Raw genomic sequence first — 55,782 nt, 5'->3', positions numbered from 1 at the left:
GCCGTGCGCGTCCGCCGCCTCCGCCGCCACCGCGCCGATGGCCGCCTCGACCGCCGCGCGCTGCTCCGGGTCGTCCGCGACCGAGCGGTGCACGGCGACGGTGGGTCCGTAGCGCTCGACGAAGAAGCGCCGGAACTCCTCGGGCGTGGCGAAGGCGTCCACGACGAGGTCGTGCCGCTCGGCCCGGACGTCGGTCACGCCTTCGCCCAGCAGGTCGAGCACGTGCTCCTCCCGTCCCCAGAGCGGCGGCGGCTGGGCACCGGGCGGGGGCGGCGGGGCCCAGGGTCGGATGGCGGCGAGCAGCCGGCCGACGAACCCCTCCGGCGTCCACGCGAGCAGGCCGAGGCGCCCACCCGGCCGGCAGACGCGCACCAGCTCCGCGGCCGCCGCCTCGTGGACCGGCGCGAACATCACGCCGACGCAGGACAGGACGACGTCGAAGGTCGCGGACGGGTAGGGCAGGTCCTCGGCGTCGGCGACGTCCCACAGCAGCGGGAGCCCCTCGGCCTCTGCCCGGGCGCGGCCGACGGCGAGCAGCTCGGGCGTGAGGTCGGAGGCGGTGACGTCCCCGCCGGCCCGGGCGGCCGGGAGCGAGGCGTTGCCGCAGCCGGCGGCGACGTCGAGGACGCGCTCGCCGGGGGCGATCCGGACGGCGTCGACCAGGGTCTCCCCGAGGTGCGGGATGACGGTGTCGGCGACGCTCGGGTAGTCGCCGAGGGCCCAGAGGGCGCGGTGGCGGGCCTTGACCTCCGGGGGTGCCGGGGTCGGGTGGTGGACGGTCATCGTGGTCTCCTTCGGTGGTCCGACGTGGTGTCGCACCAGCGTCCGGGTCCACGAGGGCCGCCCTCCAGTGCGCGATGTGGAGCGCCGCGGGTCCACGATCTGTACTGGTGCCCCGGTCCGCGCGGCGGTTCACTGGAACCGGTTGGGTTCGCGGCCACCACCGGCCGCCTCCACGCCACGGGAGGGGCGCGATGGCGTCGACGTACGGCCAGTTCTGCCCGGTCGCCAAGGCGATGGAGGTGCTCGACGAGCGCTGGACGCTGCTCATCGTCCGCGAGCTGCTTTGCGGCAGTGCGCACTTCAACGACCTGCGCCGTGGGGTCCCCAGGATGTCGCCGACCCTGCTTTCGAAGCGCCTGCGGCGCCTCGAGCGGGCCGGGGTGCTCGAGCGCCGGACCGAGGGCGGCCGCACCTCCTACCACCTGACCCGCAGCGGCGAGGAGCTGCGGCCGGTCGTCGAGGCCCTGGGGGCGTGGGGCGTCCGGTGGGTCGGCGACCTCGGGGAGGAGGACCTCGACCCGCACCTGCTCATGTGGGACCTCAAGCGCACGCTGCCGCTGGAGCGCTGGCCTCGTGAACGAACCGTCCTCGCCTTCACCTACACCGACGTCGAGCCCCGGGCCCGACGCTGGTGGGTCGTCGTCGACGGCGCGAGCGTCGACGTGTGCGACGCCGACCCCGGCTACGCGGTCGATGCCACCCTGACGACGACGCTGCGCACGATGACCGAGATCTGGCGCGGCGACCGGCCCTGGGAGACGGCGCTGCGGGCGCGGCTCGTCGCCATCGAGGCGCCGCGCGACGTGGCCCGCGCGGTGCCGGACTGGGTCGGCATCTCGACCCTCGGCCGGGTCGCCCGACCCGCCTGAGCGCGACGGGCCGGGAGGTCAGGAGGAGGGGGCCGCGGCGCGCAGCCGCTCGAGGAGCTCGGGCGCGACCTCCTCGAGGAACGGCACCTGGTGCTCGCCGCCGATCTGGACGAGGGCGATGTCGGTGAAGCCCGCCTCCCAGAACGGCGCGACCGACTCGACGATGTGGTCGAGGTCCGGACCGCAGGGGATCGACTCCGCGACGTCCTCCTCGCGGACGAACTGGGTCGCACCGCTGAAGCCCATCGGCGTCGGCAGGTCGGCGTTGACCTTCCAGCCCCCGGCGAACCAGCGGAACTGCTCGTGCGCACGGGTCACGGCGGCCGACTCGGAGGGGTCCCAGCAGATCGGGATCTGCCCGATGGCCCGGGCGCCCGAGCCGATGGTCGACCCGGCGAGCTCGTTCCACTGCTCGACGAGCTCGGCCTCCGGCTGCACCGCGATGAGGTGGTCGGCGAGCGGGCCGAACTGCTCGATGCCCGCGCGCCCACTGACCGCGACCCCGATCGGCACCCCTTGCTCGGGCAGGTCCCAGAGGCGGGCGGAGTCGACGTCGAAGTGCTCACCCCGGTAGGTGGTCAGCTCGCCGGTCAGCAGCTCGCGGATGATCTCCATCGCCTCGGCGAGCATGTCCTGGCGCTGGGCGACCGGGGGCCAGCCCTGCCCGATGACGTGCTCGTTGAGGTTCTCGCCCGCGCCGAGTCCGAGGGTGAACCGGCCGTCGGCGAGGATCTGCAGCGTCGCCGCCTTCTGCGCCACGACGGCCGGGTGGTAGCGCATCGTCGGGCAGGTGATGTACGTCGCGAGCTCGACGCGCTCGGTCGCGTGGGCCACGGCCCCGAGGACGGTCCAGGCGTACGGGGCGTGGCCCTGCTCGGTGAGCCACGGCGAGTAGTGGTCGCTCGAGACGAGGAGGTCGAAGCCGGCGGCCTCGGCGCGCACGGCGGCGTCGACGAGCTCCTTGGGGCCGCTCTGCTCGGTCATCAGGGTGAAGCCGAAACGGGTCACGGTGGATGCGCTCCTTCGGGGCGAGGTGGGGCGGTCCCCTCCCTCCTACCCCGACGGACCTCGCGGGGCACCTCCGCGGACCGATCGCCTCCCCGGGCGTCGAAGCCTCAGCGCGCGTCGTAGGCGGCGCGGGCCTGCTCGACCTCGTCGATGTGCGACCGGGCCCAGACGTCGAGCGCGGCAACGGCGGACACGAGCGTGCGCCCGAGCGCCGTCAGCGAGTACTCGACCCGGGGCGGCACCTCGGGATGGACGACGCGCGTCACGAGGCCGTCGCGCTCGAGCGCCCGGAGGGTCTGGGTCAGCACCTTGGGGCTGATGCCCTCGATGCTGCGCTGGAGCTCGGTGAAGCGGTGGGTCCGGCGCTCGAGCAGGAGGAGGACGAGGACGGTCCACCGGTCACCGACCCGGTCGAGGACGGTGCGGGTCGGGCAGTCGGCGGCGTACGGGGACGGTGCGCGCACCGGGGTCGACTGGCTCACCTGCACAGTATCCACCGGGTAACCACAGCACTTCAAGGTCACCACTTTCCACTGGGAAGTGTCCGCCGACCTGCCTCGTTGGGGCGGGAGAGACCGACCGGTCCGTCACACCACCACCTCCTCGGGAGCAGCCATGACCACCACCTCGTCCCCGTCCGTCGTCGTCCTCGGAGCCACCGGCCACCTCGGCCGGCTCGTCGTCGAGCAGCTGCTGGAGCGCGGCGTCGCGCCGGAGGCCGTCACGGCGACCGGGCGCGCCGTCGAGCGGCTCGACGACCTCGCGGCGCGTGGGGTCCGGGTCGTCGCCGTCGACCGGGGGGACGCCGACGCGGTGCGCGCGGTCCTCGAGGGCGCCGCCCGGGTGCTACTCGTCTCCGGCACCGAGCCCGACCGGGTTGCCCAGCACCGTACGGTCATCGACGCCGCCGCGGCGGCCGGGGTCGGCCTCCTCGTCTACACCTCGGGGCCGCGGGCCGACACCTCCTCGATGCTCCTCATGGCCGACCACCGCGCGACCGAGGAGCTCCTCGACGCGTCACCGGTCCCCTCGACGGTCCTGCGCAACGCCTGGTACGTCGAGAACTACACGGCCCAGGCCGAGACCTACCGGGCGCACGGGATGGTCGGTGCCGCCGGCGACGGCCGGGTCTCGGTCGCCCTACGTCGTGAGTACGCCGAGGCCGCGGCCGTCGTGCTGACCACCGACGGCCACGCCGGCCACGTCTACGAGCTGGGGGGCGAGGCCGTGACCCTGCCGGAGATCGCCGACGCGGTGTCCGCGGCCACCGGGGACCCGGTGACCTACAGCGACGTCCCCGTGGAGCAGCTGCGCGAGATCCTCTCGGGCGCAGGCGTCCCCGCCCCGATGGACGAGGTCTTCGCCGACGTGGACCGCGGCATCCGGGCGGGTGAGCTGCGGGTGCCGACGACCGACCTCGAGTCGCTCCTCGGGCGTCCGGCCACGGCGCTGCGGCCGGCCGTCGCGGAGGCGCTCGCCGCCTGAGGGGCCTACGGTCGGGGGGTGAGCTACCCCCCGACCCTCTACACCGGAGAGCACGGCGAGGTCTCGGCGTGGATGACGCCGGGCGACCGCGAGCCGGACCTCGTCTACCCGAACGGCAACCGCGTCCACCACCTCGCGCGCGGGGAGGCGACCGGCGGCTTGTTCGGCCTCTACCGGTGGTCCTTCGCGGGCCCGCCGAGCGGACCCGGCCCGCACTTCCACCGGACGATCAGCGAGTCGTTCTACGTCCTGTCCGGCGTCGTGCGCATCTTCGACGGCCGCGAGTGGGTGCGGGCCGCGTCCGGCGACTTCGTCCACGTGCCGCCGGGTGGGCTGCACGGCTTCCGGAACGAGGACGGCGCGGCCGAGATGCTCCTGCACTTCGCGCCGGGCGCCCCGCGCGAGCCCTACTTCGAGGGGCTCGCGGCGGGGACCGACGGCTGGAGCCGCGAGCGGTACGAGGCCTTCATGGCCGAGCACGACAACCACTGGGACGACGACTGACTCAGCGCCGACGCAGCCTCCGGGCGACGAGGACGGTCGCGAGGAGGAGGAGGGCACCGGCGCCGCCGGCGAGGAGGATGGTGCTCGCGTCCCGGCCCGCGGAGGCGCCGACCGCGACGTAGGCCACGGTCCCGGGCAGGACGCCGACCGCCGTCCCGGCGAGGTACTCGCGCCGCCCGACCGGGCTGACCCCGGCGCCGTAGTTGACCAGCGTGAAGGGCACGAACGGCGTGAGCCGGGCGATGACGACCGCGATCAGCCCCTGGTCGTGGAGGACCCTCCGCACCCGGTCGACCCGCGGGCCGGTGATGCCCTCGACGGCCTCCGCGCCGAGCCGCCGCGCGACGAGGAAGGTCACCCAGGCGCTGAGCACCGACGCGGCCCACGAGAGGGCGACGCCCGCGCCCAGCCCGAAGAGGGCGCCCGCGATGCCGGCGAGAAGGTTCTTCGGCACGGGCACGAGGGTGAGCACGACGTGCAGCACGACGTAGACGAGCGGCCCCCACGGGCCACTGGCGGCGACCGCCGACCGGACCGCGTCGAGGTCCCCGCCGAGGACGAGCACCGCGAGGCCGGCGCCGAGGAGCACCGCGACTCCGAGGCCGAGCAGGCGCAGCCGGGCCGCGGTCGGGGAGGACACCCGGACACCCTAGGTCCGAGGGGAGCCGGGGCCCGAGGCGGTGTCGCGGCCGGGGGGCGGGGCGCTGGTCGAGGATCGCGTCAGGCGCGCGGAGCGCAGGCGGAGGCCGACATCACCCGCTGGGCGAGGGCGCCGAGCCCGATGACCGCACCGGGGACCAGCGCCGCCGTCGAGAGCGCGAGGCCGGCCATCAGCCAGGCCAGGACGAGGAGGACGAGCGGCCCGGCCGCGCACGGCGCCGAGGGGCGCAGGGTCGCGGGGGGCCACCGGCGGGGGAGGTAGGTGGCGAGCGTCGCCGAGGCGCCGCCCGCGGCCACCGCGAGCAGCGCCCACCCGGTCACCGAGGGGGCGTGGCCGGTCGGCAGCGCGTCGAGCAGGGTGAGGAGCACCGGCCCGACGAGCAGGATGGCGACGGCCCGGCGGCCGCGGGTCCACGCCGGGAGCCGCTCGGGCGGACGCAGCGCGGCGAGCGCCTCGACCTCCGGAGGGTGCCGGAGCTCGAGGCGCACGCGCGGACCGGCGTCGGTCACCGGCCGAAGGCGTGACCGGGCGCGGGCTCGGCGGGCTCGTCGGCGCAGGTGCAGCGGGCGGGCGCCGGGACGGACGCCATGACCATGTCGGCATGCATGCCGCAGCCGGCCCAGGTCGTCTTGCCGCAGACGTGGCAGGTGGCGGGGGAGCACATGGGGGACCTCCGAGGGGTTGGGGGAGTCGGGTCGTCGCCGATCGTAGCTTGATACCCCCAGGGGTATCAAGTCGAGGGATGGCCGACCGCCGGGTCCCCCGGCGAGGTCGTCGGTGAGCCGCCCGGTGGGCCGCCCGGTGAGGTGGTCGGGGTGGGCGGGGTGCGGCCGGTCGAGCGCGACCGCAGCGCGACCGCACCCGCGGCGAGGACGACGACGAAGATCACCGAGAAGCCCAGCCGCGGTTCGAGCGGCACGAGGATGCCGATCGTGCCGCCGAGCACCCAGAAGGCCTGGAGGATGGTCTCGGACCAGGAGAAGACCCGGGCCCGCACCATCTCGGCGACGTCGCGCTGGATCAGCGCGTCGAGGCAGAGCTTGGCCAGCTGCCCGAAGACGCCACCCGCGAGGCCCACGAGGGCGAGCGCCCACACCGAGTAGAAGAGCGCCGTCACGAGCGCCGCGACCAGCGCGACGAGCGCGATGACGGAGGCCATCGCCTCGGGGGCGGGGGTCTCCTTGCGGTTGCCGATGAGCGAGCCGAGCGCGTTGCCGAGCCCGGCGGCGCCGGCGACGAGCGCGAGGACGACCGGCCCCTTCCATCCGGGCAGCGGGTGCTCGCGCATGAGGAAGGTGAGGAAGAGGGTGAGGAAGCCGGTGAGCATCCGCGCCCCGGTGGTCAGCCAGAGGACGTAGCGGACCCCGACCGGCAGCGCGCGCAGCCGTCGGGCGCCGCGTTCCGGGCTGCCGATGGGCTCGCGGGCCACCGGGGTGCCGTCGACGTCGAGCTCGCCGACCGTGCTGTCGACCCGCGCGGGGAGGCGGATGGCCATGACGGTGGCCGCGACGAAGATGACGAAGGCGACCCGCAGCGACCAGTCGGGGCCGATCCGTGACGCCGCGCCGGCGAGCCCGCCGCCGAGGAGCATCCCCACGATGCCGGCGATGTTGAGCCGCGAGTTCGCGCTCACGAGGCCGATGCCCGCCGGCAGCAGGCGCGGGACCGCCGCGGCCCGGGCCACGGCGTAGGAGCGCGACGCGACGAGGCAGCCGAGGGCCGCCGGGAAGAGCCACGGGCTGTCCTCGACGACCGCCGAGGCGAGGACCCAGGCGAGGAAGCCGCGGGTGGCCAGCGTCGTGCCGAGGGCCCAGCGGCGGCCGTGGCGGAAGCGGTCGAGGAGCGGGCCGATGAGCGGCGCGAGGAGGAGGAACGGGGCCATCGTCAGCAGGAGGAAGAGGGCGACCCGGCCGCGGGCCTCGTCGGTCGGCATCGCGAACACCGTGCCGGCGAGGGAGACCGTCACCGCGGCGTCCCCGGCGACCTGGACGGCGTGCAGCTCGGTGAGCCGGGCGAGGCCGGTGTCCGCGGCGCCGTCCGCGCCGGCGAACCGGCGGAAGCGGCGCCCCGCCGCCCGCCCGCCGCGCCCGACCGCGCGGGCCGAGGCCGCGCCCCCCTTCCCGACGGCCCGCAGCCCGGCGTTGCCGCCCCGGCCGACGGCCCGCGCGCCGTCGGAGAGGCGCCGCGTCCGCGGGGGGCGCGGCTGCTGCTCCGGAGGCGTCGAGGGCGGGACGGTCACGCTCCGATCCTGCCTCGTGCGGGCGTGCACGTGGGGGACGGGGGCCGACCCGGTCTCCCGCGTCGCGGACCGGAACAAGGGTGGCGTGACGCGGCGTTGTGCGTCCCATGACCACCCCCGACACCGGCATGGCCGACCGCTACCAGCGCGCCCGCGGCCTCTTCGAGCACGGGGAGTACCGGGCGGCGGCGACCGAGCTCTCGGCCCTCGTCGACGCCAGCGCCCTCGAGCCGCCGCTGCACGGCACGACCGAGCTGCGGCTGCTGCTCGCCCGCTCGTACTACCACTCCGCCCAGCTCGGACGCGCCGAGCGGGTGACCCGCGCCATCCTCGTCGACGACCCCGACGAGGCGTACGCCAACCTCCTCCTCGGCCGCACGCTCGAACGCCAGGGGCGGCCCGCGGAGGCCCGACCACACCTCGCGATGGCCGAGCTGCTCGGCGGGTACGGCGACGAGGGCCGGCTGCCCCCGAGCGTCGTCGACGAGGGGGTCGGCGGTGTCGTCCCGGTCGAGGACGAGCGTGCCGAGGGCGGTGCCTCCGCGGGCCCGGCCGCACCGTGACCGACTACGGGCACGACCTCGAGTTCGGGATCTTCCCGACCCCCGACGCCGCGTCCGCGGAGCGGGTCCTCGAGCTCGCCCAGCTGGCCGACGTCCTCGGGCTCGACCTCGTGACCGTCCAGGACCACCCCTACCAGGCCCGTCACCTCGACGCCTGGACGCTGCTGTCGGTCATCGGCGCCCGCACCACCGCCGTGCGCGTCGCCCCGAACGTCGCGAACCTCCCGCTGCGACCGCCGGCCGTGCTCGCGCAGGCCGTCGCGTCCCTCGACCTGCTGACCGGCGGCCGCGTCGAGCTCGGCCTCGGGACCGGCGCCTTCTGGGACGCCGTCGAGGCGGCGGGTGGCGTGCGGCTCGCTCCCGGCCAGGCGGTCGACGCGCTCGTCGAGGCCGTCGCCGTGCTGCGGGCGATGTGGGCCGGCGAGGGGTCGGTGCGGGTCGAGGGCCGGCACCACCGCGTCGTCGGGCTGCACGCCGGCCCGCGTCCCGCGCACCCCGTCGGCATCTGGCTCGGTGCCTACAAGCCGCGGATGCTGCGGGTCACCGGACGGCTCGCCGACGGCTGGCTGCCGAGCATGGGCTACGCCGACCCGGAGGCGCTCGGCGGGATGAACGCCGTCATCGACGAGGCCGCGGTGGCGGCCGGCCGGGCGCCGGAGGAGGTCCGCCGGCTCTACAACGTCTTCCCCGGCGGTCGGTCCGGGAGCGGGCTGCGCGGCACCCCGTCCGACTGGCCCGAGCAGCTCGCCGAGCTCACCCTCGAGCACGGGATGGCGACCTTCGTCCTCGGCGCCGACGACCCGGGGCTCGTCCAGGCCTGGGCCCGCGAGGTGGCGCCGGCGACGCGCGAGCTCGTCGAGGCCGGGCGGGCGCACACGGCCTCCGCTGCGCCGGACGGGCCGGCCACGACGGGGCCGGCGCCCGAGCCTCGGCCCGGCATCGAATCCGCTTCCGCCTCAGCCACGTTCGTGCCGACGCCGGATGACGGAACCCGGCTCACCGGCGAGCTGGGGTGGGACGAGGCGTCACGCCCGACCTACCCGGTGTCCGCGGACGCCGCGGCCTACTCGGACGCCCAGCTCGCCGCGCCCCGCCACCTCGTCGAGGTCCACGACCACCTCCGGGCCGAGCTGGCCCAGGTGCGCGACGTCGTCGACCAGGTCGCGCGGGGCCGGATGACCGTCGGCACCGCGCGCTCCGCCGTCAACGCGATGACGATGCGCCAGAACCAGTGGACCCTCGGTGCCTACTGCGAGTCCTACTGCCGGGTCGTCACCGGGCACCACACCCTCGAGGACCAGGCGGTCTTCCCGCACCTGCGCTGGAGCGACCCGGACGCGGCCCCGGTCATCGCCCGGCTCGAGGAGGAGCACGAGGTCATCCACGACGTCCTCGACGACGTCGACCGGGCCCTCGTGGCGCTCGTCGCCGAGGAGGACGGGGCGATGGAGCGGCTGCGGCACGTCGTCGACCTGCTGACCGACACGCTGCTCTCGCACCTGGCCTACGAGGAACGCGAGCTGATGCACCCCCTCGCCCGCCACGGCTTCCACTGACCCCGCCGCCGCCCTCCCCCCGGCTTCCCGACTTATTGCACATTTCCCACCTCAGGCGACCCGAAACCGGCCCCTCGAGGTGGGAAATGCGCAATGAGTCGGGTGCTACGGGGAGGGGGACTCGAGGGCGAGGAGACGCTCCTTGGCCGCGGAACCGCCCGCGTAGCCACCGACCCCACCGGAGGCCGGGAGCACCCGGTGGCACGGCAGCGTGATGCACAGCGGGTTGCCGCCGAGCGCCGTGCCGACCGCCCGTGCGGCCCCCGGATGCCCCACGCGGGCCGCGAGCGCCGCGTAGGTCGTCCGCTGGCCGTACCCGACCGTCTCGGCGAGGCCGGTCAGCACCTCGCGCTGGAAGGCCGACGCGAGGGCGAGGTCGGGCTCGACCTGCACCCGCCGTGTCCGGCCGGCGAGGAACTCCTCGAGCGCCCGGCGGACGGCGTCGGTCGGCGCGGGATGGCGCAGGACGCGGGGGCTGACCGTCGCCGCGAGGCGCCGGAGCCAGCGCTCCTCGGCGGCGTCGTCGGGCGCGTAGGCGGTCGCCAGCACCCGCCCGTCGTCGCGCACGGCGAGGAGCATCCGGCCGACGGCGGTGTCGTCGACGACGTACGAGACGTCGGTCGGCGCGAGCCGCGGCGGACCGGCGAGGGTGGGGGCGAAGGAGCTGAACGGGTCGGTCATCGTGGGTCCTCGGGGTCGATGAGGTCGAGGCGCAGGCTGGCCAGCGCGTCGCTCACGAGACGCCGGCTCATCCCGGGGGACGTGCCGAGCGCCGCGGCGACGGCACGGTGGTCGAGGTCGCCGACGAAGCGGAGCACGACGGCGTCGCGCTGCCGCTCGGGCAGGGCGGCGACGCGACCCCACAGCTCGTCGTCCCGCGCCTCGGGAGGGTTGACCGCGGGCGCCGCCGAGAGGTCGGCCGGGTCCTCGTGCGGAGTGGTCCGCCGGGCGGCGCGGTGGTGGTCCATCGCGCAGCGGTGGGTGATGGTCAGGAGCCACGAGCGCAGGTTGCGCGCATGGGTGAGCCGCGGGTAGGCCGCGAGCGCCTGGGTCCACGCCTGCTGGGCCACGTCGTCGGCGTGCACCGGGCCGACGAGGCCGTGCGCGAGCCGGGCGACGTCGCGCCAGTGCTCGTCGACGAGGTGCTGGAAGGGAGGAAGGCTCACGATGGTCCAACGGTAGGGCGGCCGGATGCGTGAGTCGCGCCGCCCGCGGGGGCGACGACGTCGGCGGCGACGGCCGCGTCGGGGGCGACGCCGGCCGGCCGTGGGCCGGGTCCCGCCGGGAGACCTCCCGCGTGTCGGCGCCCCGCACACCGCGCGCACAGCCGGACCCGTCATCATGGTGAACCGTGACCGTCGAGCAGCAGACGACCACCCGGCCCCTCGTCGTGGCCCACCGTGGTGCCAGTGCCGAGGAGGCCGAGCACACGCTCCGGGCCTACCGCCGCGCGTACGAGCACGGCGCCGACGGCGTCGAGTGCGACGTGCGGCTCACCGCGGACCACCACCTCGTGTGCGTCCACGACCGCCGGGTCGAGCGCACCTCCAACGGCGCCGGTGTCGTCTCGACCCTCGAGCTGGCCCGGCTCGAGCAGCTGGACTGGGCCTCGTGGAAGAACGGTCCCGGCGACGCCGAGGGACCGGACGCCGACCCCGAGCGGGGGCACCTGCTCACCCTGCGGCGGCTGCTCGACTCGCTCGTCGAGCAGGGCGGCGAGCCGCTGACCCTCATCGAGACCAAGCACCCGACCCGGCACGGCGACGACGTCGAGAAGACCCTCGTCCAGGTGCTGCGGGCCTTCGACCTCGACCGCGGCGACCAGCCCGGCCGTCCGCACGTGCGCGTCATGTCGTTCTCCGGCCGCGCCCTCCAGCGGGTCCACAAGCTCTCGCCCAAGGTGCCCCTGGTGCACCTCGTCTCGGCCAAGGGCCGCTCGCTGCCGCTCGACGGCACGCTGCCCCCGGGCGTCCGCACGGTCGGCCTCGACATCGCGTTCCTGCGGAAGAAGGCGTCGGTCGTCCAGAAGTACCGGCGGCACGGGCACGGCGTGTTCGTGTGGACGGTCGACCGCGAGGAGGACATGGACCTCTGCCGCGAGCTCGGGGTCGACGTCGTCATCACCAACCGTCCCCGGGTGGCCATCGACCGGATCCGGGGCACGGAGTAGGTTTGACGCCGTGACCTCGGACGACGCCCCTGCCACCACCACCCCCGAGGAGCTCGAGCTCGACGTCGCGGAGTCCTCCGGGCCGGGGGTCGACAGCATCATCTGCACCGTGCGCGTCCCGGCGGACCCCTCGTCGGTCGGCCGCGTGCGGCACTCGCTCGTCACCGACCTGTCGGCCCGCGACCTGCCGGAGGACCTCGTCGGCGAGGCCGAGATCGTCGCCTCCGAGCTGCTGACCAACGCGGTGCGGCACGCCCGCCCGCTGTCCGACGGCACGATCCGGGTGCGCTGGAAGATCCGCGGCGACGTCGTCGAGGTCGAGGTCACCGACGGCGGCGGCGCCACGGTCCCCAAGCCGGCGCCGCGCACCGTCTGGCTCTCCAGCGGCCGCGGCCTGCGCATCGTCCGGTCGATGGCCCACGAGTGGGGCGTCACCGAGGACCGCACGGGCAACGTCGTGTGGGCCACGCTCGGCGGCCCGAGCCGGCGCCGCGCGACCTGACGTCCGACGCTCCGCCACCTGACGCCCGACGCTCCGCCACCTGACGGCCCGCGCCCCGACGTCCTCTAGGGTGACGCGCATGGGCAAGGCATCGCGACGACACCGCGGCACCGACCGCACCCCGAGGGCCGCACGGCCCCAGCCGGCGCCGTTCGAGGCCCGTCCGTTCGCCGGGCTGCCGCACGAGACCGACTGGGTCGCGATGCGCGAGATCCTGCCGGCCGCGACCGCGGTCGTCACGGTGCGTCCCGAGCACGTCCCCGACGGCGCGCCCTCGGAGGTCACCGTGGCCACCGTCCTCCCGCTCGCCTGGCCGGCGCTGCACCGCACCGACGGGACCGTCCTCATCGGGACGCAGTCCGGCAACTCCAGCGGTGACGCGTCGCGTGACCTCGCGGCCCAGCTGCTCGCCGGGCTCGCCGCCGAGCAGGGGCACCCGGTGACGACCACCCCGCAGGTCACCGCCGACAGCCCCCGCCTCCAGGACGTCCTCGCCGCCGACTCCGGCTTCGACGTCGTCGTGCACGAGGGCTTCGACTTCTGGGTCGAGGACCAGGAGCTCGAGGGCGAGGCCAGGGAGTCGCTCGAGCGGGCGAACGAGTCGATCGTCCCGACCGTCCCGATGGCAGCGCTGCCGTCCGCGTACTGGGTGCGCATCGGCGACCGCGCCCACGTCCGGCTCGTCCTGCCCGACGACGAGGACGTCGCGACCGACGCGCTCGCCCGGCTGCACGCCGCCGGCGAGGACGGCCTCGGCGACGGCACCCGTCTGCTCGGCGCGTTCCGCGCCGGCGGCCTCCTCGTCCCGGTCTGGGACCTCGACCCCGAGCTCGGCGCGGCGGACCACGAGGACGCGCTCGCGGCGTTCGGCGAGCGCTACCGCGCGGCCCTCGGTGCCGACGCCCCGCTCACGGCCGAGGAGCGGCGCGCCCGCTCCGGTCTGCTCAGCCGCCAGGTGACCCTCCGCTGATGGTGCGTCCCGCCCGCACCGAGTGGGGAAACGGCTGCTCCGACAACCGTTCCCGGACCCGGGGTGGGTTGGGGTGCCCGGCGTGAGCGCGATGGCGAGCCGGGTCGCCGCCGTCGTCCCGTGCAAGGACGAGGCCGACCGCATCGGCGCCACGGTCGCGGCCGTCCTCGCCCTGCCGCAGGTCCGCCGGGTCGTCGTCGTCGACGACGGCAGCACCGACGCCACCGCGCACGTCGCGCGCGAGGCCGGCGCCGCGGTCGTCATCCACGCCCGCAACCGGGGCAAGGCGGCGGCGCTCGAGACCGGGGTGCGGCACGTCCGCGAGCTGGAGGCGGTGTCCGCCGCCACCGACCCGGACGACGCCTGGCCGGCCGCGCTGCTCTTCGTCGACGGCGACCTCGAGGAGACGGCGGCGGCCCTCGGCGTGCTCACCGACGCGGTCCTCGAGGGCCGGGCGGACATGACGATCGCGACCCTGCCCGCGCAGATCACCGCCGGCGGCGGCCGCGGTCTCGTCGTCCGGCTGGCGCGGCGGGGCATCGAGCGGCTCACCGGTTTCCGTGCGGTGCAACCCCTCTCCGGGATGCGTTGCCTGTCACCGGCCGCCTACGACGCCGCGAGCCCGCTGGCCCGCGGGTGGGGGGTCGAGACCGCGCTGACCGTCGACGTGCTCCGGGCCGGGCTGCGGGTCCTCGAGGTGCCGTGCGAGCTCCAGCACCGGGTCAGCGGCAGCGACTGGAGGGGGCAGCTGCACCGCGCCGCCCAGTACCGCGACGTGTGGCTCGCCCTCGTCCGGCGCGGGTGGCGTCCGTGGCACCGGGGCTGACGCCGGTCACCCGCGAGGGGCCGGCGGCCTCCGCCCCGCCGGTGGCGTCGGCGCACGCCGAGACCGTCCGGCGCCTCGTGCTCGGCGCGTCCGTCGCGCTGCTCCTCGTCGTCGGGCTCGCCCGGCCGAACGCCGCCCAGCCCGACCTCGACCCCCGGGGATGGGCCCCGGGGACCCTCCTCCCGCTGACCCTCTCCCCGACCGTCGTGACGGGCCTGCTGTGGATGGCGTACCTCCTCGGCGCCGTGGCGGTGGCGATCGGGATGCGACGCCAGGTCCCTCCGCTGCGCCGGTGGTGGGTGCCCGGCGGGCTCGGCGTGGCCGCGCTGCTCGTCGCGCCGTTCGGGTCGGCCGACCACATCAGCTACGTCGCCTACGGGCGCATCCTCGTCTCCGGCGGCAACCCGTGGGTGGAGTCGCCGGCGGCCTGGCACGGCGGCGCCGATCCGGTGACGAGCCGGGTCGAGGCCCCGTGGACCGAGGAGCCGAGCGTCTACGGCCCGTTCGCCACGCTGCTGCACGGCCTCTCCGCCTGGCTCGGCGGCCCGCAGCTGCGCCAGGAGGTGTGGGTCTGGCAGGCCGTCGTCGTCCTCGCCTGGCTGGCCACCCGCTGGGCACTGCGCACGGCGCTGCCCCGGCGGCTGCACGGCCGGGTCGACGTGGTGTGGACGCTCAACCCCCTCGTGCTCGGCGCCGGCGTCCTCGGCGCGCACGTCGACGTCGTCGCCACCGCCCTCGTCGCGGTCGCGGTGGCGGCGACGGCGCGCCTCGCCGGTCCGCGCGGTGCGGCCGTGGCGGGTGCGGCCGTGGCGCTCGCGGCCTCGACGAAGATCACCTACGGGGTGGGACTCGTGGCCCTCGCGGTCGCCTACTGGCTCAACCGGTCCCGCGGCGAGGACGGTCGGCCGGCCCGGGTCGCGGCACACCTCGGCGCACGCCTCGGGGCGCTCCTCGCCGGGTTCCTCGTCGTCGCGGGCGGCCTCCAGGCGTGGGGCGGCGGGCACGTGTACGACCAGCTCGCACGTTCCCGGCAGGCGGTGTCCCTCGCGACGCCGTGGCGCCCGCTCCTCGAGGCGCTGCGACCCGTCATCGGCAACCCCGAGGCGCGCACGGTCGTCTCGGCCGGCGCGGCCCTGCTCGCCGTCGTCCTCGCCGTCGCCCTCGTCCGGATGACCCGGCGCGACGCCGCCCCCGACGACGACCCCCGCCTCGACGTCGCCGCCTCGGCCCTGCGGGTCACCGCCGTCCTCGCGCTGGCGTACTCGCTCGCCGCGCCCTACTCGCTGCCGTGGTACGACGTGCTCGTCTGGGCGGCCCTGCCCGCCCTCGTCGCCGGCCCGGTCGACCTGCTGGCCCTGGCCCGTCTCACCCTGATGTGCCTGGCCTACGTGCCCGGTCGGGTCCTCGGCATGACGCCCGGCGTCGAGTCGCTCACCCTCGGTCTGCGCCGGGAGGTCGCGCCGTGGCTGGCCCTCGCCCTGTGGGTCGTGGCGCTCGCGGTCAGCGTCGTCGCCGGCCGCGGCGGGTCGGGGCGGTGGTCCGCGCCTCCTCGAGCAGGTAGCCGACCGACGCCGACACGATGAGCGGGATGGCGAGGGTGGCCCCGACCGCCGGGATGGCCACGCCGGAGTCGTTGACCGCGAACCCGATCGCCAGCATGAGGAAGAGTGCGACGAGCCCGGGGCGCAGGGTCGGCGCGTTGTCGTAGGAACGCTGCAGCGCGCGCGAGCCCCACGACGTCGGGCGCGCCAGGACGTACGCGACGAAGAGCAGCGCGGCCGGGACGAGGAGGGTCAGCGGGGCGTTGCTCCGGAGGATCTCGAGGTTCTGCTCCGCCTTGCGCGTCACGATGTCGCCCGCGGTGCCGTCGATGATCGCCTGGATGAACCGCCCGAGGTGTGTCCGGTCGGCCGGTGCCCGGAGCCAGTCCGCGCCGGCCACGGCGAAGAACACGACGACGACGGCGCCGGCGACGAGCAGCCAGCGGCGCCACGTCATCCGGACCCCGAGGATGGCGAGGACGAGGTAGACGACCGCCGGGAGCAGGGCCGGCGGTCCCCCGAGGTCGGCGCCCCAGAAGGGCGCGGCGTCGACGACGAGCGCGGCGAACCCGATGACCCCCACGGCGATCGCCGCCGCGAGGTTCGCCCGGCGCAGGACGAGCGCCGAGGAGACCGCGACGGCGAGCAGGAGGGTCGCCGTGCCGAAGAGCGCGAACGTCGGGTTGCCCATCCCGTAGAACCGGCCGGCGACGACCGGTTGCAGGCCCATGAGCGAGGACAGCTGGAGCCGCGAACCGGTGATGACGTCGACGGCGAGGACGGCGGCGGTCACCCCGGAGACGAAGGCCATCGGGCCGAGCGGCCAGCGTGCCCAGGGTCCGCGGAGGGCGGCGCCGGCGATGACGGCCACGAAGGCCAGGACGGTCGCGACGACGGCGAGCATCTCGATCGGGAAGCGCCACCAGGGCACGAGGTTGGCGAGGAAGGTGGAGACCGGCACGGCGGCGGCCGCCACCGCGAGGACCCGCACCCGGGTGAGCACCGTGGCCCGGGTGGCCTCGGAACCGATGCGGCCCTTCCAGACGAGGAGCACGAGGAGGTAGACGACGAGCTGGCCGTAGGCGAACACCTGGAAGAACGGCTCGACGAGGCCGTGCACGTCGTGGCTGGCCTCGTCGAGGTCGCGCAGCGACGTGAGCCGGTCGCGGGCGCGGCGCTCGGAGTTGTCGGGCGCGGGGTCGTCGGTGAGCGGTGCGCCCGCGACGGCGTCGGGGACCGGCACCCCGACGCTGGCGAGGACGGTCGCGGTGAGGTCGGGGGACTGTGCCAGCCCGACCTGCCGCGTCGAGCCGGAGACGAGGGTGCCGGGACCGAAGTGCGGCCCGCGCGCCAGGACGAGCCGCAGCCGCTCGGAGCGGCCGGCGTCGGCGAGGCTGGCGACGACGAAGTCGGCGCCGTTCGGTCCGGCCGCGACGACCTCGCCGATCCGCGCGTCGATGGCGCGGACCTGCTCGGCGCGGGACCCGCCGGCGCTCTCGCCGGGGACGACGTCGGCGGGGTCGCGCACGACCCCCACGTCGACGAGCGTCACCGGGCAGGTGTTGAGGTCGACGAGCATCTCGTCCGGGGTCAGCTCGCTGTGGTGCTCGACGGTGCCGTCCGGGAGGGCCGCCCCGGCGACGGCGTAGGGGCCGACCGCCGCGACGCACATCCCGGCGTGGTCGACCTCCTGCGCGAGCAGCCCCAGGTGGGTGTCGAACTTCTGCGCCGCGGCGGCGTCGAGGTAGTCCTGCCACTGGGTCACCCGGTCGCCGGTGAGCGTCGGCGCACCGGGGCAGGGCCGGTCGGCCGGGTTGGCGGCGGGGCCCTCCCGCCGGACGGCGGCGCGCGACCCGGCGGAGAGCCCCAGCCAGCCGTCGCCGGGGCAGGTGTTGGAGGACACCGAGCGCACCGAGAGCGCGGCCGAGGCGCCGTCGCGCAGCATGAGCCACAGGTTCGGGGTGTTCTTCTCGTCGACGTCCGACCAGCTGATGCCACCGGTGCCGATGAGGACGACCGCGCCGGTCTGCTCGCGGGCGGGTGCCGCCCCCGAGCTCGGGACCGCGAGGAGGAGCCCGCCGACGGTGGCGACGATGGCCAGCGCGACGGCGAGGGCTCTGCGGGTCACGCCGGACAGGGTACGCACCCGTGGTGAGAATGGTGTCGTGACCACCCCGAGGGCCTCGCGCCCGCCAGCGCCCCGTCGCCGGTGGGTGTCGTGGACCCTCGCGGCCCTCGTCATCGCCCTCGCCGCGAGCCCGGTCGCCCTGCGCTACCTCGTCTTCTGGCCGCTCGACCAGTGGCAGGTCGACGTCGACGTCTACCGCGACGCAGGCGTCTCGATCCTCACCGGGCGCCCGATCTACTCGGCGATGACCGAGGCCCCGCAGCTGCTGCCGTTCACCTACCCGCCCTTCGCGGCGTTCCTCGCGCTGCCGCTGGCCTTCATCCCGTTCGGGGTCGTCGGCTGGCTGTGGACGGCGCTGCAGGTCGTCGCGACGACGGCCATCGTCTGGTACGCCGGCCGGCGCGTCCTCGTGACCGCCGGGGACCGCCTGCCGCTGGCTCTCGCGCTGCTCACCGCGCCGATGCTGTGGCTGCACCCGGTCGACGACGGCATCCGCTTCGGCCAGGTCAACGCGTTCCTCGTGCTGGCCTGCGTCATGGACCTCGTCGAGCCCCGGCCACGGCTGGCCCGCTGGCTGCCGCGCGGTGCGCTCATCGGGCTGGCGATGGCGGTCAAGCTGACGCCCGGGGTGTTCGTCGTGCACTTCCTCGTCACGCGGCGCTGGCCCGAAGCGGCGACGACCGTGGCGTCAGCGGCCGTCGCGACGCTGCTCGCCGCCGTCATCCTCCCCGGGACGTCCTGGGAGTTCTGGACCTCCGCGCTGCGCGACCCCACCCGCCTCGGCCCGAACGCGGGCACGGCCAACCAGTCGATCCGCGGGTTCCTCCTGCGGCTCGGGCCGGAGGGGCTGCCCGGCACGGTGCTCTGGCTCGTCGTCGTCGCGGTCGTCGCCTGGTTCGGCTTCCGGTTGGCCGCCCGGATGTACCGCGCCGGCGACCCGGTGGCCGAGCTCGCCGTCGTCGGCATCGTCGCCTGCCTCGTCTCCCCGGTGTCGTGGGTGCACCACTACCACTGGGTCGTCGTCGTCGTCCTCGCGCTGCTCGGGGCCCGCCCGTGGCAGGAACGGCACCGGCTGTGGGCGGCGCTCGCGGTCACGGTGTTCTTCACCCTCCGACTGCCGTGGTGGGGCATCGACTGGCTCGCGCACCGCGACTGGCCGGAGTGGCCCGGGCGCGTCCTCCAGAACGCCGACGTCGCCGGCGGGGTGCTGTGCCTCGTGCTCCTCTGGTGGGTGGCGCGGGAGCGGCCCGGGAGCCGGGCGGACGAGGCCGGCGTCGGTACCCCGGCCGAGGAGGCCACGGCAGGTGCGTGACGAGGTCCTGCCCCCGGCGACACCGCCCGGCACGTCGATCACCGTGTTCTCGCGGACCGGGATGGTGCTCGAGGTCGTCGGCGAGAAGGTCGGCATCCCCCTCGCGCGTCCACCCGTCCTCGTGCCGTTCGCGGCGGGTGCCGGCGTCGTCGTCCTCGTCGTGTGGCTGGGGCGCGGGTGGTTCGGTGCCGGGGACGGCGGCTTCTGGCAGGACGGACTGCGCTTCTGGCTCACGTGGGCGGTCTACTTCGCCGCCTACTACCCGACCCGGAGGGTCCTCACCGTCCTCGTGCGCGAGCACTCCACCCGGTGGCGGGTCGGTGTCGTCCTGCCCGACCCCAGGAACGGTCGCGGGCGGTGGGTCCTACGCTCCGAGACGCTGCCGCGCGGGGTCGACCCACGCTCCCGGATGGAGCAGCTGCTCGCGGACGTGCGGACCGGGCGGATGGACGCGCGCCGGACGCGCTTCGGCGTCCGGGCCGTGTGCGACGACGACCCGGCCCTCGGGACGACCCGCCCCGGCTGACGTCGAGCGCCTAGCCTTGGGCGCGTGCTCGGACTGGATGCGCGGGAGGCGGTGCTCCTCGGGGTGCCGGCGGTGCTGGGGCTCCTCGCGCTCGTCGGCCTCGTCGTGCTGCTCGCCCGGACCGCGGCGTTGCGCCGACGGGTCGCGGCGCTCGAGGGCCACCGCCCGGCGGGGGACTCCGACGTCGCGGCCCTGCGCGCCGAGGTCGCCCAGGCGCTGCGGCACGTGGCGGTCGTCCGGTACGACGCGTTCGGCGACATGGGCGGCCGGCTGAGCTTCAGCGCGGCCGTCGTCGACGACCGCGGCGACGGGCTCGTCATCAGCTCGATCCACGCGCGCGGGGAGTCGCGCACCTACGCCAAGGGCGTCGTCGGCGGCACCTCCGACGCCACCCTCTCGCCCGAGGAGCAGCAGGCCCTCGCGGCGGCCCGGACCGGCAAGGAGCAGCCATGACGACCCGCCTCGGCTACCTCGGACCGGAGGGGACCTTCACCTCGATGGCGCTCGACGCCTGGCCGGCGGCCGACGGCGCGGAGCGGGTGGCCTTCGGGTCGGTCGACGCGGCCCTCGCGGCGTTGCGGGCCGGCGACGTCGACGGTGCGATGGTCCCGATCGAGAACTCGGTCGAGGGCGGGGTGTCGGCGACGCTCGACGCCCTGGCCAGCGGCGACCCGCTGCTCGTCACCGGTGAGGTGATGGTGCCGGTCACCTTCGTCCTCGCGGCCCGGGGTGGGGTGGCGCTGGCCGACGTGCGTGCGGTCGGGACGCACTCGCACGCGTGGGCGCAGGTCCGCGGGTGGATGGGGGAGCACCTGCCACGGGCCGTGTACGTGCCGACGCTGTCGACGGCGGCGGCGGCCGAGACGCTGGGGGCGCTGCACGAGGGGCGGGCCGCGGCCGCGGGGTCGGCGGGGTCGGCCGGGTCGCCGGCGTTCGACGCGGCGGTGTGCGCCCCGGCGGCGGCCACGCTGCACGGGCTGTCGGTGCTCGCGGAGGGCATCGGCGACATGCAGGCGGCGGTGACGCGCTTCGTGCTCGTCGCGCGGCCGGGCGACCTGCCCGCGCCGACCGGCGCCGACAAGACGACGGTCGTGCTCTTCCAGCGCGACGACCACGCAGGCGGGCTGCTCGAGCTGCTCGAGCAGTTCGCGGCCCGGGGCATCAACATGACACGGCTGGAGTCGCGCCCGACCAAGGCGTCGATGGGGTCGTACTGCTTCTCGATCGACGTCGAGGGCCACGTGCACGACGAGCGGCTCGGCGAGGCGCTCATGGGGCTGAAGCGGATCTGCGCCGAGGTGCGCTTCCTCGGGTCCTACCCGCGAGCGGACCGGCGGCCGGCGACGGTCGGGCCACGGGCGAGTGACGCCGACTTCGCGGCCGCGCGATCGTGGTTGCACGGCATCCGGGACGCCGGGGTCTGAGCAAGCGAGTCCCGGCCGCCAGGGGTTTGAGCAAGCGGGTCCCGGCCGCCGGGGTCCGAGCGAGTGGCTCCCGGCTGCCAGGGGTTTGTGCAAGCGGGTCCCGGCCGCCGGGGTCCGAGCGAGCGGTTCCCGGCCGCCAGGGGTTTGTGCAAGCGGGTCCCGGCCGCCGGGGTCCGAGCGAGCGGTTCTCGGCCCCCGGGAGAGAAGGGGTGTTGCCCCGAACTCCTTGCCCCACGTGAGGTATCCCTTGCCCGACGCAAACGATCCCTTGCCCGGCGCAAGGTATCCCTTGCCACCCGCAAGGGATCGTTTGCGGGAGGCAAGGAGTTGGGGAGACGACACAACCGGGAGCCGCTCTCAGCACGCACCGGCGGCGAGCCGCCCGACCGCGTGCCCTGCGGCTCACCCGTGCGCCGCGCCGCGCGTCCATCGGCGCGCTCCCGGGGCTCACCCGTGCGCCGCGCCGCGCGTCCACCGGCGCGCTCCCCGGGCTCACCCCTGCGCCGCGCCGTCCGACCGCTCGAGCCCCAGCCAGTACCGCTCACCCTCGCCCCAGTGGAGGTAGAGGTACGGCCCGGACCGCTCCAGCCGCGGGCGCGCGTCGAGCATCGAGACGACCCACGCCTCCTGACCGGCCCGCCCCTCCTCGAGGCATGCCATCTCGGTGAGCGCCAGGCCCCGCCCACCGAGCACGAGTCGCGAGTCCTCCACCGACACCGTGCCCCCGCCGGTGTTGCACCCGGTCTGGACCGAGACGCGCTCGCCGTCGAAGGTCAGGACGACCGGCGCCGCGAGCGCCGCCGGGGCCCGGGTCGCGTTGACCGCGGCCCACCGCCCGGCGAGCTCGTCCACCGACGTCACCGGCGCCGACCCGTTCGCCGAGTCCGCGCCACCGCCCCACAGCCGGAGCGCCGCCGCCCCCGCGACGACGAGCACGACGACGAACAGCACGGCGAGCACCCGGCCGGAGAGGCGTCCCATGCCGCTCGGACGCCCGCTACCCGACGAGGGTTCCGGACCCTCCGGTGCCCGCCGCGCCCGACCGCTCGGGGATCCCGCCCTCGTCGGTGTGCGCGGTGACCCACGCGTCGACCTCACCCCAGCGGGCGTCCAGCCACGTCGCGAACGCCACCGGGTCGTCGGGCACGTCGGCCGACCGGTAGGTCCAGGTCCGCACGAGGAAGGGCCGGTCGCGGAACGGCATCGCCTCCCAGATCAGCCGAGCGTCGGAGAGCTGTCCGTAGCCGGCGTGCGCCACCACCATGACGTCGGCGTCCGGGCGCGCCGAGCGAGCCGCCCACGCCCCCCGCGTCTTCGGCGGCAGCACGTTGACCAGCTCCTCGGCCCGGGCCGCCCGTCGGTGCTCGCCCGTCCGGCGCAGCCGCTCGATGAGCCGCGCCCGCCGCGTCGGGGTCCAGTTCTGGCCCTCGGGGAAGAGGAGGAGCACGTCCCCGCTGCCCAGGCTGGACGCCATCCCGCGCACCCCGGCCAGCCGGTCCTCGCCGGCCGACGGGACGAAGAACGAGTCGAGCCGGGTGAGGATGGTGTCGATCCCCGGGTCCCAGCGCAGCGCCTCGGCGAGGACGATGCGCGGCAGCCGGCCGGCCGTGCGGGCCAGCAGCCACGCGACGGCCAGCGAGTCGAACGGGCCGGCGTGCCGGGCGAAGGCGATGAGCGGCCGGCCCTCGGTGCCGAAGTGCATCCGGTCGGTGAGCCGCACCTCGAGCCCGAACCAGCGGCGCGTGTAGAACATCAGCGAGTCGAGCGCGTCGGCGAGCAGCCCCTCGTGGTCCTCGCGCCACGCCGGGGCGTGCTGGTCGCGCGGCTCGGCACCGAGCACCCAGCACCGGACGAGCATCCGGATGTCGACCCACATGAGCAGCACGGCGAGGCAGACCGAGCGGAAGAGCCGGGCCCGCCGGTCGACCAACGCGGCGAACGCCCCCAGCACGACGACCGGGACCATGAGCCCGGTGACGACCACGCCGACGAGCGGCCACAGCGGAGCGAGGACACGACGCACCGCCGGGGGAGGCGGGGGGATGCCACGTGCGCCCATGCCGGTGAGCCTAGAGCCCGGCGAGGTACTGGGCCGAGGCCTCGTAGGCCTGGTCCTCCCGCTCGCGCATCCGGGACGCCCGCGCGGCGCGGATGGGGACGTTCGGCGTCGTCGAAGCGCCGCTCGGCAGCACGTGCGTCTCGACCCCGCCGGGCACCGACGCCATCTCGTGGACGAAGCGGTGCCGGCGGGCGATCTCGAACGCGACCATCCCCACCTCCCAGGGCAACCGCGGTGGGGCGAGGGGCTGTTCGACCCGGCCGACCTGGAGGACGAACACCCGGGTCGCCCCGAGCTCGAGCGCCCGGCCGACCGGGATGGAGTGGACGAGCCCCCCGTCGAAGTGCCAGTGCCCACCGATCTCGACCGGCGGGAAGAGCCCCGGCACCGAGCACGACGCGATGACCGGCGCGGCGAGCTCGCCCGAGGAGAACCACGCCGACGACGCGTCGTCGATCCGCGCCGCGACGCACTGGAACGGCACGACCAGCTCCTCGAACGTCGTCACCGGCAGGTAGGTGTCGAGGACGTGCCGGAGCGGCGCGTTCGAGAGCAGGTGCGTCCGCGAACGGGCGACGCGGGCCGCCTGGCGGACGGGGCTCTCGGTGAACACGCCGTCGCGGACCACCGCCTCCCACACCTCGGCGAGCCGGGCGGCGCCGACGGGGGAGGGGTCCGCGGCGACGAACGCCCCGTTGAGCGCACCGATGCTCGTGCCGACGACGACGTCCGGGACGATGCCGGCCTCGGCGAGCGCCCGGACCATCCCGACCTGCGTCGCGCCGAGGACACCGCCGCCCCCGAGGACGAACGCGGTCTGCTCCTCGCGACGCGGCATGAGCCCATGATGCAGCCCGGTAGCCTGCGAGCATGAGCGGCGCGGCGATCTTCGACCTCGACCGCACCCTCCTCCAGGGCGGCACGGGTCCGCTCCTGTCCCGCGCGATGTACGACCTCGGGGTCGTCAGCCGGCGGCTGCCCGGCGAGGGACTGCTCTACAAGGCGTTCGACCTCATCGGGGAAACCCTGCCGAGCATCGCCCTCGCCCGCCAGGCCACCCTCGTCGCCCGCGGCCGGACCGGCGACGCGTTCGACGCCGCCGCCGCCGCGGCCGCCGACACCATCGCCGCGGTGATCCACCCGTTCGCGCTCGCCCTCATCGAGCAGCACCGGGCCGCCGGCCGGCCCGTCGTCCTCGCGACGACGACCCCCGAGCACCTCGTCCGCCCGCTCGCCGAGCGGCTCGGGGTCGACCACGTCGTCGCCACCCGCTACGCGCTGACCGACGACGGCCGGTTCAGCGGCGACCTCGACGGCCCGTTCGTCTGGTCCCGCGGCAAGCTGGCCGCGGTCCGGTCCTGGGCCGAGCGCGAGGGCGTCGACCTCGCGGAGTCCTTCGCCTACTCCGACTCCATCTACGACCTGCCGCTGCTCTCGGCGGTCGGCAGCCCCGCCGCGGTCAACCCGGACCCGCGGCTCACGCTCTACGCGCTCGCCCGGGGGTGGCCCATCGTGCACTTCGACGTCTCGCCAGGCGTGGTGAAGATCCCGGTCCTCGGGGTCGAGCTCCAGCGCCTGCTCTTCCTCGCCAGCCCACCGGCCCTCACCCCCTACGCACGTTTCGACGTCGCCGGGACGGAGAACATCCCGCGCACCGGCCCGGCCATCCTCGTCGGCAACCACCGCAGCTACTTCGACATCCCGGCGATGATCCAGATGATGCGCCGCACCGGCCGCACCGGCCGCATCCTCGCGAAGAAGGAGCTCTTCGACGTGCCGGTCGTCGGGGCGCTGGCCAGCGCCCTCGGCGGCATCCCGGTCGACCGCGCCGGCGGTGGCCAGGAGTCCTTCGAGACCGCCGCGGTGGCTCTCGAGGCCGGCGAGCTGGTCTGCCTCCTCCCGCAGGGCACGATCCCGCGGGGGGCGCGGTTCTACGACCCGGTCCTCAAGGGGCGTACCGGCGCCGCCCGGCTCGCCGCGGCGACCGGGGCCCCGGTCATCCCGTTCGGGGTGTGGGGCAGCGAGAAGGTGTGGCCGCGCAGCTCGGCCCTGCCGCGGATGCTCTCGCTCACCGACCCGCCGACCGTCCGCGTGCGGGTCGGGCCGCCGGTGGAGGTCCTCGGCCGCTCGGCCGCGGCGGACACGCGACGGATCATGGAGGCCATCGTCGACTGCCTGCCGCCCGAGGCCCGCGAGGAGCGGACCCCCACGGCCGAGGAGGTCGCGCTCGCGACGCCTCGCGGTCGCTCCCGCGGGTGACGCCGTCCCCCGCGTCCCGGGTGTGCGTGCGCCGGTGTTCCGCAGGGCGGATCGGGATTTGACGTCCGGGCACCATTAGGGTTACCTAACTCAGGTAAGCCTCACCTGTGCCTGGATGGAGTTCGGATGTTCGTCAGCAACGCCCTCATCGGGCTGCGTGAGGGGCTCGAAGCCGCCCTCGTCGTCGTCATCCTCCTCGCCTTCCTCGTGAAGACGCAGCGTACCTGGGGCATCCGCTGGGTCTGGGCCGGGGTCGCGACCGCCGTCGCCCTTTCCGTCGGGCTCGGCGCCCTGCTGACCTTCGGCACCCGCCAGCTCTCGTTCGAGGCCCAGGAGGCGGTGGGTGGCACGGCGAGCATCGTCGCGGTCGGTTTCGTCACCGTGATGGTCTTCTGGATGAAGTCGGCCGCGCGGAGCATCTCCGGCGAGCTCAAGGGACGGCTCGACCGCGCCCTCGACCTCGGCCCGCTGGCCGTGGCCCTCGTCGGCTTCCTCGGGGTCGGTCGTGAGGGCCTCGAGACCGCGATCTTCTTCTACGCGACCGCGCAGGCCGCCGGCTCCGGCAACAACGTTCCGCTCCTCGGCTGGGCCGTGGGCCTCGCCGGCGCCGTCGTCCTCGGCTGGCTGATGTACAAGGGCGCCCTGAAGATCAACCTCTCGAAGTTCTTCCGCTACACCGGGATCGCGCTCGTCGTCGTCGCCGGAGGCATCCTCGCCTACGGCATCCACGACCTCCAGGAGGCGGCGATCCTGCCCGGGCTCAACACCCTCGCCTTCGACCTCTCCGGCAGCATCGACTCCAACACCTGGTACGCCGCGCTGCTCAAGGGCATCTTCAACTTCACGCCGCAGACCACCGTGCTCCAGGCCGTCGCGTGGGTGCTCTACGTCGGCACCGTCATGTACTTCTTCCTCCGGCCCACCCGCGGCACGACCGCGGCCGCCCCGGAGCGCCCCGACCCCGCACGCGAGACCGCGGCGGCCTGACCCGCTGCCCGAGCCCGTCCCGCGAGCGCCCACCCCATCCCGGAAGGACCTCCCCGATGTCGACCTCGCGCGCCCGCGCGGCGTTCCTCGCCCTGCCCGTCACCCTCGTGCTCGCCGCCTGCGCCGGCGGGGGCGACGGCGCCGACAAGGGCTCCGGTGACGGTCCGATCACGGTGACCGCCACCGACACCGCGTGCGAGCTCTCCCGCACCGAGGCCCCGGCCGGCACCGTCGAGTTCGCGGTGACCAACAAGGGCAGCAAGATCAACGAGTTCTACGTCTACGCCGAGGGCGACCGGATCATGGGCGAGGTCGAGAACATCGGCCCCGGCCTCTCGCGCACCTTCCACGTCGAGCTGAGCGAGCCGGGCACCTACCAGACGGCCTGCAAGCCGGGGATGGTCGGCGACGGCATCCGGGCCGACTTCACGGTCACCGGCTCCGCGGGCGCGGCGAAGAGCGACGACGAGAACCTCGCCGCCGCGACGGCGACCTACCAGCAGTACGTCGCCGAGGAGGCCGACGAGTTCCTCGCGCGGACGACCGAGTTCGTCGCCCTCGTCAAGGCCGGCAAGGTGGCGGCGGCCAAGGCCCTCTACCCGACGGCCCGCTCCTCCTGGGAGCGCATCGAGCCGGTCGCGGAGTCCTTCGGCGACCTCGACCCGCGGATCGACGGGCGCGAGGACGTCGTCGAGGAGGGGATGGAGTTCACCGGCTACCACCGCCTCGAGAAGGACCTGTGGCGGACCGCGCTGCAGAAGGACTCCGGCGAGATCGCCGACCGCCTGCTCGCCGACGTCACCGAGCTCGTGGCGAAGGCGAAGACGGTGCAGCTCAACCCGCTCCAGCTGGCCAACGGCTCGAAGGCGCTGCTGGACGAGATCGCCACCGGCAAGATCACCGGCGAGGAAGAGCGCTACAGCCACACCGACCTCTGGGACTTCGACGCGAACTTCGAGGGGTCGAAGGCGGCGCTGCAGGCGCTGCGCCCGTTCCTGCTGGCCAAGGACCCCGAGCTCGTCGAGACCATCGACGCGCGTGGCACGGCGCTCGAGCAGCTGCTCGACTCGCACCACTCCGGTGAGGGCTTCGTCCTCTACACCTCGCTCGGCGACGCCGACGTCAAGAAGCTGACCGAGGCCCTCGACGCGTTCGCCGAGCCGGTCGCGACCGTCGCGGGTGTCGTGGCGAAGGGATGACCCCTCCGGTGGACGGCTCGACGCGGCGCGCGGTCCTCGCCGCCGGTGCAGGCACCGCGGTGGCCGGTGCCGCCGCCGGGGTCGCGTGGGCCTCGCGCCCGGCGGCCGCTGCCCCGGGTGCGGCGAGCGGCGGCGCCCTGTCGGCGACCGACGGCGTGGTCCCGTTCCGGGGGCCGCACCAGGCCGGCATCACGACCCCGGCCCAGGACCGGCTGCACTTCGTCGCGCTCGACGTCGTCACCGACGACCCCGCCGCCCTGCGCGACCTGCTCACCGCCTGGACCCGGGCCGCGGAACGGATGACCCTCGGCGCCGAGGCGGCGCCGGGTGGCACCGTCGGCGGCGGCCCCTACGGCGTGCCCCAGGACACCGGCGAGGCCCTCGACCTCCCGGCCGCCAACCTCACCGTGACCATCGGCTACGGCCCCTCGCTCTTCGACGGGCGCTTCGGGCTCGCCGGCCGCCGCCCGGAGGCGCTGCGCGACCTGCCGGCCTTCGCGGGCGACGACCTCGACCCCGCGCGCTCCGGCGGCGACCTGTGCATCCAGGCCTGCGCCGACGACCCCCAGGTCGCGGTGCACGCGGTGCGCAACCTCGTCCGGATGGGCTTCGGTGTCGTCGCCGTGCGCTGGAGCCAGCTCGGCTTCGGGCGCACGTCCTCGACCTCCACCTCGCAGGCGACCCCGCGCAACCTCTTCGGGTTCAAGGACGGCACGGCGAACCTCAAGGCCGAGGAGGCCGCCGCCCTCGACGAGCACGTGTGGGTCGCGTCGGACGACGTGGCCGGTGGGGCCGGCGGGGCCGGGTGGCTGGCCGGTGGCTCCTACCTCGTCGCGCGGCGCATCCGGATGCACATCGAGGTCTGGGACCGCAGCACGCTGCAGGACCAGGAGGACACGATCGGGCGGGACAAGAAGGACGGTGCACCGCTCGGGCAGCACGGGGAGTTCACCGAGCCGGACTTCCACGCTCGGGCCGCCGGCGGCGACCCCCGGATCCCGGTCGACTCGCACGTCGCGCTGGCCCATCCCGATCACCTCGGCGGCATCCGCATCCTGCGTCGGGGCTACAACTTCACCGACGGCACGGACGGTCAGGGGCACCTCGACGCCGGGCTCTTCTTCGTCGCGTTCGTCCGGGACGCCCACCGCCAGTTCGTCCCGATGCAGCGGGCGCTGGCCCGCGCCGACCGGATGAACGAGTACGTCGAGCACACCGGCTCGGCGCTGTTCGCCTGCCCGCCGGGGTTGCCCGACGGTGGGGACTGGGGGACCCAGCTCTTCGGCTGAGGCGCCCGGCGCGCGGGCTGCCGCGGGGGACCGCAGGGACGGGGCCACGCGAGCCCCTGCGCCGGCGCGGTCCCGTCCCCGGGTGGATGTTACCGGCTGGTAGAACCGGTTCCTCGGGGGAGAACTCCCCGTTCGACGAAATATATTCCCCCGACTGGTGAGTGCCGGGGCGGCGGTGTCCGAGGGTCGGACGGCGACCGGGGGTGGCGCCGGGCCCCGGTGCGCGACAGGGTGGACCCATGACCGCGCCCACCACCGTCGTCCTCTTCGGGGCCACCGGCGACCTCGCCCAGCGCAAGCTCATCCCGGGCCTGCTCCACCTGTTCCAGTCGCGCCTGCTCGACGACCTGCGCGTCGTCGGCACCTCGCTCGACGACAAGAGCGTCGAGGAGTTCCGGGACTTCGTGCACACCGCCGTGCGCGAGCACAGCACACGGGACATCGACGAGGCCGACTGGCGCGAGTTCGTCCAGCGCGTCGACTACGTGCCGCTGTCGTCCGGTCCGGAGGCGCTGGCCCGCGCGGTCGCGGCGGCCGAGGAGCAGCTGCCCGGTGACGTCGCGCTGCGGCTGCACTACCTGGCGGTGCCGCCGAAGGCTGCCCTCGCCGCGGTGCAGACGATCGCCGACGCGAAGCTCGTCGAACGCAGCCGGGTGGTCATGGAGAAGCCGTTCGGGCACGACCACGCCTCGGCCGTCGCGCTCAACGCCGAGCTGCACCAGGTCTTCGACGAGGAGCAGATCTTCCGCATCGACCACTTCCTCGGCAAGGAGCCGGCCCAGAACATCCTCGCGTTCCGGTTCGCCAACGGCCTCTTCGAGCCGATCTGGCACCGCAACAACATCTCGCACGTCCAGATCGACGTGCCGGAGACCCTCGGGCTCAGCCAGCGGGCCGACTTCTACGAAGCGACCGGCGCCTACCGCGACATGGTCGTCACGCACCTGTTCCAGATCCTCGCGTTCACCGCGATGGAGCCGCCGACCGCGCTCGAGCCGGCGGCCATCAGCCGGGAGAAGAACAAGGTCTTCCGCTCGATGCAGCCGATCATGCCGACCGACGTCGTGCGCGGGCAGTACACGGGCTACCACGACGAGCCCGGGGTCGCGCCCGACTCCGACACCGAGACCTTCGTCGCGCTCAAGTGCTTCGTCGACAACTGGCGTTGGGCCGGGGTGCCGTTCTACCTGCGCACCGGCAAGCGGATGGCCGAGGGGGCGCGGATCATCTCGATCGCGTTCAAGGAGCCGCCGCAGTCGATGTTCCCCAAGGGGTCGGGGGTCGGCGACCAGGGGCCGGACCACCTGACCTTCGACCTCGCCGACAAGTCGCGGATGTCGCTGTCGTTCTACGGGAAGCGACCGGGGCCGGGCTTCCGGCTCGACAAGCTGTCGATGCAGTTCGCGATGCAGGAGACCGACTGGGCGGGCGCGGTGCTCGAGGCGTACGAGCGGCTCATCTACGACGCCGCGCGCGGCGACCGGACCCTCTTCACGTCGGCGACCGGCATCGAACGGCTGTGGGAGATCAGCCAGCCGATCCTCGACAACCCGCCGCCCGTGCACCCCTACGCACAGGGCACCTACGGCCCGAACCAGATCCACCAGCTCATCGCGCCGTTCACCTGGCGGCTGCCCTTCGAGCGGAAGTGGCGCGAGAAGAAGGTCTGAGCCGGGGCCGGGGCCTGGGCCGGGGCCGGGGCCTGGGCCGGGGCCTGGGCCGGCGGCCCGGGCTGGGCGGCCGGGTGGTCGGGAGTCAGGAGCCCTGGAGTCGGGTGCGGCGGCGGGGACGGCGGACCAGCCGCCCGAGCGCTGGTGTCGTGCCCGGACCTCCTTGCCCCGCGCAATCGATCCCTTGCGTCCGGCAAGGGATCGATTGCGTCGGGCAAGGAATCCCGTGCGTCGGGCAAGGAATCCCGTGCGTCGGGCAAGGGATCCGTTGCGTCGAGCAAGGAGCTGGGGAGAACACCCCTTGTCCGGGACGAGGCGGGGACGGCCCCCCGCGCGCCTCAGGCGTCGCGGGGCGGCCACCCGCTCGCCACAGGCGTCGCGGGGTGGCCACCCGCCCGCCTGAGGTGTCTCGGGGCGGCCACCCGCCCGCCTGGGCCGGGCCACCCGGCCCGCCTCAGACCGCGGTCCGCCGGCTCTCGGTGCGGACGACCAGAACCCGCTCCTGCACCTCGACGGCCACCCGGCTCGCCTCACCGATGATGTCGCCGTCCACCTGCACCCGCTGCGGCTCGTCGACCTCCACCGTCGCCGTCTGGCACCGGTAGCGGGACAGCGTCGCACTCGTCCGGTCGCTGCGGGTGATGACCCTGGCGGCCACCGACGCCCACGCGGCGACCCCGCGCGGTGCCAGGACGATGACGTCGAGGGTGCCGTCGTCCGGCTCGGCGTCCGGGAGCAGGTCGATGCCGCCGGTGATCTTGCCGCAGTTGCCGATGACGACCATCCGGGCCCGCTGGGACTCGGGCGGCCCGCCGTCGGTAGTCAGCGTGACCTTGAACCGCTCCGTGAGCATGTGGCGCAGCCCGGCCGGCACGTACGCCCCCCACCCGATGCGCGACTTCAGCTGCTCGGAGGTCGAGTCCATGATCGCCGCGTCCAGGCCGAGGCCGGCCATGACGAAGAACGCGTGCCGCCGCTCCCCGGCGGACGAGCCCTCGCCGGCGCCCTCCTCGAGCTCCAGGTGCTCGGGGTCGAGGGTGAGCCACGCCGCGTCGACGTGCCGGTTGCGTCCGGTGAGGGCGACCGTCATGGCCCGCTCGAGGTCGTCGACCGGCATCTCGAGGTTGCGGGCGAGGAGGTTGCCCGTCCCGCCCGGCAGCAGGCCGAGCGGCACCCCCGAGCCGACCATCTCCTGCGCCACGGCGCGGACGGTGCCGTCACCCCCGAGCGCGCACACGAGGTCGACGCCGTCCGCGAGCGCCGCCCGCGTCTGGCCGAAGCCGACGTCGTGCGGGGTCGTCTCGTGCACCTCCGGTTCGGCCCAGTCGTTCGCCGCGCACACCTTCGCCAGGGTGGCCTTGACCCCGTCGAGGTCGTCGAACTTCGTGGGGTTGACGACGACGGCGACGCGCTTGCGGGGCGGCGGCTCGTCGTCGGGCCGGCGGAACGTGTCACGTGAAGGGCGGGACGTCGCGGCGTGCCGGCCCGGCTCGCGCGCGGAGAGCACGAGGAACGCCCCGACGAGGGCGAACAGCACGGCGACACCGATGCCCACCCACGTCCACTGCTCGCCCGACACACACGGGAAGGTACATGAGCGTCGGGCCCCCGGTGTGACCGCCGTAGTCTGCAGACATGAGTGAGCGCCCGGACGCGGCCGTCGAGTCCGACACCAGGGACTGGACGTGGGTCCTCGAGCGCCCCTGCCCCGACTGCGGCTTCGAGGCCGCCGCCGTCCCCGCGGACGACGTCGCGCGGCTCGTCCTCGCCGCCACCGACCCGTGGCCGCAGGTCCTCGCGTCCCCGGACGCCACCCGCCGGCCGGACCCGGCGACGTGGTCACCGCTCGAGTACGCCTGCCACGTCCGCGACGTCTGCCGGCTCTTCGACGAGCGCCTGGCGCTGCTCCTCACCGAGGACGACCCGACCTTCGCCAACTGGGACCAGGACGAGACGGCGGTCGCCGACCGCTACGGCGAGCAGGACCCCGCCACCGTCGCCGGTGAGGTCGCGACCGCGGCCGCCGCGCTGGCCACCCGGTTCGCCGGCGTCGAGGACGTCGCGTGGTCCCGCACCGCCACCCGCTCCGACGGCTCGCGGTTCACGACCCTGACCCTCGGGCGCTACGGCCTGCACGACCTCGTGCACCACCTCCACGACGTCGGCGCCGCCACCCCGTGAGACCCGAGCTCGTCTACGTCCTGCTCGGTGGGGCGCTGCTCCTCGCCGCGGTCCTCCCGCAGGTGCTCCACCGGTGGGCCCTGTCCGCCCCCATCGTCCTCGTCGCGGTCGGCCTCCTGCTCGGCACCGGACCGATGTCCGGCTCCCTGCGCCTCGACCCGGTCGCCGCCCGGCCGTGGATCGAGCACCTCACCGAGGTCACCGTCCTCGTCGCCCTCATGGGCGTCGGGCTGGCCCTCGACCGTCCGCTGCGTCCCGGCCTGCGGGCCTCGTGGGCGACCTGGTCGCCGACCTGGCGGCTGCTCGGCATCGCGATGCCGCTGAGCATCGGAGCGGTCGCGCTGCTGGCGTGGGGCCCGCTCGGGGTCGCGCCGCCCGCCGCACTCCTCCTGGGCGCCGTCCTCGCCCCGACCGACCCGGTCCTCGCCTCGGACGTCCAGGTCGAGGGACCGACGCTCGAGGGCGAGGAGGACGAGCTCGACGAGGACGACGAGGTGCGCTTCGCCCTGACCAGCGAGGCCGGCCTCAACGACGGCCTCGCCTTCCCGTTCGTGTGGGCTGCCGTCTTCCTCGCCGCCGGGGCGCCGGCGGGCGGACTGTGGCGCTGGATCGGGTGGGAGCTCGTCGGGAAGGTCGTCGTCGGCGTCCTCGTCGGGGTGGTCCTCGGCTGGGCCCTCGCCCGGCTCGCCTTCCGCGCCCCCAGCCCGTCGCTCCGTCTCGCCGAGGTGGGCCAGCCGCTGCTCGCGCTGTCCGCGCTCCTGCTCGCCTACGGCGCCGCCGAGGTCGTGCACGGGTATGGCTTCCTCGCCGTCTTCGCCTGCGCGGTGACCATCCGGTCGGTCGAGCGGCGTTCGGAGTACCACCTCCACATGCACGACGTCGTCGAGCGGCTCGAGACCCTCCTCACCCTCGTCCTCCTCCTCGGTCTCGGGTTCGCCGTGACGACCGGCCTGCTGGCCAACCTCGACTGGCGCGGGGTGGTCGTCGGCGTGACGCTCGTGCTCGTGGTGCGGCCGGTCGCGGGATGGCTGGCCTTCGTCGGCTCCCGGGGCAACGGCGGCACCGCCGGTCTCACGCGCGGCGAGCGGCTCGTCGTCGCGTTCTTCGGGGTCCGCGGGGTCGGCTCGCTGTACTACCTTGCGTTCGCCGCCGGGACCGCGTCCTTCACCGAGGAACGCTGGCTGTGGTCGACCGTCGGGTTCACCGTCGCCCTCTCGGTGCTGGTCCACGGCGTGCTCGCGACCCCGGCGATGCGCTGGCTCGAGCGGCGCCGCGAGGCCGGCCCGGCCGAGGAGGTGGCCGGTGCCGCGGCCTGACCCGACCGCACCGGTCGTCCTCGCGGTGCGCAACGACCCGGACAGCGGCCCGGCCCGCTTCGCCGGCTGGTTCGAGGAGGCGGGCGTCCGGCTCGAGGTCGTCGACGGCCCCGACGTCCCCGACGCCCCGACCGGGTACGACGGCATCCTCCTCCTGGGGGGCGGCGTCATGCCGGATGCCGACGAGCGGGCGCCGTGGCTGCCGACCGAGCGCCGGCTGGCCGGGGCCGCGGTGGCCGACGGCGTCCCGCTGCTCGGCGTCTGCCTCGGTGCCCAGCTCCTCGCGCACGTCGCGGGCGGCACGGTCGTCGCCGACTCGGGGCGACCGGAGCACGGTTCGGTACGCATCCGGCGGCTGCCCGCGGCCGAGGACGACCCGCTGCTCGGGCGGCTGCCGGCGGTCTTCCCGGCCGTCGAGCACCATCGCGACGAGGTCGTCGCGCTGCCGCCGGACGCCGTGCACCTGGCCGAGTCCGACACCTGCCCGCACCAGGCCTTCCGGGTCGGCGAGCGCGCGTGGGGCGTCCAGTTCCACCCCGAGGCCGGCGCCGAACGGCTGGCCCGCTGGGACCCCGCGCGGCTCGCCGCCGAGGGCTTCGACCTCCCGGTGCTGCGGGAGGCGGCGGACCTGGCCGAGCCGGCCTCCGAGGCCGCCGCGCGCGCCCTCCTCGACGGGTTCGTCGCCGTCGTCCGCGAACGGACGGGCTGACCGCCCGGGGACCGCTCACCCCCAGAGCGCGGCGAGGTCGTTCGCGGCGGAGAGGCCTTGGGCGTGGCCGGCGCGGGCGGCCGGCACGCGGGTCGCCGGGTCCATCAGGTCGTCGCCGAACGCGGCGAGCGACGCCGCGTCCGGCAGCACCGTCCCGACCCGGCTGCCGCCCGCCTCGAGGTCCTCGACCTGGGCGGCCAGCTGCATCCGCCACTCCAGCGGATGGCGGGTGCGCCCGCCGAGCGGGGAGAGGACGACGACCCGCTCGGAGCCGGCGGCCAGGTCGGCGTTCTCGTTGCGGCGGTAGCCACCGTCGAGGTAGCGCCGCTCGCCCACCGGGTACGGGTGGGCGCTCGAGCAGCTCGCGGCGACCGCGTCGACGAGGTCGACCCCGCTGTCCCGGTCGAGGACCACCGGCGCGCCGGTCCGGGCGTCGACGGCCGTGACGAGCAGGTCGTGGGCGGGCCAGTCCGCGGTGCCGAGGCGGGTCGCCACGACCTGCCGCCACCGCGCACCGTGCTGCGGGTCGACCTCGAGGCCGAGCGCGGAGGAGCCCATCCGGCGCCGCATGTCGTCGGCGTCCGAGGCCTCGGCGATGACGCGGGTGGTCCGCGCGAAGTGGTCGACCGCCGGCCGGGTGGGTCGGCCGCCCGGGCCGCCGCTGGGTCGGGAGCCCCCCGGCACGCCGGTGCGCCCGGATCCCCCCGGTGCGGCGAGGACCTCGGTGAGCAGCTCGGCCGGTGTCCGGGCCGTCAGCTGGGCGGCGGTCGTCGCGCCGGCCGAGGTCCCGACGACGAGGTCGGCGTCGGTGAGGTCGACCCCGCCCTCGGCGAGGCCGGCGAGCACCCCGATCAGCCAGGCGTTGCCCGCCGAGCCACCGCCCCCGATGACGAGGGCGCGCCGGCGCGCGAAACCCGACTCGGTGCCGGGTCGGTCGCTGCCGGGGGAGGTGTCGCTCATCGGGGCCGGACGCTAGCAGCGGGGCGGCGACGGGGCACCCGGGTTTCCCCGGGCCGCGCGGGCCCGTTCAGCCGTGGGCCAGCGACCGCCCGGGGATGGCCGCGAGCAGCCGCTGCGTGTACTCCTCCCGGGGGTCGGCGAACAGCGCCTCGGGAGAACCGTGCTCGACGATGCGGCCGTCCTTCATCACGTGCACCTCGTGCGCGACGAGCCGGACCACCGCGAGGTCGTGGGTGATGAACAGGTAGGAGAGGCCGAGCTCCTCCTGGAGCCGGACCATGAGGTCGAGCACCTGCTCCTGGACGAGGACGTCGAGGGCGCTGACGGCCTCGTCGAGGACGACGAGGCGCGGCTCCAGCGCGAGGGCCCGGGCGATCGCCACCCGCTGCCGTTGGCCGCCGGACAGCTCGTGCGGGCGACGGGCGGCGAGGGAGGACGGCAGCGCCACGCGGTCGAGCAGGTCGCGGACCGCCGTCCGCCGGGCCGTGGCGTCACCGACCCCGTGGACGACGAGCGGCTCCGCGACGGCCTGCTCGACCGTGTACCGCGGGTCGAGCGATGCGTAGGGGTTCTGGAAGACCGGCTGCACCGAGCGTCGGAAGGCGCGCAACCGGCGGCCGTGCAGGTGGGTGACGTCCTCGCCGTCGAAGCGGACCGATCCGGCATCCGGGTCCTCGAGCCGCAGGGCGAGCCGGGCGGTCGTCGACTTGCCCGATCCGGACTCCCCGACGACGGCCACCGTCCGCCCGCGCGGCACGGAGAGGTCGACGTCGTCGACGGCGACGAGGGGATCGCTCCGGCCGCGCAGCCGGTAGTGCTTCACCGCGCCGCTGAGCACCAGCAGGGGCTCCTCGCCCTCGCCGGCGGGCGGCGCGTCCGTCGGGCCGGCGGGGCGCTCGACCACCTTCCGCTCGGCGATGCCGGGGGCGGCGGCCAGCAGGCGCCGGGTGTACTCGTGCCGAGGACGCTCGACCACCTCGGCTGCGGGACCGCTCTCCACCACCTCACCGCGGTACATCACGACCACCCGGTCGGCCCGCTCGGCGGCGAGCGCGAGGTCGTGGGTGATGAGGACGACGGCGGCGCCGAGGTCGCGGGCCAGCTCGGCCATCTGGTCGAGGACGAGCCGTTGCACGGTGACGTCGAGTGCCGAGGTCGGCTCGTCGGCGACGAGCACCTCGGGCCGGCAGGCGAGGGCCATCGCGATGAGGACGCGCTGGCGCATCCCGCCGGAGAACTCGTGCGGGTACTGGTCGACCCGGGCCGCCGCGTCCGCGATCCCCGCGCGGTCGAGGAGGGCGACGGCCTCGGCCCGGGCCTCGGCACCACGGGCTCGTCCGTGCACCTCGAGGGCCTCGGCCACCTGGGCGCCGACCGTCATCACCGGGTTGAGGCCGGTCATCGGGTCCTGGGGCACCATGCCGATCCGTCGGCCGCGCACCTCGCGCAGCGTCCGCTCGTCCGCGGCCGTCACGTCGAGGTCGCCGAGGTGGACCGTGCCGGCGGTGATCCGCCCGTTGTCGGCGAGCAGCCGGTTGACGCTCGCGGCGAGGGTCGACTTGCCGGAGCCGGACTCGCCGACGACGGCCACCGTCTCGCCGGCGTGCACCTCGAGGTCGACGCCGCGCACCGCCTCGACGTCGCCCCGTGAGGTGGTGAAGGCGACGGCGAGGCCACGGACGGCGAGCACGGGCTGCGCCGCCCCGGTCGCGTCGGTCCGGTTCATCGGACGACCTCCTCGAGGACGGCGGTCGAGACGGCGTCGAGGGCGACTGCGGCGACCTGGTCGCCGGACGCCACCCCGGCCAGGGGGTCGGGGGCGCCCGACACCGGCCACCAGCGGGGCAGCGGACCGGTCGTGCCGTGCAGCCGGGTCGCGCCGCCGGCCACGACGGTGCCGGACTCGGGGTCGAGGGCCCAGACCGTCCCCGTGAAGCCGCCGTGCCAGAGCCACGTGACGGGGTTGCCGCCGGCATCGGCGCGCAGCACCCGGCGGAAGCCGAGGCCCTGGGTGTCGTCGACCGCGGACGGGCTCGCGAAGCGCGCGAGGACGGACGCCCCAACGAGCCCGTCGTCGAGGAGGGCGGCGCCGAGGGTCAGCAGGTCGCGGACCGGCCCGAGCAGCCCCGCGTGCCCCGAGACCCCGCCGAGCGCGTGCGCCGCGTTGCCGTCGTTGACCCCCCCGCGCACCGGCTCCTGCCGCCATCCGTCGAAGCAGCCCCGCTCGACCTCGACGGGGTACGGCCGGCCGGTCGCCACCATCGTCAGCTCGACGACGTCGGAGTCGGCGCTGGCGGCGGCCCAGTCCGGGGGCACCGGGCCGAAGCGCGTCGACAGCCCGAGCGGCGCCGCGACGAGGTCGTCGAAGGCGGCGTCGAGCCGCTGTCCGGTGACCTCCTCGACGACGCGGCCCGCCACGACGAACCCGAGGTCGGAGTACCGGCGCTCGGTGCGGGGAGCGAGGGCGAGCGGCGTCCGCAGCACCGCCTCGAGAGCGGCGTCGCGGTCGGCCGCGGTGCAGTAGAGCGGGACCCACGGAGGCAACCCGGCCGAGTGCGAGAGCAGGTCGGCCACCCGGATGTCGTCCCGCCCGTCCTCGTCCCCGGCCGCAAGGAAGGACGGCAGGTGGTCGGCGACGGGGGCGTCGACGTCGAGCAGGCCGCGGTCCTGGAGGACCATGCAGAGCGTCGTCGTGGCTGCCACCTTGGTCACCGAGGCCCAGTCGAGCCAGGTGTCGGGCGTCATCCGCACCCCCGGCGACCGCTCGGACGGGAGCAGCGCCCACCCGCCCGCCTCGATGGAGCGCCCGGCCCGCGTACGCAGCCCGAGGACGGCGCCGGCCGGGTGCCGCCGGTCGGCGCCGAGGGCGAGCAGCCGCCCGACGTGCGGTGCGAGTGGCCTCACGGGGACTCCTCCACGATCTCGAGCGTCTCGGGCCAGCGGGTCATCGGTGCCGGTGGCCGCCACGGGCCGGACGGCGGCGGCGTGACGCTGCCGAGCACCCGCGGCCCGCTCGCGCCGGTGCAGCTTGGGACGTTGCCGGGCAGACCGTGCGCCGTCGCCCAGCCGAGGACGGCGAAGGCGACCGCCTCCTTCTCCCCGGAGGGCACGCCGAGCGCGTCCGTCGTCGTCACCTCGACCGGGGCCACGAGCTCGCGGATCCGCCGCAGGAGCACCGGGTTGCGCACCCCACCCCCGGACGCGACGAGCACCTCCAGCCGGGAGCCGCGGACCGCGTCGGCCACCGTCCGGGCACTCAGCTCGGTGAGGGTGGCGACGAGGTCGGCGAGGTCGGGACGGACCCCGGCCCGGGCGAGCACACCGTCGAGGTAGGCGGCGTGGAAGTGCTCCTTGCCGGTGCTCTTCGGGGCCGGCAGCGCGTAGTAGGGGTCGGCCAGCAGGGCGGCCAGCAGGGTCTCGTCGACCGTCCCGGAGGCGGCGAGCCGGCCTTCCGCGTCGTAGGCCTGCGCGCCGTCCGTGGAGCGGGCGACGACCGCGTCGACGAGCGCGTTGGCCGGGCCGGTGTCCCAGGCGACGGGGTCGGCCTCGGGCGCGCACACGGTGACGTTGGCGATGCCGCCGAGGTTGAGGGCGCCGGCGCGTCGGCCGTGCGCGACGAGATCGCCCAGCAGCAGCCGGTCGAGGACCGGCACGAGCGGCGCCCCGTGGCCGCCCGCGGCGACATCGGCCGCCCGCAGGTCCGCGACGACGGGCAGCCCGGTGGCCGCGGCGACCCACGCCGGCTGCCCGAGCTGGAGCGTGCCGAGCGCGTGCCCACCCTCGACCCAGTGGAAGACGGTCTGGCCGTGCGAGCACACGAGGTCGACCGGACCCGCGGCGGCCTCCACCGCCGTCCGGGCCACCGCGCCGAAGGCCCGGCCGATGCGGGTGTCGAGCTCGCACGCGACGTCGAACCCGACCGGCGCGGGCGGCAGCGCCTCGACCAGCCGGCGCCGGAGCTCGGGCTCGTACGGCACGGAGGCGGTGTGCTCCAAGCGCATCCGCAACACGTCACCGTCGGCCAGGAGGTCGACGACGGCGACGTCGATGCCGTCGTGCGAGGTGCCCGAGATCATCCCGACGACGCGCATCAGCGGCCACCACCCCGGGGGTCCAGCGCCGAGCGCAACGCGTCGCCGAGCAGGTTGAGCCCGACGACCGCGACGACGAGGGCGGCACCGGGCAGGACGAGGAGCCACGGCGCGACGACGGCCAGGGTCTGCGCGTCGTAGACCATCCCGCCGAGCGAGGCCGCGGGCGGCGGGGTGCCGAAGCCGAGGAAGCTGAGCGAGGCCTCGGTGAGGATCGCCCAGGACAGCGAGAGGGTGGTCTGGACGACGAGGATGCCGGCGAGGTTGGGGACGACGTGCTCGACGAGCGTCGAGAGCCGGGAACGGCCCACGGCTCGCGACGCGACGACGTACTCGGCCGTCCGCAGGCTGAGGACCGGTCCGCGGGCGACGCGGGCGAAGATCGGGACGTAGACGACCGCGATGGCGATGCTCACCGTGACCCAGCTGCGCTCGAGCGTCGCCGCGAGGGCCAGCGCGAGGAGGAGGGAGGGAAAGGCGAAGAGGACGTTGGTGAGCATGCCGACGAGCCGGTCGGCCACGCCACCGAAGAAGCCGGCGACGACGCCGAGGGTGATGCCGACGGCGCCGGAGGCCGCCACCGACACGACCGCCACCCGCAGCGAGTTGGCCAGCCCGGAGGCGACCCGCGAGAAGACGTCCCGCCCGAACTGGTCGGTGCCGAACCACGCCTGCGCGCTCGGCCCGAGGAGCGAGCGGCCGACGTCCTGGGCCGCCGGCGGGCGCGGAGTGAGCCCGAGCACGGCCAGCGCCGCGAGGAGCAGCACGACGCCCATGAGGACGAGGCCGGCGACCCCCGACGGCGTCAGGAAGGCGCGGCGCCAGGCGTGCCCGCGGCCGGGGGAGGCCGCCGCCGCGGGTCCGGCCTCGAGGCCGGTCTCGGTGGCGCTCACCGGACCCGGACCCGCGGGTCGACGAGCCGGTAGACGAGGTCGGTGAGCAGGTTGACGAGGACGAACATCACCGCGATGACGAGGACCGTGCTCTGCACGACGGCGTACTCCTTCTGCTGCAGGCCGAGCAGCGCCTGCCGGCCGATGCCCGGGATGGCGAAGATCTGCTCCGCGACGAGGGCGCCGGAGAGGAGGAACCCGAACTGCAGGCCGGTCATCGTGACGACGGGGATGAGCGCGTTGCGCAGGACGTGCCGCACCTGCAGCCGCCGCGGGGGCACGCCCTTGGCCCGAGCCGTGCGGACGAAGTCCTCCGAGCGCACGCCGAGGATCGCGGTGCGGGTCGTCTGGAGCACCGGCGAGGCGATGCTGATGCCGAGCACGAGCGCGGGCAGCGCCATCTGCTGGAGGTTGAGCCACGGGTTCGCGACGAGGGTCGCGTAGCCCTCGCCGTTCGGGTACCAGCCGAGGACGTTCGCGAGGAGCGTCGCGACGGCCGTCGCGAGGAGGAAGGACGGCACCGAGAGGGAGAGCAGGCTGGCCAGCTGGGTCACGCCGTCGCGGGTCCGGCCGGGCCGGCTCGCGGCGAGCATCCCGCCGGGTACCCCGAGGGCCAGGCCGACGACGATGGCGAGGACGGCGAGCTCGACGGTGTTCGGGAGCGCCTGCGCGGTGAGCGCGGCCACGCTCGTGCCCGAGCTCGTCGAGAGGCCGAGGTTGCCGGTCAGTACCCCGCCCAGCCAGCCGAGGTACTGGACCGGCCACGGCTGGTCGATGCCGTAGTAGGCCTCGAGGGAGCGGATCTGCTCGGGGCTCAGCTCACCGGCGGCGATGCCGTACGACGCGGTGATCTGGTCGCCGGGGACCACCCGGAGCACGACGAAGGTCAGCAGCGACACCCCGAGCAGGGTGACGACGGCCTCGCCGAGCCGCCGGACGAGAGGACGGCGCAGGAGGGCTCGGGCTCGGGTCATGTCAGCCGAGCGATGCCTTCCACAGGTCGCTCAGGCTGGCGTCGGTGCGGGCCTCGACGTCCTTCATCGAGGACGCGTGGACAAGGAAGAGCTTGGGGGTGAACAGCCAGACCCAGGCGGCCTGGTCGACCAGCTCCTTCGAGACGTCGGCGTAGACGGCCTTGCGCTGGGTCACGTCGGTCGTCGCGACCCCCTTCGCGAAGAGGTCGTCGAGGGTCGGCGAGGAGTAGCCGGCGACCTTCTGGAAGCTGCCCTTGCTCGTGAAGTAGCGGGCGTACATGGTGTTCGGGTCCGCGCTGCCGCCGTTGAGGGCGATGGCGGCGTCGAAGTCGCCGGCCAGCCAGCGGTCCAAGTAGTCGCCGGAGTCGAGGCTCTCGAGCTGCACCGTGATGCCGACCTTGGCCAGCTGGGCCTGGATGGCCTGCGCTTCGTCGACGGCCGTCGAGTAGAGGCCCTGGGAGGTCATCAGCTTGAGCGAGAAGCCGTTCGGTGTGCCGGCCGCCGCGAGGTACTGCTTGGCCCTCGCGAGGTCCTGCTCGGGGCAGGGCTGGGCGGCCGGGTCGGAGCGGTACTGCGGCGAGGTGATCGGTCCGGTCGGCTCGCCGGCGCCGAGGGCGGCCGAGTCGATGACGTCCTGGCGCGAGACGGCGCACTGGACGGCGAGGCGGCGGTTGACGTCCGTGAGGGCCGGCGAGGCCGCCCGCAGCTGGAGGACGTGGTAGCTCAGCGAGTCGACCGCGGTGCTGGTCACCTTGCCCGTGCCCGCCGTCTTCGCCGTCACCGGGTTGTCGAAGATCGTGAGGTCGACCGAGCCGGTGCGCAGAGCGGACACCATCGCCTGCTCGTCGGGGATGACCCGGAACTCGAGGTTCGCGGCGCCCGGCTTGCCCTTGAAGTAGGAGTCGTTGCGCCGCAACGTGATCGACTGGTTCGGGGTCCGCTTGTGCCACGCGTACGGACCGGAGCCGAGCGGCGTCTTCTCGAGGGTCGCGGGGTCGGCGTCCGACGGGACGATGCCGGTGTTCACCCCGGTCAGGCCACTGGGGAACGAGGCGTCCGGCGTGCTCAGCGTGACCACGACGGTCTGCGGGTCGGGCGCCGCGACCGACGCGACGTGCGCGAAGTACGACGCGGACGTCGCCTTGGACGCGGGGTCCATGATCGTCTCGAAGGTCTTCTTCACGTCGGCCGAGTCGAGGGCGGAGCCGTCGGAGAACGTCACGCCCTTCTTCAGGGTGAAGGTGTAGGTCTTCCCGTCGTCCGAGACCGTCGGCAGCTCGGCGAGCCCGGCGACCGGCTCGGAGTCCTTCCCGGTGTCGAGGAGGGTGCTGTAGACCTGCGAGAGCACCTGGATGGCCTGCTTGGACGTGACCGTCCACGGGAGGGTCTGGGTGGGGTCGGCGCTGATCCCGACGACGATCGTGCCGCCGCCCGGCGGGGTCGCCGCCTCGTCGGCCCCGCCGCACGCCGTGAGCGCGAGCGAGGTGGTCACGGCCAGCGCGAGCGCGGCCCGGCGAACGGGACGGTGGTGGCGGGAGGTCATCGGGCACGGGCTCCTCGGGTCGGCGGCGGCAGCACCGGGACGCCCCGTGCGGCGGGGGTCCCGGCTCGGTCCCAGAGCGACGATGCTAGGTCAACCAGTTCCCGTCGTGGTGCACGCAACGTAACTTTTTCACAACGCGGACGAGCCGAGGCGCGGAACACGGGTGCGCGCCGACCCGTCGCGGTCGCACACTGGCCCCGTGCCGTCCCTCGCCACCGTGTTCGCGTTCGCGCTCGCCTCGGCCGTCATCATCGCGATCCCGGGCCCCAGCATCCTCTTCACGATCGGTCGCGCGCTCTCGGCCGGGCGCCGGGAGGCCCTGCTCACCGTCGCCGGCAATGCCCTCGGGGTGCAGACCCAGATCATCGGCCTGGCCGTCGGGCTCGGGCCGGTCATCGCGGCGAGCGCGACGGCCTACACGGTCCTCAAGATCCTCGGCGCGGGCTACCTCCTCTACCTCGGGGTGCAGGCCATCCGGCACCGCCGGGCCACCGCGCAGGCACTCGTCGGCGGTCTCGCCACCTCCAGCCCGACCGTGCACGCCCTGCGCAACGGCTTCGTCGTCGGCGTGACCAACCCCAAGTCGCTCGTCCTGCTCGCCGCGGTGCTGCCCCAGTTCGTCGACCCCGGGGGCCGGGTCGGGCTGCAGCTGCTCGTCCTCGGCCCGGTCTTCGCCGTCATCGCGCTCGCCGGCGACGGCACCGTGGCCCTGCTCGCCTCCCGGTTCCGCGACTGGTTCGCCTCCTCGCCGCGCCGGATGGAACGGGTCGGCGGGGTCGGCGGGCTGATGATGGTCGGCCTCGGTGCCGGCCTGCTCGTCACCGGCCGACCGGACTGACCCGGACCACCCGGCGGCGCCCCGGTCCCTCGACGGGAGGCAACACGCAGGCCGTGGTGCCCGATCCCGTGCGTGTCACCTCCTCTCGACGGCCGGGAACGCGGAGGAAGGGCCCGGGGAGTCGTCGATAGACTCCGCGGGTGATCGACATCAGGTTGCTCCGGGAGGACCCCGACACGGTGCGCGCCAGCCAGCGCGCCCGCGGCGAGGACGACGGCGTCGTCGACGCCGTGCTCGCCGCCGACGAGCGCCGCCGCTCCTCCCTCACCGCGTTCGAACGGCTGCGGGCCGAGCAGAAGTCGATGGGCAAGGACGTCGCGAAGGCGCAGGGCGACGAGAAGCAGGCCCTGCTCGCGCGGACCAAGGAGCTTGCCGCAGAGGTCAAGTCGCTCTCGGCCGCCGCCGACGAGGCGCAGGCCGAGCTCGACGCGCTGATGCGGACCATCGGCAACGTCGTCGAGCCCGAGGTCCCCGCCGGCGGTGAGGACGACTACGTCGTGCTCGAGGAGGTCGGCACGCCGCGCGACTTCGCGGCCGAGGGCTTCGAGCCGCAGGACCACCTCACCCTGATGGAGGGTCTGGACGCCGTCGACATGGAGCGGGGCGCGAAGGTCTCGGGCGCCCGCTTCTACTTCCTCAAGGGCGTCGGCGCGCGCCTCGAAATGGGCCTGCTGCGGATGGGGATGGACCGGGCGCTCGAGAACGGCCTGGTCCCGATGGTCACCCCCACCCTCGTCAAGCCGAACGTCATGGCGGGCGCGGGCTTCATCGACCACCACGCCGACGAGGTCTACCGGCTCGAGGCCGACGACCTCTACCTCATCGGCACCTCCGAGGTCGCGCTCGCCGGCTACCACGCCGACGAGGTGCTCGACCTCGCGTCGGGTCCGCTCCGGTACGCCGGCCAGTCGACGTGCTACCGGCGCGAGGCCGGGTCCTACGGCAAGGACACCCGCGGCATCATCCGGGTCCACCAGTTCAACAAGATCGAGATGTTCGTCTACTGCCGCCCCGAGGAGGCGCAGGCCGAGCACGAGCGGCTGCTCGGCATGGAGAAGGACATCCTCGCCTCGCTCGGGCTGCCCTTCCGGGTCATCGACACCGCCGCCGGCGACCTCGGCGACCCGGCCGCCCGCAAGTACGACTGCGAGGCGTGGGTGCCCAGCCAGGGACGCCACCGCGAGCTCAGCTCGACGTCCAACTGCACGACCTTCCAGGCCCGCCGGCTGAACACCCGCTACCGGGGCGAGTCCGGCAACGAGGTCGCGGCCACCCTCAACGGCACGCTCGCCACGACGCGCTGGCTCGTCGCCATCCTCGAGAACCACCAGCAGGCCGACGGCTCCGTCGTGCTGCCCGAGGCACTGCGGCCCTACGTGGGGCTCGAGGTCCTCACGCCCGTCCGCTGACGCCGGACTCCGGTGGGCGCACCTCGCCGAGGGCGGAACCGGCCACCGGAGCAGCCGTTTCCGCCCTCGAGTGAGCGACGAGGCCGGTCAGAAGACGCGGCGGATCTCGTGCGGCCAGCCGCAGGCCTCGGCGATCCGCGCACCCCACTCCTTCGCGGCCGCGTCGTCGGCCACGTCGACGACCGCGAACCCGCCGAGCACCTCGCGGGTCTCGACGAACGGGCCGTCGGTGACGAGGACGTCGTCGCGCGTGGGGTCGACGCTGTACACCGGACCGTCCTCCTCGAGGCCGCCGGCGAAGACGTAGACGCCCGCCTCCTTCATCTCCTCGACGGCGGCGCGGGCGAGCGGCGCACGGGAGCGGAACCACTCCTGCGAGTGCTCGCCGACCCACTCCTGGTTGAAGTAGAGGATGTACTGGGCCACGAGGGGCTCCTTCCGTCCGGCAAGCCCCCGTGGCCCGCCCTCACCCACCCGACGAACGGGACGCTGCGAATTCGACAGGCTAGCGGCGGGGCTCCCTCCGACGCCGGTGTCCGGGCACTGCCCCGGCCGGTTCAGCCGACCGGCAGCCCCGCCGCCGCGAAGGCCCGGGCGTGGATCTCGCGGATGACGTCCTGCTTGCGCGCGTTGTACTGCATCGCGTGCTCGCCGGCCCCGACCGCCGCGGCCGAGGCCTCGCGCTTCGTCGCGGCGTACCGGTCCCGGTCGGCGGTGTCGCTGCGCAGCCAGTCGCGGAAGACCCGGTCGCGCCACGGGCCGCTGCTGTCCGGACCGAAGACGTGGAGGTTGCACGCGGGGTCCGGGTGCCGGAGCAGCCGATGGCCCTCCCACCAGGGCTCACGGACCCAGAGCACGAAGCCGACCGCCTCGAGGGCCGGGACGTAGCCGTCCTCGTCGTCCGGGTCGGCGACGACGAGGTCGATGTCGACGACGGGCTTGGCGGCCAGCCCGGGCACCGACGTCGAGCCGATGTGGTCGAGCCCGAGCACCCGCAGGCCCAGCGCGCCGCGGACGGTGGCCTCGAGCCGCGCGAACCACGACGCCCAGGCGGGGTCGGCGTCGACGACGGCGACCATCGGGGACGGTCCGCCCGCGACCCACGGGGACGCGCCGGGCGGCGGGGTGTCGTCGGGGAAGGTGGCGATCTGCTCGGCGGTGGGCACCCGCCCACGCTAGCCCCGGCGGTGGAGACCGCCTCCGCCCCACGGGGGAGGGCCGCCGGTCGTCACGGCTCCTAGGCTGGTGGCATGTCCGACGCCGGCCCCTCGCGGGCGACCCGCCTGCTCTCGTGGTTCGGGGTGGGTGACCCCTGGGAGCGTCCGCGCCCGCGGGTCGGTCGGGCCGACGTCGTGTGGGCCCTGGTCATCGGCATCTTCGGGCTCGTCTCCCTCGAGCTGGTCCGCAGCGTCGGGGTGCTCAAGGACCTCGACTCCCCGTGGTGGCTGGAGTGGCTCGCGGTGCTCACCGGGGCGGCGCTGCTCGTCGGGCGCCGGCGCTGGCCGGTCACCGTGGCCGCCCTCGGCGCTGCCCACATGGTCCTCGTCGGGGTGACGATGCCCGTCGTCATGGGCCAGTTCACCCTCCAGGTCGTCTACTTCGTCGCCCTGATGTCCGGCGTCGCCTGGGCCCGCGACCGGCGGTGGATGCTCGTCGTCGTCGCGCTCATCGTCGTCGTCATGTTCACCTGGATCGCCCTCCAGTTCGCCGTCGGCAACGCCGCCCAGAGCTTCCTCGACGGCGTGCGCGGCGAGGAGCGGTACGGCCTGCTGGCACCGATCCCCGGAGCGGTCCTGCTCACGCTCGTCATCAACGCGGTGTACTTCGGGGGCGCGGTCGTCATCGGCCAGATGCAGTGGCGATCGGCCCGCGACCGCGCTCTGCTCGCCGGGCAGGCCGAGACCATCAGCGCCCAGACCGAGGAGCTGCGCACCCGCGCGGTCACCGAGGAGCGCCTGCGCATCGCCCGCGAGCTGCACGACGTCGTCGCGCACCACGTGTCGGTCATCGGCATCCAGGCGGCGGCGGCCCGGCGGGTCATGGCACGCGACCCCGAGGCCACCCGGTCGGCGCTCGAGGGCATCGAGGGGTCCTCGCGGGAGGCGGTTTCCTCGATGCGCGACCTGCTCGGCACGTTGCGTGACGTCGAGCGGCCCGGTGGCTCGGCCGAGCGTTCCGGACGGTCCCCGAACCCGGGCCTCGCCGAGCTCCCCGACCTCGTGGCCGCCCACTCGACGCCCGGGCGGCGGGTGTCCTACGACCTCGTCGAGGTCCGGCCCGGGGCGGGCGCGCGGCTCGGGCTGCCGCTCGCGCACTCGGTGCACCGCACCGTCCAGGAGGCCCTGACCAACGTCGAGAAGCACTCGACGGCCACCCGCGTCTCGGTCGTCCTGCGGCTCGACGAGGAGGCCGGGTTCGCCGAGGTCGAGGTCGTCGACGACGGCAGGCCGCGGTCGGGCACCTCGGGCAGCGGGCTCGGCCAGCTCGGCATCCGCGAGCGGGCGGCGTCGCACCGGGGGACGGTCGAGATCGGCCCGCGCCCCACCGGCGGGTACCGGGTGCGGGTCCGCTACCCGTGGGGGTCGCACTCCTCGTCCGCCGCGACGCCCACGCCGCCGCCCGCGGCGTCGGCCGACGTGACCCCGGCGCCCGAGCCGTCCCCCCGGCCGGTGGAGGCGGGTCGGTGAGCGCCCCGCTGCGCGTCCTGCTCGTCGACGACCACGCGATGGTCCGCTCCGGCTTCGCGATGATGCTCTCCGTCGAGGACGACCTCGAGGTCGTCGGCGAGGCGGCCAACGGTGCCGAGGCGGTCGTCGTCGCCCGCGAGGCCCAGCCGGACGTCGTCCTCATGGACGTCCAGATGCCCGTGCTCGACGGCATCGAGGCCACCCGGCGGCTCGTCGCCGAGGACCTCGGCCGCGTCGTCATCCTCACGACGTTCGACCGCGACGACTACCTCTTCGACGCCCTCGCCGCCGGCGCGAGCGGCTTCCTCCTGAAGAACGCCGAGCCCGAGCAGCTCGTCGACGCCGTGCGCGTCGTCGGCTCCGGCTCGGGCATCCTCGCGCCGGAGGTGACCCGGCGGGTCATCGAGCGGATGACGACCGAGCGGCCGGCACCCCGCCGTCCGGCGCCGCCCGGGCTCGAGCGGCTCACCGACCGCGAGCGCGAGGTGCTCGTCCTCGTCGGGCGCGGGCTGTCGAACGGCGAGATCGCCCGCGCGCTCTTCCTCGGCGAGGCGACGGTCAAGACGCACGTGTCGAACTGCCTCGCCAAGCTGCAGGTCCGCGACCGGGTGCAGGCCGTCGTCCTCGCCCACGAGGCGGGTCTCATCACCGCGACGGAGGGCTGAACCCGCCGCCGGGGGGATCCGCCCGGCACCCGGCGGCGCCTAGCGTCGGAGCCATGTTGGAGATCACAGGCCTCACCCGGCGGTTCGGCGACGTCACCGCCGTCGACGACGTCTCGTTCGACGTCCGCGACGGCATCATGACCGGCTTCGTCGGCGGCAACGGTGCGGGCAAGACGACGACGATGCGGATGGTCATGGGCGTGCTCGGCATCGACGCCGGCGAGGTCCGCTGGCGCGGCCGGCCGGTGACCGCCGCCGACCAGCGCCGGTTCGGCTACATGCCGGAGGAGCGCGGGCTCTACCCGAAGCAGCGGATCCTCGACCAGCTCGTCTACCTCGGCCAGCTCAAGGGGATGGAGGCCGCCGTCGCCCGACGAGCCGCCGAGGAGCACCTCGAGCGGTTCGGTCTCGCCGAGCGCTCCGGCGACCGGCTCCAGGAGCTGAGCCTCGGCAACCAGCAGCGGGTCCAGGTCGTCGCCGCCCTCCTCCACCGGCCGACCGCCCTCGTCCTCGACGAGCCGTTCTCCGGCCTCGACCCCATGGCCGTGGACTCAATGGCCGACCTACTCCGCGAGCACGCGAGCACCGGTGTGCCCGTGCTGTTCTCGAGCCACCAGCTGGACCTCGTCGAGAAGCTGTGCGACCGGCTCGTCATCCTGTCCCGCGGTCGGGTGGTCGCGGCCGGGGACGCCGAGGAGCTGCGCTCCCGTGGGCCGCTGCGCTACCGGCTGACCCTCGACCGCGACGCCGGCTGGGTCCGCGAGGTCCGCGGCATCCACGTCGTCGACGTCGACGGCCGCACCGCCCTCGTCGAGGTCGTCGACGAGGGCGCCGAGCAGGTCGTCCTCCGCGAGGCCACCGCACGGGGTGGCGTGCGCGAGTTCGCCCCCGTCCGACCCGCCCTGGCCGACATCTACCGAGAGGTGGCCGCCCGATGACCACGACCCTGACCCCGACGCAGCCCGCCGCCGCCGACGAGCCCCGGGCCGGCCGCTCGGCCTGGAGCCTCGTCGCGCGCCGCGAGATCGTCGTCAAGCTGACCGACCGGGCGTTCGTCATCGGCACGCTCGTGACGCTGCTCATCATCGCCGGCGTCATGGGCTGGCAGGCGTGGTCGGCCCAGCGCACGACGACGTACACCGTCGCCGCGACCGCGACCGACCGGGCGATGGCCGACCGGCTGGCGTCCGACGCGCACGGCATCGACGAGGGGCTCGAGGTGAGGGTCGACAGAGCGGCCGACGCCGGCGCCGCGCGTGCCCTCGTGACCTCCGGCGACGCCGACGCGTGGTTGCACCGCAGCGGCGACGGGTGGGTCCTCACGACCGACAGCGAGGAGAAGGACGCCCTGACCCGGGTGACCCAGCAGGTGGTCCGCCAGGCGACGCTCGCCCAGCAGGCCGACGCCCTCGGGACGTCGGTGGCGCAGCTCGAGGCCGGGTCCACGGTGACCCCGCAGCTGCTCTCCGGGGACGCCGAGAAGGCCGGGCTGGCCCAAGGTGTGGCGTTCGCCTTCGCGTTCCTCTTCTACATCGCGACGCTGACCTTCGGCATCACGCTGGCCAACAGCGTCGTCGAGGAGAAGCAGTCACGCATCGTCGAGATCATCGCGACCTCGATCCCGGTGCGTCAGCTGCTCGTCGGGAAGATCGTCGGCAACTCCGTGCTCGCCATCGCGCAGATGCTGCTCTACGCCGGCGCCGGGTTGGTCGGGTTGTCCCTGACGCCGTACGCGTCGCTCGTCCCGTCGGTCAGCGGGCCGGTCGTGTGGTTCCTCGTGTTCTTCGTCGCAGGGTTCGCGGCGCTCGCGGCCCTCTGGGCGGTGGCCGGCGCCCTCGCCTCGCGGGTCGAGGAGGTGCAGAGCACGGCGACGCCGCTGACGATGCTCGTCCTCGGGGTGTTCTTCGGCTCGCTGTTCCTCGACGGCACGGCGAAGGTCGTTGCCTCCTACGTGCCGCCGTTCTCGGCCGTGCTCATGCCGACGCGGGTGCTGGAGGGGACCGCGTCGTGGTGGGAGGCGGTCCTCGCCCTGGTCCTGCTGCTCGTGGCCGCGGCGTTCGTCATGCGGGTCGCCGAACGCCTGTACCGGCGGGCGCTGCTCCAGACGAGCGGCAAGCTCTCGATGAAGCAGGCCTGGCACGCCCCCGAGTGACCGGTTGGGACGGGTGCTTGACGAGCACACCGGGCGCACTTGTAAGGTGAGGCTCACCTAAGTAGGTGTTGCCTTACCCCGTGGAGACCCTCGTGCCATCGCGTCGCCGGCTGCTCGCCGCAGCCCCCCTCGCCGCCGCCCTCGTCCTCGCCGCCTGCTCGACCGGGCCCGCCGGCGGGGCCTCGTCCGCAGCCGTCGGCGCCACCGGGGACGCCGCAGCGTTCCCGGTGACCGTCGAGCACGCGTACGGCACGACGACGATCTCGTCGGCACCGGTCCGGGTCGCCACGGTCGGCTGGGCCGACGCCGACACCCTCGTCGCGCTGGGGGTCGTGCCGGTCGGGGCGCCGAGGATCACCTGGGGCGGCAACGAGGCCGGCTCGACCGACTGGTTCGACGCCGCGGTCGCGGACGAGGACCTCGACGTCTCCGGGATGACACGCTACGACGACTCGGCGGGCATCCCGTTCGACGACATCGCGGCGACCCGGCCCGACCTCGTCCTCGGGCTCAGCTCGGGGGTGACGAAGGAGGACTACGACAAGCTCTCGAAGATCGCTCCGACGGTGCCGTGGACCGAGAAGGCCTGGGGCACGTCGTGGCAGGAGCAGGTGCGGACCATCGGCGCGGCCATCGGCAAGGAGGCCGACGCCGAGCGCCTCGTCATCGCGACCGAGAAGACGATCACCGACGCCGTCGCGGCCCACCCGGAGGTCAGGGGCCGCAGCGCCGCCTGGGCGTGGTTCACCCCGACCGACCTGTCGACGATCGGCCTCTACACGACCTCCGACCTGCGGCCGCAGATGCTGCGCGCGTTCGGGTTCACCGACTCGCCGACCGTCGCGCAGCTCAGCGCGAAGGACCCGTCCGCCTTCACGGCCAACCTCTCGGCCGAGAAGGCCGCGACCCTCGACGCCGACGTCGTCGTGTTCTACGCCGAGGCGGGCGCAGGCGCCGAGGAGCTGCGCCGCAACGCCCTCATCGGGCAGATCCCCGCGCTGCGGGACGGGCACTACGTGGCGAGCGCGGACAACGAGGTCGCCCTCTCGATGTCGCTGCCCAGCCCGCTGTCGGTGACGACGGCCGTGCGCGACTTCCTCCCGAAGCTCGTCTCGGCGCTCCGGGGCGAGCCGGCGGCGTGACGACCCCCACCCTCGCGCCGCGGGTGCGGAGCCGGCCGCCCGCGCGACCGTCCCCGCGCTCGCGACCGGTCGGGGTCGTCGCGGCCGGGGTGGGCGTCGCGCTCGTCGTCGCCGTCGCCGCCTCGCTGCTCCTCGGCGTCCAGCCCCTGGCGCCCACGGCGGTGCTGCGCGCCCTCACCGGGGACGCGGCCGACCCGACGACCGCGGCGATCGTCGCAGCCCGCCTCGACCGCACCGTCATCGGGCTCGTCGTCGGGGCGGCCGTGGCCCTCTCCGGGGTCGTCCTCCAGGGGCTGAGCCGCAACCCGGTCGCCGAGCCGGGCATCCTCGGGCTCAACTCCGGCGCGGCCCTCGCGGTCGTCCTCGGCATCCGGTTCCTCGGGCTCGACGGCGTCGGTGGGTACGTCGTCGCTGCGATCGTCGGCACGCTGGCCGTCGCGGTCCTCGTCCAGGCGCTGACCGCGCTGGCTCCCCGCGCCAGCGCCCCGGTCTCGATGGCGCTGGCCGGCGCGGCTGTCATGGCGCTGGCGCAGAGCCTCATCGGCGCGGTCCTCGTCACCAACCGGGGCTCGCTCGACTCCTTCCGCTTCTGGCAGGTCGGCTCGGTCGCCGGCCGGGATGCCGGGCAGGTCCTCGACGTCCTGCCGTTCCTCGTCGTCGGCGCCCTGCTCGCGCTGACCTCCGGGCCGACCCTCGACGCGGTCGCGCTCGGCGACGACCTCGCGCGCGGCCTCGGCCAGCGGGTCGCGCTGCAGCGCGGCCTCGCCGCCGCCGGCGCGGTCCTCCTCGCCGCGACCGCCACCGCCCTCGCCGGGCCGATCGCCTTCGTCGGCCTCGTCGTGCCCCACCTCGTGCGCGTCCTCGTCGGGGTCGGGTACCGCCGCGTGCTGCTGTTCTCGACGCTCCTCGGGCCGGCCTTCGTCGTCCTCGCCGACATCGCCGGCCGACTCGTCGCACCGCCGTCGGAGGTGCGGGTCGGCATCGTCTGCGCGGTGCTCGGCGCCCCGGTGCTCGTCCTCGTCGTCCGCCGGGTCCGGGGGGTCTGATGTCCTCCGCCCCGCCCCTCGCCTCCACGCCGGCCACTCCGCCGACGGCGCCGTCGGGCACACCGTCGACGGCGGCGACGCTCGCCCGGGCCCGCCGCGGCCCGCGCCGCCGCCGCACCGCTGTCGTCGCAGCGCTGCTCGTCCTCCTCGTCAGCCTCGTCCTCGTCCGGGCGCTGCTCGGGGACTACCGCGTCTCGTTCGTCGACGCCGTCCGCATCCTCGGCGGCGAGCAGGTACCGGGCGCCTCGTTCGTCCTCCTGGAGTCGACGCTGCCGCGGGCGGTGATGGCCGTCCTCGCCGGGGCGGCGTTCGGCGCCGCGGGAGCCGCGTTCCAGGTGCTCCTGCGCAACCCGCTGGCGAGCCCGGACGTCCTCGGCATCACGCTCGGCGCCAGCGCCGGGGCGGTCCTCGCGGTCGTCGGCCTCGGGGTGCGCGGCACCCCGGTCACGCTCGCCGCGCTCGCCGGCTCGGCCCTCGCCGCGGTGGTCATCCTCAGCCAGGCTGGCGGTCGTGGAGGGGCGACCGGCCGGATGGTGCTCGTCGGGGTGGCCCTCGCGGCGGGACTGTCCGCGCTCGTGCACTGGATGTTCCTGCGGGCCAGCATCCACCAGGCCCAGGACGCCCTGGTCTGGCTGAGCGGCAGCCTCAACACGGTGACCTGGGCCGACATCGTGCGCCTCTTCGTCCTCGACGCCGTGCTCCTGCCGCTGCTCCTGCTCCTCGCCGGGCGCCTGCCGGTCCTCGGCCTCGGCGACGACCTGGCCGCCGCCCTCGGGGTGCGGGTCACCGGCCTGCGGGTCGGCGTGACCCTTGTCGTCGTCGCCCTCGTCGCATCCGCCACCGCCGTCGTCGGGCCCGTCGCGTTCGTCGGGTTCCTCAGCGGACCGATCGCGCGCCGGCTCGTGCCCGGCCGGCCGTCGGTCGGCATCGCGGCCCTGGTCGGGGCGGTCGTCGTCGTCGCCGCCGACCACGTGGCGGCCTACGCCGTCCCGGGCACCGCCCTGCCCGTCGGGCTCGTCACCGGCCTGCTCGGCGCCCCCGTCCTGCTCTGGATGCTCCGCTCCCGACCCGCGTCCCAGGAGGACCGATGACCGTGACCGAGACCCCCGCGCCGAGCGCACCGCCGAACCCGGCCGGCGCTCCGGACGGCTCGCGCCTCGCCGCCCACGACCTGCGCCTCGGCTACGACGGCCGGGTCGTCGTCGACGGCGTCACCCTCGAGCTGCCGACCGCCCGGACGACGGCGGTCGTCGGGCCCAACGGCTGCGGCAAGTCGACCCTGCTGCGCGGGCTCGGCCGGCTGCTGCGGCCCCGCGGCGGAACGGTGCTCCTCGACGGCGACGAGATCGGCTCGCTGCCGACGCGGGAGGTGGCGCGCCGGCTCGGGCTGCTGCCGCAGCAACCGGTCGTCCCCGACGGTGTCACCGTCCTCGAGCTCGTCGAGCGCGGCCGGCATCCGCACCACGGGCTGTTCCGGACGTGGACCCGAGACGACGAGGCGGCGGTCGCGGAGGCGCTCGAGCGCACCGACCTCGTCGAGCTCGCCGGCGTGGCGGTCGACAGCCTGTCCGGCGGTCAGCGGCAACGGGTCTGGCTCGCGATGGTCCTCGCGCAGCAGACCTCCGTGCTCCTCCTCGACGAGCCGACCTCGTTCCTCGACATCGCCCACCAGCTCGACGTCCTCGACCTCGTCCGGACCCTGCGTGACGACGGCACGACGGTCGTCATGGTGCTGCACGACCTCGGCATGGCCGCCCGGTACGCCGACCACCTCGTCGCCATGCGCGACGGCCGCGTCGTCGCCGAGGGGACGCCGCACGAGGTCGTCACCCCGGAGGTCGTCGAGGAGGTGTTCGGGGTGAGCGCGCTCGTCGTCGCCGACCCGGAGACCGGCACCCCGGTCGTCCTCCCGCGTCGGAGGGTGTGGTGAGCGCCGTGGCCTGCGCGCGCCGGACGGACGCGTCGACCGGCATCGTCCGCGAGACCTTCCCGCAGTTCGCCGCCACCGTCGCCGAGGTGCACGACCTCGGTGGCGGGATGCGCCGGTTCGTCTGCGAGGCACCGGAGCTGCGCGACTTCGTGCCGTGCGGACCGGACGAGTACGTCGGCCTGCTCATGCCGCCGGCCGGCGCCCCGCTCGTCCTCCCGGACCCCGAGCCGGTCAACGTCCGCGCCTCGGTCGCCGCTCTCCCGGACGCCACCCGGCCGGCCCTGCGCTGGTACACCATCCGCGAGCACGACCCCGTCCGCGGGCGGGTCGACATCGACGTCGTCACCCACGGCGACAGCGGTCCGGGCTCCGCCTGGGCGTGCCGCGCCCGTCCGGGCGACCCCGTCGGCCTGCGCGCGAGCGGGGCTCTCTACCGCGGCTTCGAGGTCGGCGGCCGGCAGGTGCTCGTCGCCGACGAGACCGCGGTGCCGTCCGTGGCGGCCGTCCTCGACGCCTGGGGCGGCGCCGACGACGCCCGTGACCACGGCGTCGAGGTGCACGTCGAGGTGGCCGACCCCGCCGTCCTCGACGCCTACCTCGACGGTTCGCTCGCTGGCGTAATGCCGCGCGCGCCCGGACCGCGCTGCCCGGGCGCCGCCGGGGTCGGCGACGACGAACACGCCCTCCTCGCGCTCCTCGAACGGCGGGCGGCGACG

The 55,782-nt window shown here is 75.0% G+C and carries 56 protein-coding genes (1 of these 56 cut by a window edge); 33 read left to right on the top strand and 23 right to left on the bottom strand.

All coding sequences use genetic code 11. The features are described 5' to 3' along the window. On the bottom strand, positions 1 to 783 hold the 5' portion of the coding sequence (locus tag PKA89_RS04525) for a class I SAM-dependent methyltransferase (protein WP_324417001.1). It extends 45 nt beyond the left edge of the window; only the first 783 of its 828 coding nucleotides appear in the window; it begins with the start codon at positions 781 to 783; its stop codon lies beyond the left edge, outside the window. A 191-nt stretch (positions 784 to 974) separates the two neighbouring features. Here PKA89_RS04525 and PKA89_RS04520 point away from each other — a divergent pair, with 191 nt between their 5' ends. Beyond that, a complete protein-coding gene (locus tag PKA89_RS04520) occupies positions 975 to 1,652 on the top strand; it encodes a helix-turn-helix domain-containing protein (protein WP_324416999.1) in 678 nt (225 codons plus the stop codon). A gap of 18 nt (positions 1,653 to 1,670) precedes the next feature. Here PKA89_RS04520 and PKA89_RS04515 read toward each other — a convergent pair whose 3' ends face one another. Both PKA89_RS04515 and PKA89_RS04510 read right to left on the bottom strand, forming a co-directional pair. After that, on the bottom strand, positions 1,671 to 2,660 hold the full coding sequence (locus PKA89_RS04515; protein WP_324416997.1) for an LLM class F420-dependent oxidoreductase: 990 nt from the start codon (positions 2,658 to 2,660) through the stop codon (positions 1,671 to 1,673). A gap of 107 nt (positions 2,661 to 2,767) precedes the next feature. Beyond that, the gene (locus PKA89_RS04510; RefSeq protein ID WP_324416994.1) at positions 2,768 to 3,142 is read right to left on the bottom strand and encodes a helix-turn-helix domain-containing protein; all 375 of its coding nucleotides are present in this window, start codon (positions 3,140 to 3,142) and stop codon (positions 2,768 to 2,770) included. Positions 3,143 to 3,275: 133 nt separating this feature from the next. On the opposite strand from PKA89_RS04510, the gene PKA89_RS04505 reads away from it, so the two are divergent. Continuing rightward, the gene (locus tag PKA89_RS04505; RefSeq protein ID WP_324416992.1) at positions 3,276 to 4,145 is read left to right on the top strand and encodes an NmrA family NAD(P)-binding protein; all 870 of its coding nucleotides are present in this window, start codon (positions 3,276 to 3,278) and stop codon (positions 4,143 to 4,145) included. Between the two features lie 18 nt (positions 4,146 to 4,163). Next, the gene (locus tag PKA89_RS04500; RefSeq protein WP_324416990.1) at positions 4,164 to 4,649 is read left to right on the top strand and encodes a cupin domain-containing protein; all 486 of its coding nucleotides are present in this window, start codon (positions 4,164 to 4,166) and stop codon (positions 4,647 to 4,649) included. A 1-nt stretch (position 4,650) separates the two neighbouring features. Here PKA89_RS04500 and PKA89_RS04495 read toward each other — a convergent pair whose 3' ends face one another. From PKA89_RS04495 to PKA89_RS04480, 4 genes are all read right to left on the bottom strand, one after another. After that, on the bottom strand, positions 4,651 to 5,289 hold the full coding sequence (locus PKA89_RS04495; RefSeq protein WP_324416988.1) for a VTT domain-containing protein: 639 nt from the start codon (positions 5,287 to 5,289) through the stop codon (positions 4,651 to 4,653). 80 nt (positions 5,290 to 5,369) lie between these two features. Then, positions 5,370 to 5,819 carry a hypothetical protein gene (locus tag PKA89_RS04490; RefSeq protein WP_324416987.1) on the bottom strand — a complete coding sequence of 150 codons (450 nt, stop codon included), beginning with the start codon at positions 5,817 to 5,819 and terminating at the stop codon, positions 5,370 to 5,372. Then, complete coding sequence (locus tag PKA89_RS04485) at positions 5,816 to 5,974, bottom strand: hypothetical protein (protein WP_324416986.1); 159 nt, start codon at positions 5,972 to 5,974, stop codon at positions 5,816 to 5,818. The genes PKA89_RS04490 and PKA89_RS04485 overlap by 4 nt, the downstream gene beginning before the upstream one ends. A gap of 66 nt (positions 5,975 to 6,040) precedes the next feature. Then, positions 6,041 to 7,549 carry an MFS transporter gene (locus PKA89_RS04480; protein WP_324416985.1) on the bottom strand — a complete coding sequence of 503 codons (1,509 nt, stop codon included), beginning with the start codon at positions 7,547 to 7,549 and terminating at the stop codon, positions 6,041 to 6,043. Between the two features lie 107 nt (positions 7,550 to 7,656). Here PKA89_RS04480 and PKA89_RS04475 point away from each other — a divergent pair, with 107 nt between their 5' ends. Together PKA89_RS04475 and PKA89_RS04470 are read left to right on the top strand one after the other, a co-directional pair. Further along, complete coding sequence (locus PKA89_RS04475; protein ID WP_324416984.1) at positions 7,657 to 8,112, top strand: tetratricopeptide repeat protein; 456 nt, start codon at positions 7,657 to 7,659, stop codon at positions 8,110 to 8,112. After that, complete coding sequence (locus tag PKA89_RS04470) at positions 8,109 to 9,668, top strand: LLM class flavin-dependent oxidoreductase (protein WP_324416983.1); 1,560 nt, start codon at positions 8,109 to 8,111, stop codon at positions 9,666 to 9,668. The genes PKA89_RS04475 and PKA89_RS04470 overlap by 4 nt, the downstream gene beginning before the upstream one ends. A gap of 105 nt (positions 9,669 to 9,773) precedes the next feature. On the opposite strand, the gene PKA89_RS04465 is transcribed toward PKA89_RS04470, so the two are convergent. After that, positions 9,774 to 10,349, bottom strand: coding sequence for a methylated-DNA--[protein]-cysteine S-methyltransferase (locus PKA89_RS04465; RefSeq protein ID WP_324416981.1), 576 nt, complete (start codon positions 10,347 to 10,349; stop codon positions 9,774 to 9,776). After that, a complete protein-coding gene (locus PKA89_RS04460; RefSeq protein WP_324416979.1) occupies positions 10,346 to 10,834 on the bottom strand; it encodes a sigma-70 family RNA polymerase sigma factor in 489 nt (162 codons plus the stop codon). The genes PKA89_RS04465 and PKA89_RS04460 overlap by 4 nt, the downstream gene beginning before the upstream one ends. A gap of 185 nt (positions 10,835 to 11,019) precedes the next feature. Here PKA89_RS04460 and PKA89_RS04455 point away from each other — a divergent pair, with 185 nt between their 5' ends. The 5 genes from PKA89_RS04455 (at position 11,020) to PKA89_RS04435 (ending at position 15,719) form a co-directional block, all read left to right on the top strand. Beyond that, positions 11,020 to 11,838 (top strand): glycerophosphodiester phosphodiesterase family protein, encoded by an 819-nt coding sequence (locus tag PKA89_RS04455; RefSeq protein WP_324416977.1) that lies wholly within the window; start codon positions 11,020 to 11,022, stop codon positions 11,836 to 11,838. Positions 11,839 to 11,848: 10 nt separating this feature from the next. Beyond that, the gene (locus PKA89_RS04450) at positions 11,849 to 12,340 is read left to right on the top strand and encodes an ATP-binding protein (RefSeq protein ID WP_324416975.1); all 492 of its coding nucleotides are present in this window, start codon (positions 11,849 to 11,851) and stop codon (positions 12,338 to 12,340) included. A 79-nt stretch (positions 12,341 to 12,419) separates the two neighbouring features. Next, entirely contained in the window at positions 12,420 to 13,310 is an 891-nt protein-coding gene (locus tag PKA89_RS04445) for a DUF5926 family protein (RefSeq protein WP_324416973.1), read from the top strand. 91 nt (positions 13,311 to 13,401) lie between these two features. Continuing rightward, positions 13,402 to 14,136, top strand: a complete 735-nt coding sequence (locus PKA89_RS04440) for a glycosyltransferase (protein ID WP_324417218.1) — start codon at positions 13,402 to 13,404, stop codon at positions 14,134 to 14,136. Next, complete coding sequence (locus PKA89_RS04435; protein WP_324416971.1) at positions 14,121 to 15,719, top strand: hypothetical protein; 1,599 nt, start codon at positions 14,121 to 14,123, stop codon at positions 15,717 to 15,719. Before PKA89_RS04440 ends, PKA89_RS04435 begins: the two co-directional genes overlap by 16 nt. Here the strand turns inward: PKA89_RS04435 and PKA89_RS04430 are convergent. Next, positions 15,637 to 17,805: a hypothetical protein gene (locus PKA89_RS04430; protein WP_324416969.1), complete on the bottom strand. Its 2,169-nt coding sequence runs from the start codon at positions 17,803 to 17,805 to the stop codon at positions 15,637 to 15,639. The two genes, PKA89_RS04435 and PKA89_RS04430, sit on opposite strands and share 83 nt — an antisense overlap. Positions 17,806 to 17,842: 37 nt before the next feature. Here PKA89_RS04430 and PKA89_RS04425 point away from each other — a divergent pair, with 37 nt between their 5' ends. From PKA89_RS04425 to pheA, 4 genes are read left to right on the top strand one after another with little or no spacing between them, the layout of a single operon-like run. Then, positions 17,843 to 19,117: a glycosyltransferase 87 family protein gene (locus PKA89_RS04425; RefSeq protein ID WP_324416967.1), complete on the top strand. Its 1,275-nt coding sequence runs from the start codon at positions 17,843 to 17,845 to the stop codon at positions 19,115 to 19,117. After that, entirely contained in the window at positions 19,110 to 19,643 is a 534-nt protein-coding gene (locus tag PKA89_RS04420; protein WP_324416965.1) for a hypothetical protein, read from the top strand. The genes PKA89_RS04425 and PKA89_RS04420 overlap by 8 nt, the downstream gene beginning before the upstream one ends. A gap of 24 nt (positions 19,644 to 19,667) precedes the next feature. Continuing rightward, entirely contained in the window at positions 19,668 to 20,096 is a 429-nt protein-coding gene (locus PKA89_RS04415) for a DUF4446 family protein (protein ID WP_324416963.1), read from the top strand. Further along, a complete protein-coding gene (gene pheA / locus PKA89_RS04410; protein ID WP_324416962.1) occupies positions 20,093 to 21,067 on the top strand; it encodes a prephenate dehydratase in 975 nt (324 codons plus the stop codon). The genes PKA89_RS04415 and pheA overlap by 4 nt, the downstream gene beginning before the upstream one ends. Positions 21,068 to 21,559: 492 nt before the next feature. On the opposite strand, the gene PKA89_RS04405 is transcribed toward pheA, so the two are convergent. The 3 genes from PKA89_RS04405 to PKA89_RS04395 are packed head-to-tail and all read right to left on the bottom strand — an operon-like array spanning position 21,560 to position 23,964. Continuing rightward, on the bottom strand, positions 21,560 to 22,048 hold the full coding sequence (locus tag PKA89_RS04405; RefSeq protein WP_324416960.1) for an META domain-containing protein: 489 nt from the start codon (positions 22,046 to 22,048) through the stop codon (positions 21,560 to 21,562). Between the two features lie 16 nt (positions 22,049 to 22,064). Next, positions 22,065 to 23,126 carry a 1-acyl-sn-glycerol-3-phosphate acyltransferase gene (locus tag PKA89_RS04400; RefSeq protein ID WP_324416958.1) on the bottom strand — a complete coding sequence of 354 codons (1,062 nt, stop codon included), beginning with the start codon at positions 23,124 to 23,126 and terminating at the stop codon, positions 22,065 to 22,067. Positions 23,127 to 23,136: 10 nt separating this feature from the next. After that, positions 23,137 to 23,964 carry a patatin-like phospholipase family protein gene (locus tag PKA89_RS04395; protein ID WP_324416956.1) on the bottom strand — a complete coding sequence of 276 codons (828 nt, stop codon included), beginning with the start codon at positions 23,962 to 23,964 and terminating at the stop codon, positions 23,137 to 23,139. 32 nt (positions 23,965 to 23,996) lie between these two features. Between PKA89_RS04395 and PKA89_RS04390 the strand changes: the two genes are divergently transcribed. From PKA89_RS04390 to zwf, 5 genes are all read left to right on the top strand, one after another. Continuing rightward, positions 23,997 to 25,385 (top strand): HAD-IB family hydrolase, encoded by a 1,389-nt coding sequence (locus PKA89_RS04390; protein ID WP_324416954.1) that lies wholly within the window; start codon positions 23,997 to 23,999, stop codon positions 25,383 to 25,385. Positions 25,386 to 25,511: 126 nt separating this feature from the next. Next, positions 25,512 to 26,372, top strand: a complete 861-nt coding sequence (gene efeU / locus PKA89_RS04385; protein WP_324416952.1) for an iron uptake transporter permease EfeU — start codon at positions 25,512 to 25,514, stop codon at positions 26,370 to 26,372. 56 nt (positions 26,373 to 26,428) lie between these two features. Continuing rightward, on the top strand, positions 26,429 to 27,571 hold the full coding sequence (efeO, locus tag PKA89_RS04380) for an iron uptake system protein EfeO (RefSeq protein ID WP_324416950.1): 1,143 nt from the start codon (positions 26,429 to 26,431) through the stop codon (positions 27,569 to 27,571). Further along, positions 27,568 to 28,860, top strand: coding sequence for an iron uptake transporter deferrochelatase/peroxidase subunit (efeB, locus tag PKA89_RS04375; RefSeq protein WP_324416948.1), 1,293 nt, complete (start codon positions 27,568 to 27,570; stop codon positions 28,858 to 28,860). The genes efeO and efeB overlap by 4 nt, the downstream gene beginning before the upstream one ends. A 239-nt stretch (positions 28,861 to 29,099) precedes the next feature. Next, entirely contained in the window at positions 29,100 to 30,530 is a 1,431-nt protein-coding gene (gene zwf, locus PKA89_RS04370) for a glucose-6-phosphate dehydrogenase (protein WP_324416946.1), read from the top strand. A 454-nt stretch (positions 30,531 to 30,984) separates the two neighbouring features. On the opposite strand, the gene PKA89_RS04365 is transcribed toward zwf, so the two are convergent. After that, the gene (locus PKA89_RS04365) at positions 30,985 to 32,109 is read right to left on the bottom strand and encodes a diacylglycerol kinase family protein (RefSeq protein WP_324416944.1); all 1,125 of its coding nucleotides are present in this window, start codon (positions 32,107 to 32,109) and stop codon (positions 30,985 to 30,987) included. A gap of 56 nt (positions 32,110 to 32,165) precedes the next feature. On the opposite strand from PKA89_RS04365, the gene PKA89_RS04360 reads away from it, so the two are divergent. Genes PKA89_RS04360 through PKA89_RS04350 form a run of 3 tightly spaced genes read left to right on the top strand, consistent with a single transcriptional unit; the run spans position 32,166 to position 34,736 of the window. Then, positions 32,166 to 32,711 (top strand): DinB family protein, encoded by a 546-nt coding sequence (locus PKA89_RS04360; protein WP_324416942.1) that lies wholly within the window; start codon positions 32,166 to 32,168, stop codon positions 32,709 to 32,711. Beyond that, positions 32,708 to 34,027, top strand: coding sequence for a cation:proton antiporter (locus PKA89_RS04355; RefSeq protein ID WP_324416940.1), 1,320 nt, complete (start codon positions 32,708 to 32,710; stop codon positions 34,025 to 34,027). The genes PKA89_RS04360 and PKA89_RS04355 overlap by 4 nt, the downstream gene beginning before the upstream one ends. Next, entirely contained in the window at positions 34,014 to 34,736 is a 723-nt protein-coding gene (locus PKA89_RS04350) for a type 1 glutamine amidotransferase (RefSeq protein WP_324416938.1), read from the top strand. Before PKA89_RS04355 ends, PKA89_RS04350 begins: the two co-directional genes overlap by 14 nt. Positions 34,737 to 34,751: 15 nt before the next feature. Here the strand turns inward: PKA89_RS04350 and PKA89_RS04345 are convergent, their stop codons facing one another. From PKA89_RS04345 to PKA89_RS04315, 7 genes are all read right to left on the bottom strand, one after another. Beyond that, on the bottom strand, positions 34,752 to 35,696 hold the full coding sequence (locus tag PKA89_RS04345; RefSeq protein ID WP_324416936.1) for a patatin-like phospholipase family protein: 945 nt from the start codon (positions 35,694 to 35,696) through the stop codon (positions 34,752 to 34,754). Positions 35,697 to 35,763: 67 nt separating this feature from the next. After that, the gene (locus PKA89_RS04340) at positions 35,764 to 37,422 is read right to left on the bottom strand and encodes an ABC transporter ATP-binding protein (protein WP_324416933.1); all 1,659 of its coding nucleotides are present in this window, start codon (positions 37,420 to 37,422) and stop codon (positions 35,764 to 35,766) included. After that, positions 37,419 to 38,600 (bottom strand): serine hydrolase domain-containing protein, encoded by a 1,182-nt coding sequence (locus PKA89_RS04335; protein WP_324416931.1) that lies wholly within the window; start codon positions 38,598 to 38,600, stop codon positions 37,419 to 37,421. The genes PKA89_RS04340 and PKA89_RS04335 overlap by 4 nt, the downstream gene beginning before the upstream one ends. Continuing rightward, on the bottom strand, positions 38,597 to 39,787 hold the full coding sequence (locus tag PKA89_RS04330) for an anhydro-N-acetylmuramic acid kinase (RefSeq protein ID WP_324416929.1): 1,191 nt from the start codon (positions 39,785 to 39,787) through the stop codon (positions 38,597 to 38,599). The genes PKA89_RS04335 and PKA89_RS04330 overlap by 4 nt, the downstream gene beginning before the upstream one ends. Further along, positions 39,787 to 40,680: an ABC transporter permease gene (locus tag PKA89_RS04325; protein WP_324416927.1), complete on the bottom strand. Its 894-nt coding sequence runs from the start codon at positions 40,678 to 40,680 to the stop codon at positions 39,787 to 39,789. Before PKA89_RS04325 ends, PKA89_RS04330 begins: the two co-directional genes overlap by 1 nt. Continuing rightward, positions 40,677 to 41,654, bottom strand: coding sequence for an ABC transporter permease (locus PKA89_RS04320; RefSeq protein WP_324416925.1), 978 nt, complete (start codon positions 41,652 to 41,654; stop codon positions 40,677 to 40,679). The genes PKA89_RS04325 and PKA89_RS04320 overlap by 4 nt, the downstream gene beginning before the upstream one ends. 1 nt (position 41,655) lies before the next feature. After that, a complete protein-coding gene (locus tag PKA89_RS04315; RefSeq protein ID WP_324416923.1) occupies positions 41,656 to 43,197 on the bottom strand; it encodes an ABC transporter substrate-binding protein in 1,542 nt (513 codons plus the stop codon). 199 nt (positions 43,198 to 43,396) lie between these two features. Between PKA89_RS04315 and PKA89_RS04310 the strand changes: the two genes are divergently transcribed. Next, positions 43,397 to 44,035: a LysE family translocator gene (locus PKA89_RS04310; RefSeq protein ID WP_324416921.1), complete on the top strand. Its 639-nt coding sequence runs from the start codon at positions 43,397 to 43,399 to the stop codon at positions 44,033 to 44,035. A gap of 140 nt (positions 44,036 to 44,175) precedes the next feature. Continuing rightward, complete coding sequence (serS, locus tag PKA89_RS04305) at positions 44,176 to 45,444, top strand: serine--tRNA ligase (protein ID WP_324416919.1); 1,269 nt, start codon at positions 44,176 to 44,178, stop codon at positions 45,442 to 45,444. An 87-nt stretch (positions 45,445 to 45,531) separates the two neighbouring features. Here the strand turns inward: serS and PKA89_RS04300 are convergent, their stop codons facing one another. Together PKA89_RS04300 and PKA89_RS04295 are read right to left on the bottom strand one after the other, a co-directional pair. Continuing rightward, a complete protein-coding gene (locus PKA89_RS04300; RefSeq protein WP_324416917.1) occupies positions 45,532 to 45,870 on the bottom strand; it encodes a YciI family protein in 339 nt (112 codons plus the stop codon). A gap of 131 nt (positions 45,871 to 46,001) precedes the next feature. Further along, positions 46,002 to 46,610, bottom strand: a complete 609-nt coding sequence (locus tag PKA89_RS04295; RefSeq protein WP_324416915.1) for a GrpB family protein — start codon at positions 46,608 to 46,610, stop codon at positions 46,002 to 46,004. Positions 46,611 to 46,694: 84 nt separating this feature from the next. Here PKA89_RS04295 and PKA89_RS04290 point away from each other — a divergent pair, with 84 nt between their 5' ends. The 9 genes from PKA89_RS04290 to PKA89_RS04250 all read left to right on the top strand — a co-directional run. After that, on the top strand, positions 46,695 to 48,131 hold the full coding sequence (locus PKA89_RS04290; protein WP_324416913.1) for a histidine kinase: 1,437 nt from the start codon (positions 46,695 to 46,697) through the stop codon (positions 48,129 to 48,131). Further along, entirely contained in the window at positions 48,128 to 48,796 is a 669-nt protein-coding gene (locus tag PKA89_RS04285) for a response regulator transcription factor (protein ID WP_324416911.1), read from the top strand. Before PKA89_RS04290 ends, PKA89_RS04285 begins: the two co-directional genes overlap by 4 nt. A 53-nt stretch (positions 48,797 to 48,849) precedes the next feature. Next, positions 48,850 to 49,734 carry an ATP-binding cassette domain-containing protein gene (locus tag PKA89_RS04280; RefSeq protein WP_324416909.1) on the top strand — a complete coding sequence of 295 codons (885 nt, stop codon included), beginning with the start codon at positions 48,850 to 48,852 and terminating at the stop codon, positions 49,732 to 49,734. After that, positions 49,731 to 50,948 carry an ABC transporter permease gene (locus tag PKA89_RS04275; protein WP_324416907.1) on the top strand — a complete coding sequence of 406 codons (1,218 nt, stop codon included), beginning with the start codon at positions 49,731 to 49,733 and terminating at the stop codon, positions 50,946 to 50,948. Before PKA89_RS04280 ends, PKA89_RS04275 begins: the two co-directional genes overlap by 4 nt. 80 nt (positions 50,949 to 51,028) lie before the next feature. After that, positions 51,029 to 52,090 (top strand): iron-siderophore ABC transporter substrate-binding protein, encoded by a 1,062-nt coding sequence (locus PKA89_RS04270; RefSeq protein WP_324416905.1) that lies wholly within the window; start codon positions 51,029 to 51,031, stop codon positions 52,088 to 52,090. Beyond that, the gene (locus PKA89_RS04265) at positions 52,087 to 53,136 is read left to right on the top strand and encodes an iron ABC transporter permease (protein WP_324416903.1); all 1,050 of its coding nucleotides are present in this window, start codon (positions 52,087 to 52,089) and stop codon (positions 53,134 to 53,136) included. The genes PKA89_RS04270 and PKA89_RS04265 overlap by 4 nt, the downstream gene beginning before the upstream one ends. Continuing rightward, positions 53,136 to 54,227 carry an iron ABC transporter permease gene (locus PKA89_RS04260; RefSeq protein WP_324416901.1) on the top strand — a complete coding sequence of 364 codons (1,092 nt, stop codon included), beginning with the start codon at positions 53,136 to 53,138 and terminating at the stop codon, positions 54,225 to 54,227. The genes PKA89_RS04265 and PKA89_RS04260 overlap by 1 nt, the downstream gene beginning before the upstream one ends. Then, on the top strand, positions 54,224 to 55,066 hold the full coding sequence (locus PKA89_RS04255) for an ABC transporter ATP-binding protein (protein WP_324416899.1): 843 nt from the start codon (positions 54,224 to 54,226) through the stop codon (positions 55,064 to 55,066). The genes PKA89_RS04260 and PKA89_RS04255 overlap by 4 nt, the downstream gene beginning before the upstream one ends. Continuing rightward, positions 55,063 to 55,782 (top strand): siderophore-interacting protein (locus PKA89_RS04250; protein ID WP_324416897.1); only part of this gene is annotated, 720 nt, incomplete at its 3' end. The genes PKA89_RS04255 and PKA89_RS04250, both read left to right, overlap by 4 nt.

This window comes from Phycicoccus sp., from assembly GCF_035325325.1.
Taxonomy (GTDB): Bacteria; Actinomycetota; Actinomycetes; order Actinomycetales; family Dermatophilaceae; genus Phycicoccus.
The sequence above is the reverse complement of the archived record's forward strand: the minus strand, read 5'-3'. Positions and strand labels throughout refer to the sequence as shown.

Excerpts from the sequence above, each read along its gene's own strand:
- PKA89_RS04520 (WP_324416999.1), top strand. The coding sequence starts at position 975 with ATGGCGTCGACGTACGGCCAGTTCTGCCCGGTCGCCAAGGCGATGGAG.
- PKA89_RS04505 (WP_324416992.1), top strand. The coding sequence starts at position 3,276 with ATGACCACCACCTCGTCCCCGTCCGTCGTCGTCCTCGGAGCCACCGGC.
- PKA89_RS04485 (WP_324416986.1), bottom strand. The coding sequence starts at position 5,974 with ATGTGCTCCCCCGCCACCTGCCACGTCTGCGGCAAGACGACCTGGGCC.
- PKA89_RS04475 (WP_324416984.1), top strand. The coding sequence starts at position 7,657 with ATGACCACCCCCGACACCGGCATGGCCGACCGCTACCAGCGCGCCCGC.
- PKA89_RS04465 (WP_324416981.1), bottom strand. The coding sequence starts at position 10,349 with ATGACCGACCCGTTCAGCTCCTTCGCCCCCACCCTCGCCGGTCCGCCG.
- PKA89_RS04445 (WP_324416973.1), top strand. The coding sequence starts at position 12,420 with ATGGGCAAGGCATCGCGACGACACCGCGGCACCGACCGCACCCCGAGG.
- PKA89_RS04440 (WP_324417218.1), top strand. The coding sequence starts at position 13,402 with ATGGCGAGCCGGGTCGCCGCCGTCGTCCCGTGCAAGGACGAGGCCGAC.
- pheA (WP_324416962.1), top strand. The coding sequence starts at position 20,093 with ATGACGACCCGCCTCGGCTACCTCGGACCGGAGGGGACCTTCACCTCG.
- PKA89_RS04405 (WP_324416960.1), bottom strand. The coding sequence starts at position 22,048 with ATGGGACGCCTCTCCGGCCGGGTGCTCGCCGTGCTGTTCGTCGTCGTG.
- PKA89_RS04400 (WP_324416958.1), bottom strand. The coding sequence starts at position 23,126 with ATGGGCGCACGTGGCATCCCCCCGCCTCCCCCGGCGGTGCGTCGTGTC.
- PKA89_RS04395 (WP_324416956.1), bottom strand. The coding sequence starts at position 23,964 with ATGCCGCGTCGCGAGGAGCAGACCGCGTTCGTCCTCGGGGGCGGCGGT.
- PKA89_RS04390 (WP_324416954.1), top strand. The coding sequence starts at position 23,997 with ATGAGCGGCGCGGCGATCTTCGACCTCGACCGCACCCTCCTCCAGGGC.
- efeU (WP_324416952.1), top strand. The coding sequence starts at position 25,512 with ATGTTCGTCAGCAACGCCCTCATCGGGCTGCGTGAGGGGCTCGAAGCC.
- efeO (WP_324416950.1), top strand. The coding sequence starts at position 26,429 with ATGTCGACCTCGCGCGCCCGCGCGGCGTTCCTCGCCCTGCCCGTCACC.
- efeB (WP_324416948.1), top strand. The coding sequence starts at position 27,568 with ATGACCCCTCCGGTGGACGGCTCGACGCGGCGCGCGGTCCTCGCCGCC.
- zwf (WP_324416946.1), top strand. The coding sequence starts at position 29,100 with ATGACCGCGCCCACCACCGTCGTCCTCTTCGGGGCCACCGGCGACCTC.
- PKA89_RS04360 (WP_324416942.1), top strand. The coding sequence starts at position 32,166 with ATGAGTGAGCGCCCGGACGCGGCCGTCGAGTCCGACACCAGGGACTGG.
- PKA89_RS04345 (WP_324416936.1), bottom strand. The coding sequence starts at position 35,696 with ATGAGCGACACCTCCCCCGGCAGCGACCGACCCGGCACCGAGTCGGGT.
- PKA89_RS04340 (WP_324416933.1), bottom strand. The coding sequence starts at position 37,422 with ATGAACCGGACCGACGCGACCGGGGCGGCGCAGCCCGTGCTCGCCGTC.
- PKA89_RS04330 (WP_324416929.1), bottom strand. The coding sequence starts at position 39,787 with ATGCGCGTCGTCGGGATGATCTCGGGCACCTCGCACGACGGCATCGAC.
- PKA89_RS04320 (WP_324416925.1), bottom strand. The coding sequence starts at position 41,654 with ATGACCCGAGCCCGAGCCCTCCTGCGCCGTCCTCTCGTCCGGCGGCTC.
- PKA89_RS04315 (WP_324416923.1), bottom strand. The coding sequence starts at position 43,197 with ATGACCTCCCGCCACCACCGTCCCGTTCGCCGGGCCGCGCTCGCGCTG.
- PKA89_RS04290 (WP_324416913.1), top strand. The coding sequence starts at position 46,695 with ATGTCCGACGCCGGCCCCTCGCGGGCGACCCGCCTGCTCTCGTGGTTC.
- PKA89_RS04280 (WP_324416909.1), top strand. The coding sequence starts at position 48,850 with ATGTTGGAGATCACAGGCCTCACCCGGCGGTTCGGCGACGTCACCGCC.
- PKA89_RS04275 (WP_324416907.1), top strand. The coding sequence starts at position 49,731 with ATGACCACGACCCTGACCCCGACGCAGCCCGCCGCCGCCGACGAGCCC.
- PKA89_RS04260 (WP_324416901.1), top strand. The coding sequence starts at position 53,136 with ATGTCCTCCGCCCCGCCCCTCGCCTCCACGCCGGCCACTCCGCCGACG.
- PKA89_RS04255 (WP_324416899.1), top strand. The coding sequence starts at position 54,224 with ATGACCGTGACCGAGACCCCCGCGCCGAGCGCACCGCCGAACCCGGCC.